The organism is Kingella sp. (in: b-proteobacteria), from assembly GCF_030527935.1.
GTDB lineage: Bacteria > Pseudomonadota > Gammaproteobacteria > Burkholderiales > Neisseriaceae > Kingella_B.
Map to the genome: position 1 here is coordinate 1 of NZ_JAUMZV010000004.1, position 55,276 is coordinate 55,276.

The window sequence follows — 55,276 nt, forward strand, 5'->3', positions numbered from 1 at the left end:
AGGGGAAATTCTAACTTAATGTGAATTTCCTGAGTTATCTAGGACAGCCCCTTATTATTTGCCAGAGCAGGCGTTTCGTCGCCTACCACGAGCAGGGGCAATCCCCTGCACCCCACCGTAGCCCAACCATCCGCTGTCCCATTCAGCCATCATAAAAGGCAGCCTGAAAAGCAAAACCGCATAGTGTCGAGTTGTCATGCGGTTTTTGTTGAACAAATTGAATTTCAGGCTGCCTATCAACACCCCAAGCCCATAGTTCAGGCAGCCTGAAAACTATGGCATAATTGTGTTTAATTATGTAATCAAAGGTAAACAAAATGACAACCGCCAAAGGCAATGTATTCATTATTTCCGCCGCATCGGGCACAGGCAAAACCACGCTGGTTTCGCGTTTAACCGCGCACAATCCGCAAATCCGCGTGTCCATTTCGCACACCACGCGTCCGCCGCGCGACAACGAGCAACACGGCAAGCATTATTATTTCACCACGCGCGAGCATTTTACCGAATTGGTGGGGCAGGGCGCGTTTTTGGAACACGCCGAAGTGTTTGGCAATTTGTATGGCACCAGCGCGGCGGCGGTGCAAGAAATGTGCGCGCAAGGCTTTGATGTGATTTTGGAAATTGATGTGCAAGGCGCGGAGCAAGTGCGCAAGGCGTTGCCCGAAGCGGTGAGCATTTTTATTTTGCCGCCATCGCTTGCCGTGCTGGAACAGCGTTTGCGCAACCGCCAAACCGATAGCGAAGAAACCATCGCGCGGCGGTTGAACGAAGCGGAGCAGGAAATCCGCTATGCGTTTGCGTTTGACTATATTGTGGTGAACAACGATTTGCTGCTGGCGGAAAGCGATTTGCTGCATATTTTTAAAGCGCAACGCTTGCGGCTGCGTAATCAAACGTTAACCGTTGAAAAGATATTGCAAAATCTTTAAAATTTAAACCCTTTTCTTTAATCCCTTTTCAGGCTGCCTAATGCCGTAAATGCGTTTTCAGGCTGCCTTAAACCCACTCACAAGGAAACCCTAAATGGCTCGCATCACCGTTGAAGAATGTATTGAAAAAATCCCCAATCATTTTGATTTAACCCTTGCCGCCGCGCGCCGCGCCCGCCAGCTGGAAAACGGCACATCGCCTTTGGTGGAAGACATCCGCCACGATAAGCCCACCGTAACCGCGTTGCGCGAAATCGCCGCAGGGCAGGTTACCGCCGAAGAAATCTTGTCGCGCGTTAAATAATGGTTTTCAGGCTGCCCATTGCGCTCGGTTGCGTGGTGGGCAGCCTGAAATTTTATTCACAGAAGCAAAGGAATCATCATGCTAAAAAAACTCGCCCTGCTCGCCATCATCGCCCCCACCTTGGCAAACGCTTCTTGGCTGGAAGAACGCCGTTGCAGCAACATCTACGAAGCAGGCTTTGCCACAGGCTTGTATTTAGGACAATGCGGTGTGCCAACTGACGTGGTGGAGCAAAAATACCAACCGCGCTTGGCACAAGCGGTGAACAAGCACCATTGCGAGCAATACAACGAAAAAAACATCGCCAAGCTGCAACAAAACACCGAAACGCTCAAAGCCAAATACCTGAAAAAAGCCAGCGCACCCAATTTCTGCGCCAGCTATGAAGCCGAAATTGATAAGCTGTTGCGCAAATATGAATAATTGAAGCCACGTTAAGGCAGCCTGAAACGTTTATCCTGATTGAGCTTTTCAGGCTGCCTTATCCCATAATCCATAAGATTTAACGCCCATCCCGTTTTCAGGCTGCCCAAACTCAAACTCAGGCTCTAAGGCAGCCTGAAACCCAGTCCAGCGGAGCCACAAGCCAAAGCCCATGCCCATGCCCATCCCATCGCCCCAAGCCCCTTACGACCCGCTCACCGCCGATTACCGCAGCAAGCTATTGCGCGAAGCCAGCTATCTTTCCGATGTCGAACAGCAGCAGCTAGAAACCGCCTGCGCCTACGCTTTTCGCGCCCACGATGGGCAAACGCGCAAAAGCGGCGAGCCTTACATCACCCACCCCATCGCCGTTGCCACCGAGCTTGCCCGTTGGCACATGGACATTCAAACCCTAAGCGCAGGCTTGATGCACGATGTGTTGGAAGACACAAGCGTAACCAAAGCGCAAATGGCAAGCGATTTTGGCGACACCATTGCCGAAATGGTGGACGGTTTGTCCAAATTGGAAAACCTAAAATTTGACAGCCAAGCCGAGCAGCAAGCCGAGAGCTTTCGCAAGCTGATTTTGGCGATGACCAAAGACGTGCGCGTGATTATCGTCAAACTGTCCGACCGCCTGCACAATATGCGCACACTCGGCGCAAAAAGCCCCGCCAGCCGCCGCCGCATCGCCACCGAAACGCTAGAAGTCTATGCCCCCATCGCCAACCGCTTGGGGCTCAACCACGTTTACCGCGAGCTGCAAGACTTGTCGTTTCACGCCATGCACCCCCATCGCTACGAAATTCTCAAACGCGCCATGACCGCGTTCAAAAAAAATCGCCACGACGTGATAGAGCGCGTGTTGCGCGAAATCAGCCTGCGCCTTGTTGCCTGCAATATTGAAGCGCAAATCCGCGGGCGCGAGAAAAATCTCTACAACCTACATCAAAAAATGCTGTCCAAAAAACTCAAATTTGAAGAAGTGTTGGACATCTACGGCTTTCGCGTGATTGTGAACAACATCCCCGCTTGCTACGCCGCTTTGGGCGCGCTGCACAGCCTGTATCAACCGCGCCCCGGTAAAATCAAAGACTACATCGCCATCCCCAAATCCAACGGCTACAAATCGCTGCACACCACGCTCAACGGGCCATACGGCTTGCCGATTGAAGTGCAAATCCGCACGCGCGAAATGCACGCCATCGCCGAAGTGGGCGTGGCAAGCCATTGGGCATACAAAGGCAGCAAGGAAGACGAAACCACGCTGCGCACCAATCAATGGCTGCAAAACATTTTGGATTTGCAAGCGCGCAGTGCTAACGCGATGGAATTTTTGGAACACGTTAAGGTGGATTTGTTCCCCAACGAAGTCTATATCGTTACGCCCAAAGGCAAAATCATCACGCTGCCGCGCGGCGCAACGCCGATTGATTTTGCCTACACCATCCACACCGACATCGGGCATCGCTGCGTGGGCGCGCGCGTGAACCGCGTGGCGGTGCCGCTCAACACCCAGCTTAAAACGGGCGACACGGTGGAAATCATCACGTCCACGCACGGCAAGCCCAACCCCGCTTGGCTCAATTTTGCCAAGTCCAGCCGCGCCCGCAGTGCCATCCGCAGCTACATCAAAAACACCAGCCATGCCGATGCGATTGCCTTGGGCGAACGCCTGCTTGCCCGCGCATTAAACAGCCTGCTGCCGAAAAAAGTGGCGCAGTCCGAAACGCTGAAAGACAAATATTTGCAATCGCTGGAAGAGAAAAAACAAACGTTTGAAGACGTGTTGTATCAAGTGGGCATGGGGCGGCTGCTGCCCGTATCGGTGGCGATGGAAATTGCCGAATTGGCGGGCGAACATTGGGGCGGCGAAGTGAAACTCAGCCCGATCCAAGTGAACGGCAATGAAATCCCGCACGTTCACTTGGGAAAATGCTGCCTGCCCTTGCCGGGAGACGGCGTACGCGCCGTGATTGTTGCCGACCAAGGCGTGATTATCCACCGCGACACCTGCGCCACGCTGCTGAAAACCGACAGGGAACACCAGCTGGATGCCGATTGGGCGATGCTGCCCGACAACGCCAACAAAACGTATGACACAGCGGTGGTGGTTTCATCGCTGGATGCCCACGCGCTCTTGGCAGCGATTACTTCCGCCATTTCCGATAACGGCGCGGACATCGCTTCGGTGGATACTTTGGCTAAATCGCAAGGCGGCACAGCAGGCTTTGTGGAGTTCCGCTTTAATTTGAGCGTGCGCGATTTGGCGCATTTGAACACGGTGATGGCGGCGTTGCATCAGATTCCGCAGGTACGCAAGGTTACGCGGGTGTGATTTTAGGCAGCCTGAAAATGGAAAATGGCGGGTGGGCAATCATCCGCCGTTGATGGGATGGATGGAGAAGTGTTTTCAGGCTGCCTTTGCGGATATTCCAAGGCAGCCTGAAATTTATTGTGGAATAGATTCAATTAAATCGGCGTGTAGGACGTGATGATAATCAATATTTTAGTGGCTTTTCCGCCCCAAGGCGGCATCTGCCGTGTCAAAAATACTCGCCTATGGATCGACAGGAACTTGCATTTTGCCTTGCATCTGCCATTTTAGCTTCGCAAGTTCGCCGCGCCACTCTGACGCAAAATCTGATTTTTAAACCAATTGTAAATAGCCCCTAGATAAGTTTAGGCGTTTTGTAAAGATTTCAGGCTGCCCCACTCTTCTCCATCTCGCCAGCAGGAAACCACCATGCCCCCAACCTTCCCACCCTGATACACCCAATTCCTACAAACCCTTGGCGATGCCGACAGCCACCCCATCGCCGCCGAGTTCGGCGTGTACCTATACGGCAGCGCCCACCTTGCCGAGCACAACGAAACCTACGCCATCGCCCAAAATGCGCCCGACTATTGGATGATTGGTCAAGACGGCGACATCGCTTTCTTTATCCGCCGCAGCGGCGATGACGAAACCCTATATGCGTGCGATTTGGGCGCGCTGGGAACAATGCCGATGACCATTGTCGCAACCGATATAGATGCCTTTATCCGCCAGATTGAGCAAGGCGACTACGTATACTAAAAGGCAGCCTGAAACCCCAAAAAACCATTTTCAGGCTGCCGCAAACGCATAAACCACCGCCCCAAGCCGTTCCACCTGCTGTGGTTGCAAGCGAATTTGCACCAATCCACCCCCGCTTTCGCGCTGCGCATCAGGCGTAAGCCACAGCGTCAGCAAACCGTTGTGCGTATCTAAAAACGTTGCCAAACCATCGGACAGATGCACGATGCGGCTGCCGTCATCAGGCGCAAGCGTAAGCCGCCCCAGCGTAAGTTCTACAAAACAGCAATTCTGTTCCAACGGCAGTGGGTCTTCGCTCAACAGCACGCGCAACGGCTGCCGATTGATTTGCACACCACGGCAAGTAAATTCAAAAACATCCATAGGCTCAATCCAAAGGCAGCCTGAAAACGAGTAAAGCCAAAACAGCAAACGAAAATCTTTTCAGGCTGCCTTTATCGCATACTTCAAAGGCAGCCTGAAACCTTTACAAAATCCCAGTAGCAGCTTGAAAAGTTGGTGGTATCCTAAAAAGTATGCTGTACTGCTGCCCACCATAGCGGATAGCTTTAACGTTTGATAAACGTCATCCTATTTCATCCATCATTGGGTAACAAACCATCGCCACTTCATCGGCTGCTTGGTTTTGCAAAGGTTTCAGCCTGCGTAGCATAGCGAAGTTGCCAAGTAAAAACCAAAAAACCGTGCCGCAACCAAGCAACACGGTTTTTCTTTATGCTCATCTACTGATTCTTGTTTTCCAAGCGAAAGCTCACCTTAACAATCCCCGCGTCTTTCGCCACTTCCAACACCTTGGCAACATTTTCATACGGCGTGTCTTTATCCGCATCAATCGCCAAAACGGCATCAGGGTCGTTTTTCGCCAGCTCTTCCAGCTTCGCTTTTACCGCAGGCAAATCCATTTCATTGGTAGATTCCTCGCCTAATGTATATTTGCCCGCTGCGGTTACCGCCAAGTTAATCGGCTTCACATCCTGCTTTGGCTGCTCTTTCGTGCTGCTCGTGGTTGGCAAATTGATTTGAATCGAGTGCGTCAAAACAGGCATCGTAATCATAAACACAATCAGCAATACCAACATCACGTCCACCAAGGGCGTAACGTTAATATCATTCATCGGCGCATCATCGCCGCCCTCGTTCACATTAAAAGCCATCCTCAATCCTTCCCGTTAAGCAATTGAACATGAAAATCGTGGGCAAAGCTGTGCAACTCGCGGCTCAAATTTTTGTTGCCGCGCATAAACACGTTATACGCCAACACCGCAGGAATCGCCGCAAACAAGCCTACTGCCGTTGCCACCAACGCTTCGCCAATGGGCCCCGCCACCGCAGCAATGCTCATTTGCCCGCTGTTGCTGATGTTAATCAGCGCATGGTAAATCCCCCATACCGTGCCCAGCAGCCCCACAAACGGTGCGGTTGAGCCTACTGTTGCCAATGCCGTCATGCCGCCTTCAAAACGGCTCAAAATCTTGCCGATGCTGTGGCGCATTTCGCGTTCCAAATAAGCATTGCGTGGCAAACTTGCCGACAGCATGGAGCTTTGCGTTGCCTGAAATTGCTGATTGGCGCGAATCGCATCCAAAGCCAATTCGCTAATCGGCGCGTCAATTTGCTTCGCTTGTTGCTCGGCTTGCACCAAGTCTTTGGCTTCCCAAATTGCTTTCGTAGCCGCGCGATTCGCCCGCCGTGCCGCGCGATAACGCACGCCACGCAGCAAAATCAGCACCCACGTTGTGATACTCATTGCAATCAAGCACAAAAACACACCAATCAAAACAGCATCGCCGCTTTTAAAAACTAGTCCTAAATTCATTCGTTTACTTCCATAAGTGATTAAAAAAACATTTGCTTTCAGGCAGCCTGAAAACTATTTATTCAGCTCAAACTCAAAAGTGAACTGCGTATTAAATCGGGTTGAAACAAATTCGCCATCCACTTTTTTGGGGCGATAACTTGCCGATTGCGCCGCGCGTTTCGCCGCATTATCCAATGCCGCCGAGCCGCTAGACTTGGTTACTTTCACTTCCATAACCTTGCCCGCCGCATTTACCACCACCGAAAGTTTGACCACGCCCGTATCTCCGTTTTCCGCTGCTGCGCGTGGATAAGGCGGATTGGGCAAGTTGATATAGCCGCCATCGGCCACCATGACGTTGTTTCCGCTATTGTTGGACGGCTTCGCTCCTCCTCCTTTCTTGCCGTGTCCATCGCCGTTCTTATCGCCCGCCCCATTTTGCGGCACTTCGCTGTTCACAGACGAACCGCCGCCGCCCGTGCCATCAGGCGCACGGTTTGCCGCGTCCTTATTCGCCATTGCGCTGCTGTTGCTAGATGATGAAGACGGATTGGCAGACGGCGCAACAGACGGCTTGGGCGGCTCAACTGCTTTTTCAGGCTGCGGTTTAACCACAGGTTTTTCAGGCTGTTTAATAGGCTCGGGCTTAATCTCGCGCTTGGGCGGTTCAACCTCCTTTTCAGGCTGCTTAAAGTCCGCAGGTTTATCATTGCGCACCACCGCCGCCACTTTGGGCTTTTCCACCACCTTAGGCTTGGGTTCAGGCTTAGGCTCGGGCTTGGGTTTAACTTTCGGCTCAGGTTTGGGCGGCTCAGCAGGCGGCTGCGGTTTGGGCGGCTCTGGCTGCTCCATAGGCGCAGGCGCACCATCGCCCAATGGCTTATCATCGCCCTCAACCGAACCCAAATCCACAAATGCCATCGCATCCGCTTCCACAGGCTCGGGCGGCTTAAAACCATTCCACGACAAAGCAATTACACCTGCATGTAATAAAGTAACCAAACCAATTACAGCAGGCTTCAAAAAACGATTATTTTTCATCATCCAGAGATTATAATTCAAATAATTAGCATTTTGCTAGCCAAAAATAACAACATAAAATTACACAACACCCATAGGCAGCCTGAAAAAATAACGCAGCTTAACCATTCTTTGCACAGCCCCATGCCATCGTTTATAATTTGCCCCATTTCAACCCACCCCGATAGGAAACAAAATGACAGATTTCAACAAAGTTCTAGACGCAGGCGACGTGGACAACGGTATCATCAACGTGGTCGTTGAAATCCCCGAAGGCAGCGCACACAAAATTGAATGGGACAGAAAAAACGCCCTGATGAAACTAGACCGAGTAGAACCCCAAATCTTCGCCAAACCCACCAACTACGGCTTCATCCCGCAAACCCTAGACGAAGACGGCGACGAACTGGACGCGCTCATCATCACACGCACGCCCTTGCCCACAGGCATCTATATGGAAGCGCGTGTTATCGGCGTGATGAAATTTGTGGACGATGGCGAAGTGGACGACAAAATTGTCGTTGTGCCCGCTGATGACCGCGACACCGGCAACGCCATCCAAAGCCTAGCCGACCTGCCCGCCCAGCTCATCAAACAAATTGAGTTTCACTTCAACCACTACAAAGACCTGAAAAAAGCAGGCACAACCAAAGTGGAACACTGGGGCGACATTGAAGAAGCCAAACAAGTTATCCGCGAATCGCAACAACGTTGGAAACAACAATAAAATCCTTTTCAGGCTGCCTAACACATATTATTGGTATAGGCAGCCTGAAAACTAAGAACCTGTATTCATATTTGTATGGGCAGATTTGATGACATAAAAACGTGGATACAAGGCGAACGGTAGCTGTATTTTTAGGGCATATTAAAGATACCTATAAAAATAGTGAATACAGGTTCTAACATCCCAAAATCCAAATTTCTACTCTCGCTACACACAACATCAAAAAACACATTTAACAAAGTGCCAAAAAACGTTAGTTTTATTTAACCATGCCAGAAATCCCCATCCAAGATAACGACAGCGAAGTACGCAATCTCGCCCTACCGCCCCATTCCATAGAAGCCGAGCAATCCCTGCTAGGCGGCTTGATGCTTGAAAACAACGCCTACGACCGCATCGCCGACATCCTAGCCGAAGACGATTTCTATCGCCATGAACACAAACTCATCTATCGCGCCATCTCCGCACTCATCAACGAAAATCGTCCCGCCGACATCATCACCGTGCAAGAAGCATTGGAACGCAACGACCAGCTTGACCACGCAGGCGGGTTTGACTACCTGCTTACCCTTGCACAAAGCACCCCATCCGCTGCCAACATCCGCCGCTACGCCGAAATCGTCCGCGAACGTTCCATCATTCGTCAGCTTGCCGAGATTGGAACAGAAATTGCTAGAAATGCCTATAATCCGCAAGGAAAAAGTGCGGAACAATTATTAGACGAAGCCGAAAATCAAGTCTTCCAAATCGCAGAAAGCACAGCAAAATCCAAACAAGGCTTCCTAGAAATGCCTGATTTGCTGCAACAAAATATTGAACGCATTGATATGCTGTATCAACGCGACAACCCCGATGAAGTAACAGGCATCGCCACAGGCTTTACCGATTTAGACAGAATGACATCAGGCTTGCAGGCAGGCGATTTGGTTATCGTGGCGGGGCGACCATCAATGGGCAAAACCGCATTTGCCATCAACATCGCCGAACACGTTGCCATTAGCGGTAAACGCCCCGTTGCCGTATTCTCAATGGAAATGGGCGGCACACAACTGGTTATGCGGATGTTAAGCTCCGTTGGGCGGCTTGACCAAAGCGTCCTAAAAAACGGCAGCCTGAAAGACGAACATTGGGAGCGACTCAACGAAGCCGTTGCCAAGTTAACCGATGCACCCATCTTTATTGATGAAACCGCAGGTTTAAGCGCATTAGAATTACGCGCTCGCGCAAGACGGCTTGCCCGCAGATTCAACAACCAATTGGGCTTAATTGTTATTGACTATCTGCAACTGATGTCAGGCTCGGGTCGCAACGATAATCGCGCATCAGAATTAGGCGAAATTTCCCGCTCGCTCAAAGCACTCGCCAAAGAATTGCAAGTCCCTGTTATCGCGCTATCACAATTATCGCGAACCGTAGAACAGCGCACAGACAAACGCCCCATGATGTCCGACCTACGCGAATCTGGCGCAATTGAGCAAGATGCTGATTTAATTATGTTTATGTTCCGCGATGAGTATTACACCAAAGAACAAAGCCAATTCAAAGGGCTCGCAGAATGCATTATCGGCAAACATCGGAATGGTCCAACAGGACGCGTATTTCTAACCTTTATGGGGCAATTTACCCGCTTTGAAAATGCTGCATACATCCCAGAAGCAGCCAGTAACACAGAATAATTGATTAACCTATTCTTAAATTTGAGTTAAAACTATGCCACACGATAAAAGAGTACAAGGGTTTACCCTATTAGAACTAATGGTTACCGTTGCCATCATGGCAATTATGGCAGCTATTGCTTTCCCCAGTATGCGCAATTTTGTTTCCAACTCACGATTGGTTAATCGCTCAGAGCAAATCGCTAATGCGTTCCGCTTTGCACGAACCGAAGCTGTGCGCATGAATACTCCTGTTTTATTGTGTGGCGTTCTTATTAGAAAAGATGGACGTCCTACTGGTGTTTGTGATGAAACAAAAATCAGTGATGGTATTTTGATTTTTGCCGATAAAGATAGAAATGGCATTTATGATGCTAAAATAGATTCTGCATTAAGAACTATTACACTAAATGGCCCTAATATTTCAGCAAACAGCAAAGTGAGCGTGAAAACAGAAACTTGTGATCTTGCTGGCACGGTTTGTAGCGCGTCGCCATCTAATACATTTGTTTTCCTACCTAATGGTTTCTTTGGCTACAAAAAAACAGCAGCAGCTTCTACTGCAAATGACTACACAAATTTTGTTGCACAAAACGAATTTGGCTCAAAATATATTCGTTTAGGAATTAGAGACGCGGGCAGAGAAAATTCTCCTGTAAGATATGCTTTGATTACGCCAACAGGTAATGCGGCGACATGTAGCTCTTCTGCTTCTGCAAAGGATGCGCTATCAGGTGATTTAGTTAAATTCTGTACTAAATAAATTTTAATTTTCTTTTTGGATTTAGACCATGATTTCAAAAAACATACGCACTCCTTCTTTTGCGAAAAAGCAAAATATTCAGGGTTCAACGCTTATTGAAGTGATTGTTTCTGTTATCTTGCTAACCTTAGGTCTGCTGGCACTAATGGCAACTCAGCTACGTTCTGTTTCTGGTCTAACCGAAGCTGAAAACAAAAGCCTTGTCTCACAAAGCACAGAAGCATTAGCCGAATCCATGCTGATGAATGCAACTTTGGCTAAAACAACAGGCAGAGATTATTCACATAACTATGCATCTTATATTACTAGCCCAACACAAATCACAGGTCGTGTTGACCAATTCTCGCCATCAATAGGTGCTGAATATACAAAAGTCTCAATAGCAAATGAATATAAACAACAGTTTGAACACGAGTTGTACAATAATCTCATTGCCCCAGAATCATCTACTGTTTCTTCAGTCAGCTACACTATTTGTTTAGATAAAGAAGAACCTGCACAACCTACTTTGGATAGTACAGGCAGAATGAATGCTAACTGTCAATCTAGCGGTGCTTATACAGCTATTAAAGTGGCGTGGCGTTCAGAAAGTTCAAAAAACCGCTTTAATGATTATAGCTATGTATTACGAGTAGCAAATTAAGTGATGAGTAAAAAGGTTTTAACATGAAAACAATGCAAAATAATTCATTTCCGTCTTCTCGTAAAAATTCAGGCTTCACTTTAATGGAATTCTTGATTGCTAGTGCACTAGCAATGATTGTCATTAGTGCTGCTGGTAGCACCTATTTCATCACGCGCAAACTGAATAACAATGCACAAAAACGCTTAGATACACAACAAAATTTGCGTAATGCAGCTTCAAGCATTACGCGAGATGCCCGTAATACGGGTTCATTTGGTTGTTATAGTTCTGCAAATATCAGTAACTCTAACAAATTTGAATTTAATGATTTTGCAGATGCAGAGAAAAAACTTATTGCCATCACAGATAATGCCGATGGCAGTAGTCAATATAGTGGCTTTGGTATAAAGGTTTTAAATGCGAGCACAGATTTCGCTGGGGCTGGCATTACTACAACAGGCTTGTCCGATATCAGAGGCGGTATACTCTTTATTTATGGCAAGGATTCTGCAGGAGTTGCTATTGATGATGCAACTGGCAATGCAGAGATTTCTGGTAAACAACAGCTGCCTGACTTAAATCAATCTATTGCTGCAAATTCAACAAGAGCGAAAAATACGCTTGTCATGACTAGCTGTTCTTACGCATTTGCAACGCATGCAACAGATCAAAATCCTAGAAGTTTTAAACTAGATAATATAAATACTAAGATTAGCAATTTGGGTTCAAACAAAGGGGAGTTTACATTAAACAAACTCTATGCCGCAGCATATATTGTGGCAACTATTAACAATGTCCCCAGTTTATTACGTTATGATTTAGACCCAGAAGGCAAATGGCAAGGGCCTCAATTATTAGCTCAAAATGTAACGGATATTAAATCGCAATTTATCTATACAAAAGATTGCAAAAATGACTCTACCAATACCAATGACCATAATAAAGAGAAATTCATTTTTACGGATAATGAGCTAACTACTGATGGAAATCTAAAAGGGTTACCTGTTGGTTTAAGACTCACACTAAATTATAGATATTCTGGTACAACAACTGATACCCCATACATTATTAATGCAACTATTCGTGCAGGTAACGTATGTTCTACAACTTCCCCTGCGTAAAATACTAGTTAGGAGTAATCATGAAGAATAAATATAAATATAATCAAGGCGGTTTTTCCTTGTTCATTGTCATGGTGATTATGTTGGTTATCGCATTGTTGGTTATTGCAACGAGCCAATCAACAAATACTGAAATGCGCATGAGTACAAATGAAGCGGATAGAAAATATGCTCTTTCTCTTGCCGAACAAGGTCTGCGGGATGCTGAGTCCGTCATTAAAGACTGGGTAAATACATCTAGCAAAACAGCAATTACCTTTAAAGCAGATTGTGATAAAGGTTTATGCGCTCCTGCAAAAGATACTTATAAAGCAGATAGCCGAGATTTGCTCTTTAAATATGTTCCTAGTGAAACCCCATCTACAATTCCTGCTTGGGAACGATGCCAGTCAAATGTATATAACCGATGTGAAATCAATAAAGCATCAGTGTTGGATAAAGGCTGTGAGGGTAAAACCTGTAAAGCAGTATCAGGGGCAGAAACACGCTATATCATTGAATATTTAGGTAGTAAAACTGACGCTAAATTAGGTTATGTGGACTATTTTCGTGTAACATCGCGCGCACATGGTAATAATAAAGATACAGTTGTTACACTGCAAACTTATCTTGAATTATTAAATAAACAATAAAAGGCAGCCTGAAATGAATAAAAATAGAGTTTATGGCTATACGCTTCTTGAACTAATGATTGCGGTTGCTATTATTGCAGTAATTGCTGCTTTTGCCCTTCCTACATACCAAAATTATTTAGAAAGAGCAAACTTAGCAGAAGCTAAACAGCAGATGATTTCATTCCGTCAATCTGTAGAAGCGCAAAAGCTGGTTAATCCTCGTGCGAGTTTGGCTGATATTCTGAGAGATACAACAAATGTTCCAGCATTAAACAGCACTAGCAAATATACTTTTTCTCGCGCAATTGAACAGAAAAAATTATATTTGCAAGCAGTTCCCAAAACCAGCGGGCATAAATATGGCATTTGGATGGATAGTGATGGCTCTACTTATCGTTGCAAAGGTTTAACAACAGGCAGTGCTACTTCAACCAAACCCAGCAACTGCGAGTCATTTTAATCATTCGCTTAAACAAGCTGATAGACAAACTATCAGCTTGTTTTATTTTGTATTCTCCGCCGATGGCCGTATTTTCTGCTAAAATTGCGCAATTATTTGATACGAAAGTTATTTATGTCTATTGCTAACAATCGCAAAGCATTTCACGATTATTTTATTGAAGAGCAAATTGAAGCGGGCTTGGTGTTAGAAGGCTGGGAAGTGAAAGCCATTCGTGCGGGGCGTGTGCAGCTAAAAGAAAGCTATATCTACTGGAAACGGGATGCGTTTTATTTGGTTGGTTGCCATATTACCCCGCTGCCAACTGCTTCCACGCACGTTAAGCCCGACCCTGTTCGTCCGCGCAAGTTATTGTTAAACCAGCGGGAAATTAATAAGCTCATCGGCAAAACCGAACGCGCTGGCTACACCATTGTGCCGCTTAATTTGCATTATTTACGCGGACGCATTAAAGCGGAAATTGGCTTGGCGAAAGGTAAAAAATTGCATGACAAACGCGAATCATCCAAAGAAGCGGATTGGAAACGCGAAAAACAACGTTTGATGAAGCACGCACGATGATGAATACAGCCGTTATCGCCTTTGGCAGCAATTTGGAAAACCCCATCGCGCAGGTGCAAAACGCGCTTGCTGCGGTGGCTGCTTTGCCGCAAATAGGCAGCCTGAAAACGTCTTCGCTGTATCGCACCGCGCCTGTTGGCTATGCCGAGCAGCCTGATTTTATTAACGCGGTGGCGGTGGTGGAAACAAGCTATGCTGCGCTGGAACTTTTGCAGCAGCTGCAACAGATTGAGCAGCGGTTCGGGCGGCAGCGCAGTTTTCGCAATGCGCCGCGCACATTGGATTTGGACATTATTGATTACGCGCAAACCGCCAGCAATGCGCCCGATTTGCAGCTTCCGCATCACCGCGCGCACGAGCGCAGTTTTGTGATGCTGCCATTGGCGGAAATTGCGCCTGATTATCCAATCGCCCATTTTGGCACGGCGCAACAGCTCGCTGCAAAATTGGGCAATGCAGGCATCGAAAAGCTGCCCAACCCGTTTTCAGGCTGCCTGAAAGCTCAATAAGCGCGTATAATTCGCGCTTTTTTCTACCCGCATACAACATGAATCATCCCTTTGCCCAAGCCCTTTCCAACGCATTAAGCTATGCCATCGTGAGCAAGCAAGTGAGCCAACAGCATGAAGCGATTGGTTTTTTATACCGCGAAGAACCCGCGTTTGAACACGACAGCGGCTGGCGTTTTTTCAGCGGCGCGGAAGACGATGCTTATGCCAACGATTCGGCGAACTACGAAACCTTGCCATTGAGCCAAATCATCGCCGCGCATCCTGAAATTGCGCCGCTGATGCAGCAAAGCGCGGGCGCGTGGGAATGGAATGATGATAGCGAAAGCTATACCCCTGTTACCGATTGGCAGCCGCAAGCATGATTTCAGGCTGCCTACTTATTTAATCCAAAGGAAAACACATGAAAACAATCGCTCCTAATCTGAATGGGCAAGGTCTCAAAATTGGCATCGTGCAAGCGCGTTTTACCAACGAAGTGGGCAGCGCGATGGTGGAAGTGGCACGCAGCAAATTGCTGGAACTGGGCGTGGCGGATGAAGACATCACGCTGGCAACGGTGCCTGGTGCGCTGGAAGTGCCGCTGGTTTTGCAAAACATGGTGGCGAGTGAGTCGTATGACGCGTTGATTGCCATCGGCGCGATTATCCGTGGCGAAACGTATCATTTTGAATTGGTTGCCAACGAATCGGGCGCGGGCGTGTCGCGCGTGGGCTTGGATTTTAATGTGCCGATTGCCAACGCAATTTTGACCACCGAAAACGATGCGCAAGCGCACGCGCGGATTCAGGAAAAAGCCCGCGATGCGGCGATTGTGGCGGTGGAATTGGCGAATTTGTTAAACGGTTTGGATGAAGAATAATTTTCAGGCTTCCTGAAAACGGAAAGGACGATTATGCGAGTTTCTCCCCGCCGCCGTGCGCGCGAATTTGCCGTGCAAGCCTTGTATCAAGTGGCGTTGAACAAAGTGCCCGCGCCCGAAGTGGCGCAACACATCCGCGAAAGCAACGATTATCGTCATGCCGATGGCGAATTGTTTACCGCCATTTTTTTCGGCGCGCACAACCATCAGCGCGAATATATGCAAATCATCCGCCCCTTGCTTGACCGCGATGAAAACCTGATTAACCCGATTGAGCGCAGCGTGCTGCTGGTGGCGGTGCACGAGCTCAAAGAGATGCCCGAAACGCCTTACCCTGTGATTATCAACGAGGCGATTGAAGTAACCAAAACCTTTGGCGGCACAGATAGCCACAAGTTTATTAACGGCATTTTGGATAAACTGGTGACGCAGCTTCGCCCCAATGACCCGAAGCGTCGTGAGGCAGCCTGAAAACTGTAAAACCGCCGTTTCAGGCTGCCCCATCCAATAGAAAGGAATGAATATGAAACAATCATCTCTTGCATTGCCGCTGTTTTTGATTATCGCGGGCGTGTTGTGGCTGCTCAAAAGCATGGATTTATTCCCCAGCACGGCGAACATCATCGCCTTTGCGCTGTTTGCATCGGGTGTGTTGGTGTTTGTGTTGGATGGATTTAACAAGCAAACGGTCGTATCCGCACCACTGCTGATGTATATCGGCGGCGTGTTGTATTTGGTGAACGAATATGAATACGCGACTGCGCCGTTTATTGCGCTGGGGATGGTGATTTCAGGCTGCCTGATGTTGCTGGCGCGTAGCGATGCAATTCCGCATAAACGCTCGGCAAACTCGGGGCAGAATAATCAGCCGTAGTTTGATGTGATTCGTTGTAGCCAAATACCCATTTCAGGCTGCCTGAAATGGGTTTTGTTTGGGCTAGGCGTATTGAAACAGCATATAGCCGCCCTACTCTGGCCACCCATAAAAAGGCAGTCTGAAACCTTTACAAGGTAAGTGTCCTAAAAAATATGCTGCACTGCTGTCCCTTCCCCCGCCAGCGGGAGAGGGGACAGCAGTACAGCATACTTTTTAGGACACCACCCAATGTTTAATAAGCGTTGACGGCGAGCCGCCGCAGCACCATTTTAGTTTTCAGGCTGCCTTTGCATCCCGCCAAGGCAGCCTGAAAACTATCCGCGTGCAATATCGGGTGTGTCCACACGCACATCAGCGTTTTGAGCGCGGTGTCGCAGGGCGTGGTCGATGAGCACCAGCGCGAGCATGGCTTCGGCGATGGGGGCGGCGCGTAGCCCCACGCAGGGGTCGTGTCGCCCGTGGGTGGCGATGGTTACGGGGTTGCCGTGGATGTCTATGGATTGGCGTGGGGTAGCGATGGAGCTGGTGGGTTTGATGGCGAAGTTGGCGGTGATGGTTTGCCCTGTGGCGATGCCGCCAACGATGCCGCCTGCGTGGTTGCTGGCGAAGCCTTGCGGCGTGAGTTCGTCGCCGTGGTAGCTGCCGCGTTGGGCGACCACGCCGAAGCCGTCGCCAATTTCTACACCTTTGACGGCGTTGATGGACATCAGCGCGTGGGCGATGTCGGCATCTAGGCGGTCAAACACGGGTTCGCCCAAGCCAAATGGCACGTTGCGGGCTTCTATGTGCAGCTTCGCGCCCACGCTGTCCAGCGATTTGCGCACGCTGTCCATATAGGCTTCCAGCGTGGCGATTTGTGATTGGTTGGCGGCAAAAAAGGGGTTTTGCGCGATGTAGGCTTCGTTTTCAAAGGCGATTTCGTGTTCGCCCACTTGCGTTACCCAGCAGATGATGTGGGTGCCGAATTGTTGGTGCAGCCATTTTTTGGCGATTGCACCTGCGGCAACGCGGGCGGCGGTTTCGCGTGCGGAGCTTCTGCCGCCGCCGCGATAGTCGCGCATGCCGTATTTGTGCCAATAGGCGTAGTCGGCGTGGCCGGGGCGGAATTGCTGGGCGATTGAGCCATAGTCTTTGCTGCGCTGGTCGGTGTTGCGAATCAGCAGGGCGATGGGTGTGCCTGTGGTCTTGCCGTCAAACACGCCTGATAGGATTTCTACTTGGTCGTCTTCGCGGCGTTGGGTAACGTGGCGGCTGGTGCCCGGTTTGCGGCGGTCTAGGTCGGGCTGGATGTCGGCTTCGCTGAGCGGGAGATGGGGCGGGCAGCCGTCGATGATGCAGCCGATGCCTGCGCCGTGGCTTTCGCCAAAGGTGGTTACGGTGAAGAGTTGTCCGAAGGTGTTGCCTGCCATGATGTGCTTTCTGGTGGATGGTTTTTAGGATGGCAAATTTTAACATAAAGGCAGCCTGAAAGCGGGGTTGGGGCTTTCAGGCTGCCTTTTGTGGTGGGGTTAATATTTTTCGTATTCTTCGGCTGTTATGGGGTCTTTACCGAAGCGATTGTTGCCTTTTGTGCCTTCTAAGCTAAGCAAAATCAGTAGGATAAATGTGCCTACATAAGGAATTAAACAAGTAAAAAACCACCAGCCTGAGCGGTCGGTGTCGTGCAAACGGCGCACGGTAACGGCAAGTGTGGGCAGGATGGTGGCAAGCAGATAGATTGCCAGCAATGCTATGCTAACCAAAACGCCAACCGTAAATATATCCGAATGACCGTCTTTGCCTATGCTGTTGGGTGTGGTATTGGAAATAAAGGCAAAAAAGATGCCGATAAGAAGAATAAGCTGTATCAGTCTATCTATTAGCGTGTATATCCAGAACTCTTTTCTACGCGCACGCCCCCTGAATGTGATGTATTTTTTTAAGAACCTGTATTCACTATTTCCATAGGCAGATTTTATGAAATAAAAGCGCGGATACAAGGCAAAAAGCGCAATAAGGTTGGACACCTTGCGAGCATTTTTAACGCAGTAGCTACGTTTTTAGGGCATAAAAGATGTCTATGGAAATAGTGAATACAGGTTCTAAAGCTGCTAAATACCAGCTCATGTTCAAACTCCTTGTTGGATTTTTGTTAAGAAATGAAAAATCGCAGGATTGTAATTGTCGGGGGTGGGGGGAATGTCAAGCGCAATGGCGGGAAATTAGCGTAATCGCTTAATGGGCGGGCAAAAGTAATCTCTCGCCGATGAAAATAGTGAGAGTTTTTAAATTTTAGCTCTGCTGAGCTGCGTTTCAGGCTGCCTTGGTGATGAATAGGGCAGCCTGAAAACGTTGAATGCTTGGGTGGGCTATTTTGTTGCTTGCCAGAATGTGATTAACCACGGTGGGTAACGCGTTGCTCGCCATACGGTTGGGCGCGGGCGATGATGGTTGGGCAGCCTGAAAAGAGGTGGAGCGTGGGGTGCAGGGGCTTGCCCCTGCTCGTGGTAGGCGGCGAAACGCCTGCGCTGGGAAAGAGAAAAAACATTAAAAGGCAGCCTGAAACAGTAAAACAAGTTTTCAGGCTGCCTTTTGTTGCGCTGCTGTGCAGCTTCAATCGCAATTCATCGGGGCGGTAATTTCTATGCTCTGGCTGTGGAAAGCATCCAGCGTGCCGCGGTGTCCGATGCTGATGATGATGCTTTGGGGCAGGCGTTGGCGGATTAGGGTGTAGAGGTGGGCTTCGGTGGGTTCGTCGAGCGCGGAGGTGGCTTCGTCCAGTAGGATAAGCTGGGGTTGCGACAGCAGCACGCGGGCAAAGCCGATGCGTTGTAGCTCGCCAGGGGAAAGGATGTGTTGCCAGTCTTGCTCTTCGTCTAGCCGCTCGGCAAGCTGGGGCAGCAGGCAGTCGGTGAGTGTGGCGATAAGGGTTTCGTTGCTGGCTTGGATGTTGGGGTAGCACAAGACGTGTTTCAGGCTGCCTTGGGGGACGTAGGGGCGTTGCGGGATAAAGAGCGTGTGGCGTTTTTCAGGCTGCCATACGTTGCCGCTGCTGCCAAACGCCCATAGCCCTGCCAGCATGCGCAGGGTGGTGGTTTTGCCGCAGCCTGATGGGCCTTTAATCAGCAGGCTTTGCCCTGCGGCAGCCTGAAAATTGAGGTTATCCAGCAGGATGTCGCCGTTGGCGCGGTGCACGGTTACGTTTTGGATTTTCAGGCTGCCTTGGCTGATTTGGCGTTGCGGCTGCTGGCTGTGGTGTGGCTCTTCCATGCTGGTCATAAAGCCGTATAGCCGTTCTAGGCGGGCGCGATAGACGGTGAAGCGTCCGTAGAACAGGCGGAAAAATGACAGCGCTTGTTGCAAGCGGGCAAAGGCTTGCACGGTTTGTTGGATGTCGCCGAGTTTGATTTGCCCTGCAAACAGGCGCGGGGCTTGCAACAGGATGGGAAAGAGTTTGATGCCGCTGGAAAACATGTCGTTGAAGCCGCTTAAAAACACGCTTTGGCGGGCGATGCGCCATTTGTTGCGGATGATGGCGGCAAAGCGTTGATTGAGCGATTGTTTTTCTTGCGCTTCGCCGCCGTAAAAGGCAACGGATTCGGCGTGGTCGCGGATGCGGATGAGCGAATAGCGGTAATCGCCGTTGAGCTTTTCGTTTTCATAATTGTGATGAATCAACGGTTTGCCTATCCACATGGCAACGAAGGTGGCAAGGATAACGAAAATAAACACAAAATAAACAATGCCATGCGGAATATTGATGCCAAACACGGTCAGCACGCCCGCCAAGCCCCACAGCACAATGGCAAATTCTAGCGAGGTAAGCACGGAATTGAGCATGCCGCGCACAAATTCAATGGTGGAAACGATGAAATCTTGCGCGTCTTGCTGGATACGTTGGTCTATGTTGTCGGGGGTGTGGCGTTTGCTTTGCAGGCGGTAGTAGTTTTTGTCGCTGAGCCAGCGTTCAATCAGCACCGCGTTGAGCCGCTCGCTCCATTTAATCGCAATGGCTTGGTCAAAAAAATCGTTTACCGCGCCGTTAAACGTGCGCAGCAGTACCACGGCGGCATTCATGGCGGCAAACAGCCAAAACACGCTGGCATTCATGTCTTGCATGGATGTGTATAGCCCGCTGGACATAAAGGTGCTGAACACGTTGAGCCGCACTTCGGTGAGCAGCAACACAATCATGACGGAAATCATCAGCAGGGCGCGGCTGGCGGCTTTTTTATCCAAACACGGGCGCAGGACGTGCCAAAATTCGCGCCCGAAGCGCGTGTATTTGAGCAGCCAAACCACGATAGTCAAAATAAGCACAACGCTGACAAAGGTTTGCAGCAGCCAGATGGGGGTGGCGAACAGTTCTTGCTGCCATTTGGGGAGTTTGGTGGGCATGATGGGATGGGGGAATGGTTTTTCAGGCTGCCTAAACAAGGCAAGATGGCAGCCTGAAACACTAAAAAACACAAGGCGATGTCCTAAATATGCTGCATTGCTGTTCTCTCTCCCGCTGGCGGGGGAAAGTTAGGGTGGCGGTTTAATCGCTTGCCACCCCCATCCTAGCCTTCCTCCGCTAGCGGGAGAAGGAACAGATGGCAGGGTTTTTAACCCATACTGCTTGCTATCAACCATCATCAAGCCAGCATACTTTTTAAGACATCGCCAAACACAAAAAAGGCAGCCTGAAAACGCTTTATTCCTGTTTTCAGGCTGCCTTGCTCATTCAATTAAAACGAATAATCCGCTTTCAACCAGAACGTGCGCGGCATGCCGACTACGGCGAAGCTGCGGTCATATTGCCCGCGTTGCACTTGCCAATAGTGTTTGTTGAACACGTTTTCCACCGCGCCGCTTACGGTCAGCGCGTTGCGCTCGCCAAATTTTTTGGTGTAGCGCGCGCCGATGTCCACCAGCGTGTAGCTGGGGAACGCGTATTTTTTCTGGCTGTCTTGATACGATTTGCCGTAATACTGCACGTTGGCATTCAGCGTCAGCCCTTGCGCAAACGGCGTATCCCATTCAATGCCCGCTTTGGCAATCACACGCGGGCTGGCGACTTGCACGCCGTTAATCAGCATATCGCGCGAGCTGGGGTATTTGCGCAAATCCGAACGCATATACATCAATCCAAAGCTCGGATGCAGCGTTTTATTCATCAAATTGCCGTACACGTTAAATTCCACGCCGCGATTGCGCTCAAAGCCTTGCTCATCGCCCGCCGCGCCGCCCTGGGCTTTGTATTTGGCAAAATCGGAATTATTGCCATAGGTTAAGCGACCGTTGGCGTTGGTTTGCCCGCGCCAATAACCAGGGCGTTTGATTTGGAACGCGCTCAATGTGGTTACCACGTCGCCCCAGTTTTTGCGTACGCCAAATTCAAATTGGCGGCTCACGCGTGGTTTTGCCATGGTGGTGTTGCCATCGTCATCGGTTTTGATGTCGGCAGGTTCAAGGTCTTGCATATAGTTGCCGTAGAACACCAAATCGGGCGATGGCAGCCATGCCGCCATCAGCATGGGGCTGATGCGGTGCGATTTGCCTGTTTCGTTGGCTTTTTTGTCTGTGTATTCAACGTGTTGGAAACGCCCGCCCACGGTTAGGCGCAGCGTGTTGTCCAAAAAGCCCAGCGTGTCAGACAACGCCAAGCTGTTCACTTTAATCCGCGCATCTAGGTTGGCATTGCTTTCCATGCGGTTGGGGTAATCGGGTTTAAACGCTGCCAGTTGCCCTGCAAGATTGCCGCGCTCGGGGTAGATGGTGGCGGTGCTTCTGCCTGCTGCCGTGCCGCGATAGGTGGCGCGTTGGCGGATAATGCGGTCAAACGCGGTGCTCCAATTATGCGAAACAGGCCCGGTGTAGAACTCGCCGCGTGCCGATAAATTCATGCTCAATGTGCGGAAATATTGGTCGGTTAGGCGGGCGGTGCCTGTGGTGTATTGGTTGGCGGTGGTGCAGGCGGTGGTGGCGTTGCGGCAGATGGTGGGCGAAATCAGCGTGCCGTAGTAACGCGCTTTGTTGTAGCCGATGCCGCCTGTGATTTGGAAGCTGTGGTCGGTGTCGTATTCAAACGTGAGCATATTGGTTTGACCCACGGTGTTTTGCCAGTTCCACGCGGGCAGCAGGTTGGTTTTGCCATCGGGCGCGGCAAATAGCTTGCCTGCGGCGTTTTGAATATCTTGCATGCGGGCGCGACCGCCGTGGGTTTTGCGTTTGGCGTACACGCTGTCAAACGCAACGCGCAATTTTTCGCCGCGATAATCGGCGTTAAAGGCAAATTCTTTGTCGTCTTCTTTATAGCCATCGCGCGGGGTGTCGCCGTGGCGCAATTTGGCGTTGGCACGGATACCGAATTGTTTGCTCTCGCCAAAGCGTTGCCCAATATCGGCGGTGGTTTGCACGCGGCTGTCGCTAAACCATGCCAAGCCAACTTTGCGGTTGCCGTCATCGCTGGCTTTTTTGGTTTCAATATTCAATGCGCCTGAAACCGCGCCTTCGGGGTCCATGCCTGTTACGGCGGTGGACGCGCCTTTAATCAACTGCGCGGAGCCAACGTGCACATCGGCGGTGCCTTGCGTGCCATACATACCCGCCAAGCCGTTTACGCTGAATTGGCGTGCGTCTAGCTGGAAGCCGCGAAAATACAAGCCTGTGAGCGTATTGCTTTCGCCACCAAACGCCATCACAGACGCATCGGTGCTGGCAACGGCATCAACCAGCGTGCGGGCTTGTTTGTTGTTGATGCGGTTTTCATCGTAATTGACTACGGTAATCGGCGCGGTGAATGCGTTGGCGCGCCCAAGCAGGCTTAAATTAACGCGGTCGAGCATATCGCCATCGCTGGCGATGGAGAAGGATTTGGCGGCGCGAACAACGGAACGGTCGGATTGAACGGTTACGTTTTGCAAGGTTTGCGCGGGCGTTGCGCTGCTGTCTTGCGCGCTGGCTTCGGCTTGCGCGGGACTTTGCGCGCTGGTTTCAGGCTGCGTTGCGCTGTTGTCGGCATTGTCTGCCACGGCAAATTGGGCAAAGCTCAAACCGAGCAGGGCGAGTGTGATTTTGTTTAATCTCATGATGTTAGCGGGTGTTAAGGTTGGTTAAAAAAGTGCGCGATTGTAACAAGGATGGACAGTAATGGTAATTGGTTTTGTTTGTGTGGAATGTAAATTTTCAGGCTGCCTTGGGCTGCTGCACGGCGCGTTGCCACGCGGTTATCTGCACCACCACGCTGTGCCGTTCGTTATCATCGGCAAAAATGCTGCGCGGCAATACGATGAACTGGCTGCCAAACGCCAGCACCACATTGCCTTGCTGTTCGCCAACGTGGGTGAGCGTTGCCCAGCTATACCAAACTTCGTTTTCCTGCGGATAGACTTGGCGGCAGCCTGCGGCATCGGCGGTGAATTGGCTTTCGTGCAGCAAATGGCTTTGGCGCATGGCGCGGCGGAGTGTGAAGTGTTGTGAGCAGACTATCAGCAGCAAGATGCTGCACCACAATGCGCCCAAGGTAAGCATCACGGCGTTGATGTGGTGAGCAATCTGCGCGTGGAGTTCGCTGTCGGCGGCGATGTCCCAATCTTGCAGGACGCTGTTGAGCTGCTGGGTTGCGCTGCGGATAAACAGGGCGGCGGCGGTGAGCAGCAGCACAAACAGCGCGAGCAGGATTTTGCTTTGATGGCGATGCTGGCTTTGGCCGGCAACAAGGTAGGCGGCTTGGGTGTAGGCTTAGGGGTTGGGCGGGAGTGTGTAGTGCATGGGCTCGGGTTGGTTTGACTACATTTGACTACATTTCGGGCTGCTGATGGGGCGGGACGAAGTGCGGCGGGTGGGGTTACGGCAATGGCAAGCGTGGGTATGGCGGCGCAACGCCATGAAAAAGGGGATGGGCTGCTACGGTTGCGTTTTCAGACTGCCTTACATTCGCGCATCAAGGCAGCCTGAAACTTTGAGCGCGGGGGCGAAGGCTGGGCAGCCTGAAATGTTTGCCCCGCGTTCCCTACGGCTTGCGTGCAAGCCGTGCGCTGGTAAGGGTTGGGTTGGATGGTGGGGGGGATTGGGCGATTGCTATTTTGTTATCCGATTTTCAGGCTGCAACCTTTGCAAAATCTGTAACTGATGGAGCGTCGGCGGCTTGCTGGCATCTTGGCAAATCAGCCATGCGCTGTTTAATAAACGTTGGCGACGAGCCGCCGCCGCTCCATTTTAAGAACCTGTATTCACTATTTCCATAGGCAGATTTTATGACATAAAAGCGTGGATACAAGGCAAAAAGCGCAGTAAGGTCGGACACCTTGCGAGTATTTTTAACGCAGTAGCCACGTTTTTAGGGCATAAAAGATGCCTATGGAAATAGTGAATACAGGTTCTAAGGTTTCAGGCTGCCTAAAACCGCCATACGCCGCGTTCGCTGGCAAAGTAGCGCACGCGGATATCGTGGCTTTGCGTAGGCAGTTGGGGCAGGCTTTGGCAGGCGAAGCCTGCGGCGATGGTTTGCGGTTTCAGGCTGCGTGGGGTGGCGGCTAGTGTGCAGTCGTAGTAGCCGCCGCCTTGCCCTAGGCGGTAGCCGCGCTGGTCTATGCCGACAATGGGCAACACCATGATGTGCAGCGATTGGGCGCGGATTTTGTTGCCATGAAATTGCGGCACTTGGATTTGGCTGCGGCGGCGCGGGCGTTCGGGCTGGGCTGTTTTAACTCTGTTGAAGCCTGCGGCTTTCAGGCTGCCTTGGCGCATGATGGGGTGGGGCGTGAACCAGAGTTTCAGGCTGCGTGGGGCAATGTAGGGCAGATAGACTTGTGCGCCGCGTTGTTGGGCTGTGCGGGCGAAGCTGTCCAGCCGCAGTTCGCTGCCGATTGCCCAATATACGGCGATGCGTTTGCCGCGTTTGATGAAGCGGTTGAGTTCGCTGTTGATGCGGCGTTCGGCAGCGCGGCGGGCGTTTTCAGGCTGCCTTTTGCGGGCAAGGCGCAGCGTGCGGCGGATTTCACGTTTATCGGCTTGCGGCGATAGGTTTTCAGGCTGCCGAAATAGCGTATTCATCAGCCGCGCCCTGTGCTGCCAAAGCCGCCTGCACCGCGCTCGCTGCTGGCGAAATCGTCCACAATGGCAAACTGCGCTTGCACCACGGGCATGATGACCATCTGCGCGATGCGGTCTAGCGGGGCAATGGTGAAATCGGCTTGGCTTCTGTTCCACAGCGACACCATCAGCTCGCCTTGGTAGTCGGAATCAATCAAGCCGACCAAATTGCCCAGCACGATGCCGTGTTTATGCCCCAGCCCTGAGCGCGGCAAGATGGTGGCGGCAAGATTGGGGTTGGCGATGTGGATGGCGATGCCTGTGGGGATGAGTGCGGTTTCGCCTGCGCGGATGGTTTGCGGCGCGTCTATGCAGGCGCGCAAGTCTAGCCCGGCGCTGCCTTGCGTGGCGTATTGCGGCAGGTGTTCGGCGATTTTGGGGTTGAGAATTTTGAGTTGGATGGTGGGGTGCATGGTGTTTCCTTTTATTTGGATTGCGCTAAGGCAGCCTGAAAACAAAAAACTACATCCAGTTTCAGGATGACTAAAAAACTGTTATGATACCGTAAATTTTCCCCCACGTTCTGTTAGGCTGTGTAAGAACCTGTATTTATTTATTTGCCTAGGCAAATAGTGAACACAGGTTCTAAACCCAACAGATTTTTCTAACCTTCTCAAAAAGGCACACATCATGAAAATAGATGAACAGTTGAAGCAAGCAGCGTTAGATTTCCACCAATTCCCCGTTCCCGGCAAAGTGAGCGTAACGCCGACCAAATCGTTGGCAACACAGCAAGATTTGGCGTTGGCGTATTCCCCCGGTGTTGCCGCGCCGTGCATGGAAATCCACGCCAACCCCGCCGATGCCTATAAATACACCGCCAAAGGCAACTTGGTGGCGGTGATTTCCAACGGCACAGCGGTGCTGGGTTTGGGCGACATCGGCGCGCAAGCGAGCAAGCCCGTGATGGAAGGCAAGGGCGTGTTGTTCAAAAAATTTGCAGGCATTGATGTGTTTGACATTGAAATCAACGAACACGACCCCGACAAGCTGGTGGACATCATCGCCGCGCTAGAACCCACATTTGGCGGCGTTAATTTGGAAGACATCAAAGCCCCAGAGTGCTTCTACATTGAGAAAAAATTAAAAGAACGCTGCCATATCCCCATTTTCCACGACGACCAACACGGCACCGCCATCATCACCGCCGCCGCCACCATCAACGGCTTGCGCGTAGTGGGCAAAAAAATTGAAGACGTAACCCTTGTGGTTTCAGGCGCGGGCGCGGCAGCGATTGCCTGCACCAACTTGCTGGTGGCGTTGGGCTTAAAACGCGAAAACGTTACCCTGTGCGACCGTAAAGGTGTGATTTACCAAACGCGCGAAGACCGCAACAGCATGGATGCCACCAAAGCGCACTACGCCATTGCCGACAACGGACAGCGCACGCTGGCAGACGCGGTAGTTGGCAAAGACATTTTCTTGGGGCTATCGGGCGCAGATTTGCTCTCGCCTGAAATGCTGAAAACCATGGCGGATAAGCCCTTGGTGTTTGCGATGGCGAACCCCAATCCCGAAATCAAACCACCCGTTGCCAAAGAAGCGCGCGCGGACGTGATTATCGGCACAGGTCGTTCCGATTACCCCAACCAAATCAACAATGTATTGTGCTTCCCATTCTTGTTCCGTGGCGCATTAGACTGCGGTGCAAGCGAAATCAACGAAGCGATGAAAAAAGCCGCGGTGTATGCCATTGCCGATTTGGCGCACGAGCCCGTGCCCGAAGCGGTGCGCTCGGCATACCAAAACCGCGATTTCACTTTCGGCGCGGAATACCTGATTCCCACGCCGTTTGACCCGCGCCTGATTTCGCGCATCGCGCCCGCCGTTGCCAAAGCCGCCGCCGAAAGCGGCGTGGCAGCACGCCCGATTGCTGATTTGGCGGCTTATGCAGCGAGCTTGGAGAAAAAATAATCGCTGATTGATTTGTGAACCATAAGGCAGCCTGAAAACGAGAAATGGTGGTGTCCTAAAAAGTATGCTGACATAAAACGTCAAGCCAATAACGATATTTCTATCGTACAAAATTTCCTGTTAAAACAGCGGAATTTGGCTAATTTAAATTACTAAAAAAACAAGCAGCATACTTTTTAGGACACCACCCGAGAAATAAGCGTTTCAGGCTGCTTTTTTATGGGTGGCAGAGTAGGGCGGGCGACTGCGTTGTTGTTGTGTCGCATCCACCACGCATGAACATTAGAGAGCGGTTGCGACAAATTGAAACCTTTGCAAAACCCCTAACAGCAGCTTGAAACACAAGAAATGCCGTCATTCCTGCGTAGGCGGGAACCTTGTTTGATATTCAAAAATTTCCGTAAAAACAATTCATTGCATGAATTCAACCAAGATTCCCGCTTACGCGGGAATGACGATTGATTGACCATTTTTTATTTTATTTTAGGTTTGGCAAAGGTTTCAGGCTGCCTAATGTTAATCGTGTGAAAAAAACCAATAGGCAGCCTGAAAACGTGTGTAAATCATTTTCAGGCTGCCTATTGTCCCCCGCTCACTGCGCCCATTGGTTCTGCCGCAGTTTTTCATCGGCGGTTTGGATGCGCCATTGTTCGTATTGCAGGTCTTGCTGCCATGCGCTGCTGTTTGGGGTTTGGGCTGCGCTGGAACGGGCTGCGTTGTTGAAGCCTGCGGTTTTCAGGCTGCCTTGGGTGAGCGGGGCGATGCCGTTGCTGCTGAGAATATAGGCATCGTCGCCGTGGTTGAGTATTAGGGGCAGTTCGTTGTTTTGCGGCGGGTTGTGGTCTTGGGCAAGGCTGCGCCCGAAGGTGTACACGGGTTGCTGGATGCCGAGCCAGTCGGCTAGGGTGGGCAGGATGTCGTATTGGCTGGCGAGCTGGGGGTGTTTTTCAGGCTGCCATTGGGGGTGGTAAACGATGAGCGGGATGTGGTATTGCTCGCGTGCGCTGTCGCTGCGGATGGGTTCGTTGCGGGTGTGGTCTGCCATGAAGATGTAGATGGTGTTGTTGTGCCACGGTTGCTGGGCGGCGTATTGCATGAATTGGGCGATGGCCCAGTCGCTGTATTGCAGGGTGTTGAGAAAGCCGTTTTCGCCTGTTTCGGCGTGGGGTCGGGTGTCAAATTCTTTGCCTGTGCGGGCGTAGGGTTCGTGGGTGGTGCCGCTGAAAAAGAAGGCGAAAAAGGGCTGCTGGGGCTGGCGGCTGATTTGTTTGCCGAAATACATCAGGCTGTCGTAGTCCCAGCCGAACGGGGGCGGGTCTTGCGGGTAGGCGCGGATGATGGGTACGTCTTCTTTGCCGTAGTATTCTTGAAAGCCGATGGCTTTGGCTACGCCGTCGATGTGGAACGAGCGGCGGTTGGATGTTTGCAGCATCAGGGTGCGGTAGCCTTGTTGCTGCGCGAGTTCGGCGATGCGGCTCATGTTGTTGAGTTCTAGCCCGAAGCCGATGGGCTGGCGGTTGGGCAGGGCGGGCACGGAAGTTAGGCTGGCTTGGATGCCGATGATGCTGCGTTGCCCTGCGGCGTAGAAGTTGGTCCACACTTGGCTTTGGGCGATGAGCGCGTCCATGTGGGGCGTGGCGCGGTAGCCATTGCCTGCGAGCGCGTCGATGTATTTGTAGCTCCAACTTTCCAGCAGCAGGATGATGACGTTTTTGCGGCTGGGCGGGTTGCTGCTTTGGTAGCGGAAGGGGTGGGGGTGTTCGGCGGCGATGCGTTGGGCAGTGGCATCGTCCAGATAATGCAGCGGGGCGGCTTGGCGGCGGTCGTTTAGGGCTTGCAGCGTTACCAGCGTGCCATTTAGGGTAAGGTTGGCTTGGCTTTGCCCGTTACCGTTAAAGGCATCTATGCTGTTTAGCGGTTTGCCTGTGAACACCATGCCGCGCGCAAGAAAAACGTAGCCCACGAGTAACACGATGATGGTGGGGATTTGGCTTTTCAGGCTGCCTTGGATGGGGGCGCGGGCGATGCGTATCACGCTGCGTTGCCATAAATAGGCGAGCGCGGCAAAGGCGGCGAATGCGGCTAGGGTGTAAACAAGGCGCGAGCCGAGTGCGATGCCGATGATGCTGCCGATGTCGCCGCCGATGTTGAGCAAATCGCTGCCGATGTGGCGGCTGACTTCGCCGAAATAGGCTAAATCGGCGATGCCCAGCCCGAGCTGGGCGACCAGCAGCGCAAAGGCGAGCCATGCGGTGGCCACGCGGGCGCGGCGGGTGGGCACAAGCCACCACAGCAGGCAGGGGGCAAGGGCGATAATGGCGAGTTTTAAGTCAAAGCGCGCGCCTGTGAGCAAGGCGGGCAGCAGGTGGGTGTCGGCGAAATAGTGCGGATAGGCGGCGCGTAGGGCGATGCGCAGGGCGGCGAAGATGAGCGCGGCGAGTGTGAGCACGATGATGGGGAGTGTCCAGATGGGGCGGGGGGGGTGGGAGGGCATGGTGAGTTTTTTGTGGGGAGAGTTGGGGGATGGGGTGGATGGTGTGGATTGGGTTTCAGGCTGCCTTGGGTGTTGGGGCAGCCTGAAAATCGTTTGGCGATGTTCTGTTCTGCGGACTGGGGGCGGCTGTTTAACCTGCCACCCCCATCCTAACCTTCCCCCGCTAGCGGGGGAAGGAACAGGTTGCGGAATGTTCAATCTATACTGCTTGTCGCCAACGGTAATCCAGCCAGCATATTTTTTAGGGCAGCCTGAAAATCATCTTTCAGGCTGCCTTTGCTATTCACGAGCCTTGCGCTTGCCCTTTGCGTGCGGCTTGGCGTGCTTCGCGTTGGGCTTTGAGTCCGGCTTCTTTTTTGCGGGCGGCTTTGAGCCATGTTTCCCATTGGCTTGGCGTTTCCAGCGTGATGCGTCCGATTTTGCCTTCGCGAAAGTCGGTTAGGATGAGTTCGGCGGCTTTTTGGTAGTTGATGCGGTTGCCGCTTAATACTGCGCCGCGTTTTTGCGCTATCCATTCTAGCCATTGGGTGTCTTGCCAATGGCTGCTGGGGTCTTTGTCGGCGGCGTATCGCGCTTGCAGCAGGGGCAGGTAGTGGCGGCGCAGGTAGTCCAAGAGTTCCAGCGCGACTTCTTCTTCATCCAGCGCGTTGCGCCCGATTGCGCCGCTGGCGGCTAGATTGTAGCCCGATTGTTCTACGATGATTTTGGGCCACAGCATCCCCGGCGTGTCGTAGAGCCAAAAGTCGTCCGCCAAAAATAGGCGTTGTTCGGCTTTGGTGATGCCCGGTTCGTTGCCTGTTTTGGCGGATTTTTTGCCTATCATGCCGTTGATAAGCGTGGATTTGCCCACGTTGGGGATGCCGCAAATGAGCACACGCAGGGGTTTGTCTATGCCTGTGCGGTTGGGCATTAGGCTGCGGCAGGCGGTGGTGATTTTGGGGGCGGTGGCTTTTTCGGAACTGTCTAGCGCGATGGCTTGGGTTTGCGCTTGGCTGACGTAGTAGTCTAGCCAGCTTTGGGTGCGCTCGGGGTCAGCTAAGTCTTGTTTGTTGAGTATTTTGAGCTTGGGCTTGCCTTTGGATAGCTGGGCGAGCAGGGGGTTTTCGCTGGATGCGGGCAGGCGTGCGTCTAGCATTTCTATCACCATGTCCACGCTTTTGATGCGCTCGGCGATGGCTTTTTTTGCTTTGTTCATGTGGCCGGGAAACCATTGGATTGCCATGTGGGGTGCTTTCGTGTTGGGGTTGGATGTTGGTTGGGATGGGGCAGCCTGAAACCTTTGCAAAACCCCTAAATAGCAGCCTGAAACCTAAAATGGAGCGGTGGCGGCTCGTCGCCAAATGGCTGATTAAACATCGCATGACTGATTTGCCAAGATGTCGGCGAGCCGCCGACGCTCCATCGGTTGCAGGTTTTGCAAAGATTTCAGCCTGAAAATGGATGGAATGGGCTTAGGCTTGTAAACGGGTTTTCAGGCTGTCTGTGTTTACATAATAGGCAGCCTGAAACGCAGTTGAATTATATCATTTTACTTGCCCCCACCAGTCGCTCGTTGGCGTATCCAGCGTAAACACTTGCCCGAGCGTGGGGGTAAGCGTGGCGATGTTTTGCGCGCGAACAAGGGGGATGCTGCGGCGCACGGGTTCATCCCACGGGTGCATGGCAAGGCTAAACATCCCCCAATGTATCGGCATAAAGCGGTGGGCGCGTAAGTCGGCGATGGCTTGGGCGGTTTCTTCGGGGTGCATATGGTTGTCGCGCCAGCTGGCGTTGTATTGTCCGTTTTCCACAAGGGCAAGGTCTATTTTGGGGAAGCGTTGTTGGATTTGGGCGTAGTGGCTGCCGTAGCTGCTGTCGCCCGAAAAATAAAGCGTGTGCTGCGGGGTTTGGATGATGTAGCCCGCCCATAGGGTTTTGTTGAAGTCGCCCCAGCCGCGGCTGCTGTTGTGCCGTGCGGGCACGGCGTGGATTTTCAGGCTGCCGATGGCGGTGTGTTGCCACCAGTCTAGCTCAATGATGCGCTGCGCGGGGATGCCCCATTTTTGCAGCAGCGTGCCAAGGTTGAGCGGTACGATAAACTGGGTTGCGCTGTGGATGTGGTGCTTAACGGTGGTTTGGTCTAGGTGGTCGTAGTGGTTGTGGCTGTATAGGATGTAGTCCACAGGCGGCAGCTGGGCAAGGCTGGCGGGTGGGGCTTGATAACGGCGCGAGATAAGCGGGATGGGCGATGCGTATTGGCTGAACACGGGGTCTAGCAGCAGGGTTTTGCCTGCGATGCGGATGAACACGCTGCTGTGCCCAAACCACACCAAGCGCGGTTGGTCGTCTTGCAAAAAGGTTGCCCAATCGGGGCTTTGGCTGGGCAGGGGCGCGGGCGGGGCGTAGCGTTTGGCATCCAGCGTCATGGCTTTGAGCCAGCGCAGCATGGTTTGGATGCCGCCTTGCACGGGCTGCTGCGGCGGGGTTACATAGAATTTTTGCTGGATGGGATGGTAGTGGTCGCTGGCGGGGCGGATGGGGTAGCGCATGGTGTGTTGGGGCGGGGTAAAAAGAGAGTGGATGATACGGGGTTTGGGGCAGCCTGAAAATGAGTTTAAATGCTGTTTTAGCTTCGCTGAAACTTGCTTCGCTCGTTTCAGGCTGCCTATATGGCTAATAATTGGATGGCATGAGCAACGGCTTGCTCGGTGTAGTGTTCAATCATCGGCACGCTGGATTGGCGCGGTCCGCCAAAATTGAGTACGCGGATATGATGCTGCTGCACAAAGCGGGCAATGTTTTGCCCTGCGATGGCGGGGGCAACGGTTTGCAGGTCTATCAACAAAAAGGGCCTGTGTTTTTCCAAGCAAGTTTTGAGCGTGAGCGCGGTGCCGCTGTTAAGCTGGATTTGGGCATAATAAATGATAACGGTGGCATCGCTGTCTTGCACATTTTGGCGCGTGCGCTTGCGATAACCCGCGTTGGGCAGCGGGATAACGGGGTAGTGCGGGGCGATGATGCCGTCTTCTGCGCGGCGGTCTTCGGGACACCAACCGCCGCAGGGGATGGAATGAGCCAGCGCGGCATTGAGCGCGCCCCTATCCACGCCTGTTTGCGCGCCCGAGATGATTTTGAGCATGGGTTTGTCCTTTCAGCGATGCAGTTGAAATAAACGATGATAGCAGCCTGAAAATGGGCTAGGGTGGTTTCAGGCTGCCTGATGGCGCGTAAACACGCTATAATCTGCTGCCGCTTGATTAACCTCGCTTTTAAGGAAAAACCATGGGCGAAAACACCATTCAAGTAAACGATGTAAACGAACAAAACAACGAAGCACAAGAGATAGAACTGCCTGTTTTGAACAACGCAAACGATGAGAAAAAGGAACACGGCGAAAGCGGTTGCTGCGGCGTGTGCGGCGGCTAGGGCAGCCTGAAATGGAAGAACCTGTATTCGCGGCTATATTGCTGGAATGCAGGTTTTTTTGTGTTGACGGTGGGGCTTTATTTTGGTTTCGCTGAATTTTGTTTCAGGGTTTTCAGGCTGAAACCTTTGCAAAACCCCCAACAACAGCCTGAAACCTAAAATGGAGCGGCGACGGCTCGTTGCCAACACTTATTAAAACATAGCATTACTGATTTTTCAAAATGTCGGCGAGCCGCCGACGCTCCATCGGTTACAGGTTTTACAATGTTTTCAGGCTGCCTTACATCACACAAAGGCAGCCTGAAAACCTATCTACACCGCAAACACTACGCCGTTAGCGTCCCTTTGGTAGAGGGCATTTTGCCCGCCATGCGCTCATCGTATTCCACCGCCATGCGCAGCGCGCGCCCGAATGCTTTGAACACGGTTTCGGCTTGGTGGTGGGCATTTTTGCCGCGCAGGTTGTCAATATGCAGCGTTATCATGGCGTGGTTCACCAGCCCGTGGAAAAACTCGCTGAACAAGTCCACGTCAAACTTGCCGATGGTGGCGCGGGTAAAGTCAATGTGGTATTCCAGCCCTGCGCGTCCTGATAAATCCAGCACCACGCGGCTTAATGCTTCATCCAGCGGCACATAGCTGTGCCCGTAGCGGCGGATGCCGATTTTGTCGCCCAGCGCGGCTTTGAGTGCTTGCCCAAGCGTGATGCCGATGTCTTCTACGCTGTGGTGGTCGTCTATGTGCAAATCGCCCTTGCATACGATGTCTAGGTCTATCAAGCCGTGGCGGGCGATTTGGTCTAGCATGTGTTCCAAAAAGGGGATGCCTGTGTCAAAGCGGGCTTTGCCTGTGCCGTCTAGGTTGAGCGATACGGTGATTTGGGTTTCGCTGGTGTTGCGGGTGATGGTGGCGGTTCGCATGGTTGTGTCCTTGTGGTGGTGTGTGAAATGGGATTTTGAATAGGCAGCCTGAAAATCTCCGTTCAGGCTGCCTGAAAACCGCTATTCCACCGCATAGCGCAATATCGTTTTGAGTTTTTCGGGTGCGGTGCGGTTGGCGTTGCTCAGATAGATTTCGCGGTGGATATCGCTGCTGCGCCGCAAACCGTGTTCCCGGCAGAAGCGGTCCATTTCGGCAAACGAGCGCGGTTCGTCGTCAAACGTGCCGACGTGCAGAATGTTGACGCATTTGCCGTCCGACATACTCGCAAAGCGCACTTCTTCATAAAGCGGATTGGGCTTTTTGATGCGGGTTTTTTCCAGCGCGTCCTGCCACATTTCGGGGGTGACGAAATCGGGCTGGGCAATCATGACGGTGTATGCCAGACTGTCTTTGTCCAATGCGCCCTTCCCTGCCTGCGTTTTCTGCCGCCACACGCCTTCCAGCGGATAAACGGCAAAATCATCAATTTCCCGCCCTGCGGCGGTTTTTTTGTATCCCATCTTTATGGCATACGCGAGACTGTACAGCGCACCCACGCGTTCGGAAAAATCGGCGGCATTGGGGTTGCCCTTGCCGTCTATCATGATGAACCGCTGGGTGGGAACGTTGAGTAATACAGGTTGGGTTTTGATGCCGTATAGGTCTTTATGGGATTTTTTCCAGTCTTGTTTCATCGGGGTTTCCTTTCCTGTTTTCATTTTCGGGTTTCAGGCTGCCTTACGGGCAGCCGTGGATATTGTTCCCGTTTCCGGGTTTTTTTCCAGCCCAATCCGAATAGGTTTGATTTAAGGCACAAAAGGCAGCCTGAAATCTCGCGGTGATTTGGGTTTCGCTGGTGTTGCGGGTGACGGTGGCGGTTCGCATGGTTGTGTCCTTGTGGTGGTGTGTGAAATGGGATTTTGAATAGGCAGCCTGAAAACGAGCGAAGCGTGTTTCAGCGAAGCTAAAACGTATTTGAGTGCGTTTCAGGCTGCCTTTGCGTTGTTAACACAAAGAGCGCATGGTTGCTATACAGCGCATGGTAAGCGTGGTATGCGGCGCAACGCATGAAATGGCAACGCCGTATCATTGAAATGTTAATCAACTATATTTTCAGGCAGCCTAAAAAGTAGCTTAAACCGCCACCACCAAATCGCCAAAATAATGGCTGCACAAATAAATACTCATCAGCGAGAACAGCACCACCGCCAGCAGCACGCCTTTAATCATGCCTGCGTTGAGCTTGGTGATGGCTTCGGCGTTGGCGTAGAAGCCGCTTTGTTTGGCGCGAACGTGGTCGGCAATCACGTTGCCCAGCACGCGCAGCACTTGGTCGTTTTCTTCGGGCGTGCCGATGGTTAGGCGCAGGCAGTTTTGCAGCGAAGGATGCGTGCCGTGCAGGTTTTTCACCAAAATTTTGTTGTCTTTCAGCGTGTTAAACGCCAGCGTGGCATCGGGCAGGCGGGCGGTTACAAAATTGGCTTCGCTGGGGAACACGGTTACATCTTCCAACTCTGCCAGCGCGTTGCCCACGCGGGCGCGTTCGTTTTTTAGCGTTTCTATGTGCTGCGTGAACACATCGGCATGGCGCAGGGCGAAAGCGGCGGCGGCAAGGCTAAGCTGGTTCATGTTGTAAGGCGGCATGATTTTTGCCAACTCGCCCATCACGGCGGGGCTGCCCGCGGCGTAGCCCACGCGCAAGCCTGCGAAGCCGATTTTGCTTAATGTGCGCATCACGACTAGGTTTTCAGGCTGCCCTGCTTGGTCAAGCAAGCTGTCGTGGCTAAACGCGCCGTAGGCTTCGTCTATCACGATGATGCCTGTGGCGGCTTGGATGATGGCTTCCACCGCTTCGCGGCTAAACGGCACGCCCGTGGGGTTGTTGGGGTAGGCGAGAAAAATCAGCGCGGGCTTGTGTTGCTGGATGGCTTTGAGTGTGGCTTCCAAGTTGAGCGTGAAATCGGGGTTGAGCGGTACGCCGATGTAGTTCATGCCAAAGAGTTCCGCATTGCGGCGATACATCACAAAACTGGGTTCAACCGCCAGCACGGTGGCGTTGGCTTGGGCAACCAGCAGCGTAATGAACTGGATGATTTCGTCCGAGCCGTTGCCCAGCACGATTTGCGCGGCTTCGGGGATGGCAAACGTGCTGCGCAGCAAGGCGGGCAAAGGGCTGGTGGTGATGTTGGGATAGCGGTTAATTGGCGCGGCGGCAAGCTCGTGGGCAAGCTCGGCGCGCAGTTCTGCCGAAAATTGATACGGCACTTCCATTGCGTCCAGTTTGATAAAGCCATCGGGCGCATCGGCAACGTGGTAAGCGGTTTGGGCGAGAATATCGGGGCGGATAACGGATGTGGACATGGTTTGGGCTTTCGTTAGAGATGGTTAAATGGTTGAGTGGCTTGGTTAAAGCGCGTTAAATGTATCACAAAACACCAACCACGCCCAAACAGAGTTTGCAGCAGCCTGAAACCACCCCGCGCACCCCTTTTCAGGCTGCCGAAGCCGCCTAAATTTGCTATCATGGTCCCCTTTCAACCTCGTTCATTTTCAGGCTGCCTTATGTCCGTTTACACCAGCGTATCCAACGACGAAATGCGCCAACTGCTCACCCAATACCATCTCGGCGAATTTCAATCCCTGCAAGGCATCGCCCAAGGCGTAACCAACAGCAATTATTTTCTGCATACCACGAGCGGCAGCTATGTGCTCACCGTGTTTGAAACCCTAAAAGCGCACGAAGTGCCCTTTTTTATGGCGCTCACCCAACACCTAAGCGCAAACGCCGTAGCCTGCCCCGCCCCCATCGCCCAACGCAATGGCGCACTCACCGCCACATTAGCAGGCAAACCCGCCTGCATCGTAGAAAAACTCAACGGCAGCGATGTCGCCTATCCCACTGCCGCCCAATGCCGCAGCACAGGCGCAATGCTCGCCCAAATGCACCTTGCAGGCGCAACCTTTCCCCAAACCATGCCCAATCCCCGCCACGCAACATGGTGGCGCAACAGCGAAGCCCAACTCGCCCCCCACCTAGAACCCCAAGACGCGCAGCTGCTGCAAGACGAAATCGCCCACCTAGCCCAACACCCCGACACCCACCTGCCCAGCGGCATCATCCACGCCGATTTATTCAAAGACAACGTATTGCTCCACGGCGACCAAGTCGCAGGTTTCATCGATTTTTACTACGCCTGCCACGGCAGCTTTGTTTACGACATCGCCATCGCCATCAACGACTGGGCGCGCACTGCCGACAACCACATAGACCCCACCCTGCAACAAGCCTTCCTAAACGGCTACCAGAGCATCCGCCGCCTAACCCCCGCCGAACAAGACTACCTGCCCACCGCCTACCGCGCAGGCTGCATCCGCTTCTGGGTTTCCCGCCTGCTGGATTACCACTTCCCCGCCGAAGGCGAAATGACCTTTATCAAAGACCCCAACGTATTCCGCAATTTATTACTCGCCTACCGCAGCGCATAAATCGCAAAGGCAGCCTGAAAACGCATCCCCAAGCGTTTCAGGCTGCCTTTAATGTTTACTACCCACAAGGACACCCCCCATGTTCACCCCACCCCTATCCCAAATCACCACCATCGAAGACCTGCGCCAAGTTGCCTGCCGCAAGCTGCCTAAAATGTTCTACGAATACGCCGACACAGGCTCGTGGACACAATCCACCTACCACGCCAACGCCGCCGATTTCGCCCCCATCCAATTTCGCCAGCGCGTGCTGGTGGATATGGAAAACCGCAGCTTGCAAACCCAAATGCTCGGGCAAACCGTCAAAATGCCGCTCGCCATCGCCCCCACAGGGCTAACAGGTATGTTCCACGCCGATGGCGAAATCCTTGCCGCCCGCGCCTGCGAAAAATTTGGCATCCCCTACACCCTATCCACCATGTCCATCTGCTCCATAGAAGACGTTGCCGAAAACACCACCGCCCCATTCTGGTTTCAGCTTTATGTGATGCGCGACCGCGAATTTATGGCCGATTTAATCCGCCGCGCCCAAGATGCCCAATGCAGCACGCTGGTGCTCACCGCCGATTTGCAAATCGTCGGGCAACGCCACCGCGACATCAAAAACGGGCTCACCGTCCCCCCGCGCCCCACGCTCTCCAACCTGCTCAACCTGGCCAGCAAAATAGAATGGGGGCTAAAAATGCTCAACACCCAACGGCGCACCTTCCGCAACATCGCGGGACACGCCAAAGACGTAACCAACCTAGCCGAGCTGATGCCGTGGGTCGCCAAACAATTTGACCCCAAATTAAGCTGGGACGACATCGCCCACATCAAAGACCTATGGGGCGGCAAGCTCATCATCAAAGGCATCATAGACCCCGAAGACGCAGAAAAAGCCGTGCAACACGGTGCAGATGCCATCATCGTCTCCAACCACGGCGGCAGGCAGCTAGATGGCGCGCCATCCACCATCCGCGCCCTGCCCGCCATCGTGCAAGCCGTGGGCAGCCAAACCGAAGTCTGGCTAGACGGCGGCATCCGCACAGGGCAAGACATCCTAAAAGCATGGGCACTGGGCGCACGCGGCACATTCATCGGGCGACCCCATCTCTACGCGCTCGCCGCCTACGGCGAAGCAGGCGTAACCCGCGCTCTAGAAATCCTGTACAACGAAATGGATTTAAGCATGGCATTCACAGGACACCGCGACATCCAAAATGTAACCCGCGATATTTTGGTAGCAGGCAGCTACCCCAAGGCAGCCTGAAACCCAATACAATCTTTTCAGGCTGCCCCAAGAATCAATGCAGCCTGAAACAGAACATGGCGTATCGCCGCCATACCCACGCTTACCATCGCCGCAGCCCACCCCTTTCAGGCTGCCCCAACCACCGCAATCCCCTTCCCCCCAACCACCCCAGAAAGCCCCAACCATGAATCTCCCACTCAAAAAACTCTATTCAGGCAAAGTCCGCGACCTATACGAAATAGACAGCCAAACCATGCTCATCGTCGCCAGCGACCGCCTATCCGCTTTTGATGTCATACTCAACGAACCCATCCCCCGCAAAGGCGAAATCCTGACCCAAATCTCCAACTTCTGGTTCAACAAACTCGCCCACATCATGCCCAACCACTTCACAGGGCAAACCGTGTACGACATCCTGCCCCAAGCCGAAGCCCAAGCCATCGCAGCACGCGCCGTCGTCGCCAAACGGCTCACCCCCGTCAAAATAGAAGCCGTGGTGCGCGGCTACATCAGCGGCAGCGGCTGGAAAGCCTACCAAGCCACAGGCGCAATCTGCGGCATCCCACTCCCTGCCAACCTGCGCGAAGCCGAAAAACTGCCCGAAGTCATCTTCACCCCATCCACCAAAGCCGCAGTCGGCGAGCATGACGAAAACATCAGCTTCGCCCAATGCAGCGACATCATCGGCAGCGAACTTGCCCACCAAGTGCGCGCCAAAGCCATCCAACTCTACACCGAAGCCGCCGAATACGCCGCCACACGCGGCATCATCATTGCCGACACCAAATTTGAATTTGGGCTAGACGAAAACGGCACGCTCACCCTAATGGACGAAGTGCTCACCCCCGATTCCAGCCGCTTCTGGGCAGCGCAAAGCTACCAAATCGGCAGCAATCCTCCATCGTTTGACAAACAATTCATCCGCGACTGGCTAGAACACAGCGGCTGGAACAAACAGCCCCCCGTCCCCGCCATCCCCGCCGACGTACTCGCCAAAACCGTCGCCAAATACCAAGAAGCCCTGCGCCTATTGACCGCATAAACACACAAAGGCAGCCTGAAAGCTAATTTTCAGGCTGCCTAAACAAATTTGCCAGCGCACGGCTTGCAAGCAAGCCGTAGAGACGCGGGGACGCTTTTCAGACTGCCCACCGCTGTCCCCGCGTCCATCCCGCAGCCCGTAACGCCCAACCCCAACCACTCATATCCACCATCCACCGCCGACACCATTACGGCGCAACCAACAAAACCACTTTCAGGCAGCCTGAAACCATGAAAAAACGACTTTCCCAACTGCTAGCACTCATCGCCACGCTCTACGCCGCCACATCCTGCACCCTGTACACCCAGCAAGAAAACCTGTTATTCCATCCCACCCAACTGCCCGCCCACTACGCCTACGCTTTCAGGCTGCCGCACGAAGAAATCGCCCTGCCCGTAAACGGAGCAGTGCTCAACGGCTTGCATTTCCGCCAACCCCACGGCAAAGGCGCGATTTTGTTTTTCCACGGCAACGCAGGCGCATTGGACAGCTGGGGCGAAGTCGCGCAACGCTTCGCCGAGCTGGGCTACGACAGCTATGTGTTTGACTATCGCGGCTACGGCAAAAGCAGCGGGCAAATCCGCAGCCAAGCCGAGCTGCTCGCCGATGCCGAGCGCATGGCGCAGTATGTGCGCCAAAGTTTCCCCGCCGACCAAATCATCATAATCGGCTACTCCATCGGCAGCGGCATGGCGGCGCACGTTGCCGCGCAGTTGCACACGCCCAAGCTGGTGCTGATTTCGCCCTATCTGCGCCTGTGCGATTTAATCCGCGAAAAAATGCCGCTTGTGCCGCCGTTGCTTATCAAATACCCGCTGCCCACCGCCGATTATCTCGCAGCCACGCCCAACACGCAGGTGCTGATTTTCCACGGCACACACGACACGCTCATCCCCGCCACGCACGGGCAACGGCTGGCGCAAACCCTAGGCGCGCGGGCGCAGTATCACGAACTCCCCACTGGGCATAACGATATATTCAGCCAAGCAGGCTTGTGGCAAACGCTGAAACACGCCTTGCGGTAAAACGGTTAGGCAGCCTGAAACTTTTGCCACCCAACAGCAGCCTGAAAACAAGAAATGCCGTCATTCCCGCCTACGCGCACTACTGTCCGGAATAAAAATCCCCCATGCCCCACCGCCCAAAGCATTACCGAAGCCAGCGTCAACGACATCGGCCAACGCCACATCGTGCAGCCTGAAAAAGGCGCAACCTATGTTTTTGACAAAGGCTACTGCGACTACAACGGGTGGGCAGAACTAGACCAAGCAGGTGCGTATTTCGTAACCCGTCTCAAAGCCAATGCCGCTGTTGAAGTGATAGAACAACAAAGGCGGGAGTGGATAGATCGGGTACAGGGACGGTTGATTTGATGTTGAGTGGATAGGTGGTTAGGTAGTTGATGTTTAATGGGGATTTATTCCGGACAGTAGTGCGCGTAGGCGGGAATGACGGCATTTCTTATTTTTCAGGCTGCCGCTGGGGGTTTTGCAAAGATTTCAGGCTGCCTTTATCTATGCCCAATACAACAACGCCGTAGGTCAGGATTTTGACCTACGGCGTTTTGCGTGTAACAGGATGGTGTTCAATGTTTATCTGCTGGCGACAATGCGCTTGGTTGCTTGCATAAGGCAGCCTGAAATGGGCTTACACATAATCTTTCAGGCTGCCTAATGCGACTTGCCAGTCGCTGGGGGCGATGCCAAAGGCGGCTTGGATTTTGCTGCAATCTAGGCGTGAGTTGGCGGGGCGTTGGGCGGGGGTGGGGTAGTCGGTGGTGGCGATGGCGTTGAGCGTGGGGATGCGCGGCAGTAGGTTTTGCTCGGCGGCGCGGCGGAAGATTTCGCTGGCGAAGCCGTGCCAGCTGGTGTAGGGGCTGCCTGAATAGTGGTACACGCCGTATTCGGTGGATTGCGCGGCGTTGATGTGTTGGGCGATTTTTATCAGTGCGGCGGCGATGTCGCCTGCGTAGGTGGGTGCGCCGAATTGGTCGGTGACGATGCCGAGTGTGTCGCGCTCGCGCCCGAGCCGTAGCATGGTTTTGACGAAGTTGTTGCCGTGTTCGCCGAATACCCATGCGGTGCGTAGGATGATGGTGCGCGGGCAGGCGGCGAGTGCGGCGGTTTCGCCGTCTAGTTTGGTTTGCCCGTATACGCTTTGGGGGGCGGTGGGGTCGGTTTCGCGGTAGGGGTTTTCGCCTTTGCCATCAAATACATAGTCGGTGGAGATGTGTAGGAACGCTGCGCCGATGGCTTGGGCGGCTTCGGCTAGGTGGCGTGTGCCGTTTACGTTGATGGCGCGGGCGAGTTCGGCTTCGCTTTCGGCTTTATCAACGGCGGTGTGGGCGGCGGCGTTGATGATGATGCTGGGGCGGTGGGTTTGGGCAGCCTGAAATACGGCGGCGCGGTCGGTGATGTCTAGTGTGTCGCGGTCGGCGGCGATGATGGTGGTGTTGGGCTGGGCTTGCAGTTGGCGCACGAGTTGGCTGCCGACTTGTCCGTTTGCGCCTGTGATAAGGTAGGTGGTCATGGGGGCTCCTTGGGGTGGGGTTATAAAAAGGGGTTTTCAGGCTGCCTATTATAAGGGGATGGGGCGGCCTGAAATTTAGAACCTGTATTCACTATTCTCATGGGCATCTTTTATGTCCTAAAAACGCGGCTACTGCGTTAAAAATGCGCGCAAGGTATCCAACCTTGCTGTGCTTTTTGCCTTGTATCCGCGCTTTTATGTCATAAAATCTGCCTATGGAAATAGTGAATACAGGTTCTTTAAAAAATGGAGCGGCGATGGCTCGTTGGCAAATGGTTAATTGAATGGGCTGCTGTGTGGGGATTGCCATTGTGTTGGCGAGCCGCCGACGCTCCATTGCTGTTTCAGGCTGCCTATGATAGCGGCGATTAAGGCAGCCTGAAAATTGGTTCACAAGCAGTAAACAAAGTTCACAGCGTTACAACAGCCGTTCAATCGGCAGCCATGATAAAAATTTGCTTAGGGCGCGTTTGAATAGGCTGGCTTGGGGTTCGCGGGTGGCGGGCGGTTGCTCGGGGTGGTCGGGGTCGTGCCATTGGGTTTTGCCGTGGCGGTTTAGGGTTACGCGGTAGGCATCGTGTTGCGCTTGTTGGTGGAATTGGCTTTGCAGGGTTTGGGCGAGTTCGGGGCTTTGGATGACAACGCCCATTTCGGTGTTGAGCCGTGCGCTGCGGGGGTCTAGGTTAAACGAGCCAACGAATACGCGCTGTTTATCGACGATAAAGGTTTTGGCGTGCAGGCTGGTGCTGGAATTGCCTGTTAGCCCGCGGTCTTTGAGCTTGCGTTTTTTGTGGCTGCTTTCGGGTTTGAGTTCGTAGAGTTCTACGCCTGCGCGCAGCAGGGGTTTGCGGTAGCGCATATAGCCTGAATGCACGGGGGCGACATCGGTGGCGGCAAGGGAGTTGGTGAGTATGGTGGTGTGGATGCCCGATTGGGTGATGGTTTGCATGATGTCTGCGCCTGTTTTGGTGGGCACAAAATAGGGGCTGACGAGATAAAGCTCGCGCTGGGGCGTGCCTAGGGCTTTTTGGATTTCGTTCCACACGTTTACGCGCACTTTGCGGTCTAGGGCTTTGGCGGGGTCGTCGCTCACAAGCTGGATTCGGCTGGGGTAGTATTTCAGGCTGCCTTGGAGGGCGGCTTCGGGGGCGGGGTCGCTGCTGGGGGTGTTGAGTTGGGCGTTGCCGTGGGCGATGCGTTTGGTGGTGGGCTTGATGATGCTTTCCAGCGGATAGGCGGAGTCGCTGCGCCAGTAGCGGTCAAATTCTTGCGAGATGCGGGTTACGATGCTGCCGCTTACCAGCACGTCCATGTCGTTAAACGTGGTTTTTTGCGTGGTGTCGGTTAGGTATTCGTCGCCGATATTGCGCCCGCCGATGATGCTGGCGCGGTTGTCGGCGGTTAGGGTTTTGTTGTGCATACGGCGGTTTACGCGGGGGAAGTCGGCAAGATAGCCCAGCGCGCGCCATTTGCGAATCAGAAAGGGGTTGAACAGGCGGATTTGGATGTTGGGATGACGGTTGAGCGCGGTGAGAATGTCGTCCATGCCGTTGGTGTTGTTGTCGTCCAGCAGCAGGCGCACGCGCACGCCGCGCTCGGCGGCTTGGTGCAGCTTTTGCAGCAGTTGCTTGCCTGTGGTGTCGTTGTGCCAGATGTAGTATTGCGCGTCGATGGACACACTGGCGTTGTCAATTAGGCTGGCGCGTAGGGCGTAGGCTTGGTTGGCTTGGTCGATGATGTGGGTGTGGGCATTGAAAATCGGCTCGTCAAGCTGCTGGGGCTTGGGGTCGGGCGGCGGGTTGGCGGGCGCGGGGTCGCTGTTGGACGGGAGATTTAGCGCGCGTTCTAGCTGGGGGCTGTGAACGGTGGGGATGTAGATGGATGGCTCGCGCTGGTTTAGGTCGGGGAGCGTTTGGCAGGCGGTAATCAGCGGGGCGAGTAGGAGTAGGGTGGGGCGCATGGTGTGGTTTTAAGGGCGGGCGGGATTAAGGCAGCCTGAAAATTGTTAATTGTTAAAAGTGGCGCGTATTGTAGCAAAAAGCAGCCTGAAAACGCGGTTCAGTCTGCTTGTATTGTTGTATCAAAAAAGAAGAAAGGGCATTTTTATCAATCGTCTATTTCAATCAATTTGCATAAAGATTATTTTGAATATGGTTCTGTGTATACAAAATAGTAAACATAACTGGAATCTTCATTTAAGAAATGAACGTCCACATATTTCACTTTTGTAACAATAATTCTTCTCTCATTTTTTACTATTACCATATAGACCAACACGCCTATTTTTATATTTTATAGATGGGGGAGAATTGGTAATTAATAAATCATACAAATTTCCATGGTATCCATTTATCTGTGTATGGACCCACTTTTGTAATTTACTCCCACAAAATATAAACAACCTTCTTTTATGTTGCCAATATCTTTGCTTTTAAAGTAAGCGATTTGAGAAGGGATGAAAAATTATGCTGAAAGATAGAATTCGTATATAAGCAATCCAATGCCAATTACGATAAGTATGGAAGCGCGTATGTTGTCAATTATATCGGGCTTGTTTGTCTTCATAATTAGTAAAATTCACAACGGTTAAAGTGTCATCATTTTTCAGGCTGCCTCTTATCGCCTACTGCTTGCGTGGCAAAAACTGCACCAAATGCGTATTTTCGGGCAGCAGGGTTTTGCGCAGGGCGTGCCCTTGGATGATTTCCAGCGTGAGCGTTTTCAGGCTGCCTTGTTGCCATGCTTGTTGCACGAGCTGTTGCACGGTGGCTTCATCGCTGGGGCGCAGGGCTTGCCAGATGCCTAGCTCGGCGATGTCTTGCAGCAGGGCGGTGGGGCTTTGGTAGCTGAGTGTTAGGCTGATGCTGTCCACAATAGGGTCGTAGAAGTGGTGTTCCAGCAAGGCATCGCCTAGGTCGTGCATATCGATGAGCGTGGGGGCGGAGTAGGGCAGGGCGTGCTGTTGCAGGATGTGGCGGATTTCGGGCAGGCTTTGGTCGCCCAGATGGCTGAAAAACAGCAAGCCGTTGTCGTGCAGGGCTTGCGACCAGTTGGCTAGGGTGTCGCTGATGCTGTCGGCGTGGTGCAGCAGCAGGTTGCTCCACAGCATTTCGGTGCTGTTTTCAGGCAGCCTGAAAGCGATGGGCTGATGCGTTTGCGGGATTTGCCCTTTGCCCAGCCGTTTGCTAAGCCAGCTATTTTGGGCACGGCGGTTTTGCGCGGCTTGGGCGAGCCACGGGGCGCGGTGGTCGTATTCGCTGAATGTGGCTTGCGGGTAGCGTTGGGCGAGCAGGCGGCGGCTGGTGTCGTGGTCTGCGCCGTGGAGCAGGATGGTTTGGGGTTGGCGGCGCAGCAGTAGCAGGCGGCTGTCCATTTGTTCGGCGATGTGGGCGTGGATGGGGAGCATTTTTGTGGTTCTGGTAAAAAAATCGTGATTTTAGGCAGCCTGAAACGGGGCAGCAAGCAATCGTGCGTTTCAGGCTGCCTGAATGCGGGGTTTGGGCTACAATGCGCTTTTTTATCTTGAAAGGCAAACCATGTCGCAATCCATCATCAGCGTTATCGGCAAAGACCGCGTGGGTATCGTGTACAACGTATCCAAGCTGTTGGCTGAAAATCAAATCAACATCGTAAACATCAGCCAGCAGCTGATGGGCGAATTTTTTACCATGATTATTTTGGTGGACACCGCCCAATGCAGCAAAACACCGCCCGAGCTTGCCGAGCTGTTTGCCGCCGAGAGCCAAAAATTATCGCTGGAAATCCGCATTCAACACGAAGCGATTTTTAACGCCATGCACCGCATTTGAGCAAATTTCAGAACCTGCATTCACTATTTTCATAGGTAGATTTGATGACATAAAAGCGTGGATACAAGGCAAAAAGCACAGCAAGGTGTTGTGAACACCTTGCGAGCATTTTTAACGCGGTAGCCACGTTTTTAGGGCATTAAAGATGCCTATGAAAATAGTGAATACAGGTTCTAAACGATTAGGCAGCCTGAAACGGCGAAATCCATTTTCAGGCTGCCTATTGCCCCATCTCAACCCCAAAGGCAGCCTGAAAATGAAAAAAGCCCTGTTTACCGCGCTACTTGCCGCATTAAGCGCCATCGCGCAAGCCAAACCCTATCCGCAGCACGACATGAACCAACTGGTGCAGCCCAAAAGCATCAACATGGCATTGGCGAACCAAGTGTTTAACGATTTGAGAGAACACGCCATCGCCTATCCCACCCGCTTTGACAACGCCGCCGACCAGCAACGCGCCGCCGCCGAAGCCGCGCAGCTGGCCAAGCTCTTTCGGCTGATGGTTGAAACCCAAGTGGTTACGCCCAAAGACGCGCAATACACAGGCTTCTTGCGCCAAGTCGCGCAAACCAACGCCATGGCGCACAATTTAGACGTGCCCAATGCCGCCGCCGCAGCCGATAAATATTACCAAGCATGGATTGCGCGATTGAACGGCAAAGAAAAAGCCCAAGCGCAAGGCGAATTTGGCTTGTTTTTGGTGTACAGCAACCGCATAGACCGCGGCATCGCAACGTTGCAACAAGCCTTGAAAAACGGCGACCCGCTTGCCAACCGCGCGCTCGGCATCGCCTATTTAATGAAAGGCAACACCGCCAAAGCCAAGCAATATCTGCAAGCGCATCTGAAAAACAATCCGCAAGACAAGCAAGCGGCAACGCTGTTGGATGCGGTTAAAAATGGCAAAGTGGAAGTGAAGCAGCAATAAATTGATGATTAAGGCAGCCTGAAACGGCAAAACCTACTTTCAGCCTAAAAAATGCCCCAACCCCGCTTGTCCTGAAAATATATTGCAAACCCTTGCCGATTATTTTGCCAACCAACCAGCATAAATAACGGCATCAACCCAAGAAAGCCCAACCATGTCCCATATCCAATCCACCGAAATCCTAGAAACCATCCGCATGGTGTCCGACCAAAATTTTGACGTGCGCACCATCACCATCGGCATAGACCTGCACGACTGCATCTCGCCCGACATCCACACGCTCAACCAAAACATCTACAACAAAATCACCCGCATCGGCAAAGACCTAGTTGCCACCGCGCAGCATCTTTCCGCCAAATACGGCGTGCCGATTGTGAACCAGCGCATCTCGGTAACGCCCATCGCACAAATCGCCGCCGCCACAGGCGCGGATAGCTATGTGAGCATCGCGCAAACGCTTGACCGCACCGCCAAAGCCATCGGTGTATCGTTTATCGGCGGTTTTTCCGCGCTGGTGCAAAAAGGCATTTCGCCCGCCGATGAAGTGCTGATTCGCTCCATTCCCCAAGCCATGCGCACCACCGACATCGTGTGCAGCTCCATCAACATTGGCTCCACCCGCGCAGGCATCAATATGGACGCGGTGAAATTGGCGGGCGACATCATCAAGCAAACCGCCGACATCACGACAGAAGGCTTCGGCTGCGCCAAAATCGTCGTGTTCTGCAACGCGGTGGAAGACAACCCTTTCATGGCGGGCGCGTTCCACGGCGCGGGCGAAGCAGACGCGGTGATTAACGTGGGCGTGTCCGGCCCCGGCGTGGTGCAGGCTGCCTTAAAAGATTGCGCCAGCCAAAATCTCACCGAAATCGCCGAAATCGTGAAAAAAACCGCGTTCAAAATCACCCGCGTGGGCGAACTCATCGGGCAGGAAGCGGCGAAAATGCTCGGCATTCCGTTCGGCATTTTGGATTTGTCGCTCGCGCCCACACCCGCCGTCGGCGATTCCGTCGCCCGCATTTTGGAAGCGATGGGCCTGACCGTATGCGGCACGCACGGCACCACCGCCGCGCTGGCGTTGCTCAACGACGCGGTAAAAAAAGGCGGCATGATGGCTTCGTCTGCTGTGGGCGGGCTGAGCGGCGCGTTTATCCCCGTGTCGGAAGACGAAGGCATGATTGCCGCCGCCGAAACAGGCATTTTGACGCTGGACAAGCTGGAAGCCATGACCGCCGTGTGTTCCGTGGGCTTGGACATGGTGGCGGTGGCCGGCGACACCCCAGCCAGCACCATCGCGGGCATCATCGCCGATGAAGCCGCCATCGGCATGATTAACAGCAAAACCACCGCCGTGCGGATTATTCCCGTTACAGGCAAAGGCGTGGGCGAGAGCGTGGAATTTGGCGGGCTGCTGGGCTACGCGCCGATTATGCCGACCAAAGCGGGGAGCTGCGAAGCGTTTGTGAACCGCGGCGGGCGGATTCCCGCGCCTGTGCAGAGTATGAAGAATTAGCGTGGTTAGGCAGCCTGAAAGTGGGTTTTACCGTTTTAGCTTCGCTGAAACTCGCTACGCTCGTTTTCAGGCTGCCTTTATATAGATTGAATGCTGCTCATAATGCAGCCTGAAAATAGGCAACGGGCAACACGATAAGGCAGCCTGAAACCCACTACACTCGGTTTCAGGCTGCCTTTCATGCTTTGGGCTTGGGCAAAGGTTTCAGGCTGCCTATCCCCCATCATCAACATAGCGTGACGCGCGATGCTAAGAACCTGTATTCACTATTTCCATAGGCATCTTTTATGCCCTAAAAACGCGGCTACCGCGTTAAAAATGCTCGCAAGGTGTCCAACCTTGCTGCGCTTTTTGCCTTGTATCCACGCTTTTATGCCATAAAATCTACCTATGAAAATAGTGAATACAGGTTCTAATTCATTGGTGTGGCTAACCACCCCCTAAATCCTAATCCATTTCATCACAAAGGGTTATTTACAAAAACTAACGGAATGTTGGACAATGTCGCGCTTTACTCATGCTGTGTCGCTGTAATCCATTTATCGCGCCCACATCGTTGCCACCCTAAACCACGCCATTTTGCTGGCACAAAATTCCCTTAACAATAAAGAAAGTAACCCATAAACATGAAAGCCCAAACCCAGCTTAAAATTCGCACGCTCGCGCTGTGCATTGCCACGCTGCCTGCCGCCGCCTTTGCCGAAAACGCGTCCACCGAGCTGCAAAACGTGAATGTGTATGGCAAGCGCAAAATCCAAGACAGCTACACCGAATCCGAAATGTCGTCGGCAACGGGGCTCAAACTCGCACCCAAAGACACGCCGCAGTCGGTGAGCGTGATTACCCGCAAGCAGCTTGACGACTTGGGCGCAACCACGCTGGAAGACGCGCTGAAAATGACCACGGGCATCAACGTGGTGCGGCGCGGCAACTACACGCAATACCAGTCGCGCGGCTTCAACATCAATTCCATCACCACCAACGGCATCAACTCCACCATTGCCAGCGTGTCGGGCAACAACCTGCACAACGGCAAACAGCTTTCCGACACCGCCCTTTACGAGCGCATTGAAGTGTTGCGCGGCGGCAGCGGCATGAAGCAGACCAACAGCGAACCGGGCGGCTCTATCAATATGGTGTTGAAACGTCCGACTTCGCAGCCTTTGGCAGAATTTGAAGCGTCTGCCGACCGCTGGGGCACGGTGCGCGGCGTGGCGGATGTGTCGGGCGTGTTGAGCGAAGCCGCGCAAATCCGCGGCCGTGCCGTTGCCGTATTGGAGCGCGACAACACCTTCCGCGACCATGTTGACGGCAATAACGCGCTGATTTTCGCCACCGCCGACAAATTCTTCGGCGAAAAAGACAAACTCACCGTCGGCGCGCTGTACCACCGCCAAACCGAAACCCCGCTCGGCTTCGGTTTGCCGTCCGACAAACAAGGCAACCCCCTGCGCCTGAAACGCGATATTTTTTGGGGTTCGGATTGGGACAAAGCCACCCACCGCAAGCTGCACACCTTTGCCGAGTGGGAACACTACTTCAACGACGATTGGAAACTCACCGCCAAAGCCGACTACAAACGCAACACATCCGTCAGCGAGCAAGCCCAGCTTTCAGGCTCGTGCGCGTCTTGCGGCACAGACGACGGCACGCTGCCGCTGGATTCGTTTGCCCGCCACAACCGCCGCAACAGCCAATGGGCGGGCATGATGGAGCTGGACGGCAAATACGGCGCATTCGGCAATAAACACGATTTTTACGCCGCATACAGCGCAACCCGCGAAAAATTTGACATCGAACAGCGCGAACAGCCCACCGCCAACCGCGCGTTTAATCTGCACACATGGACAGGCCACGAAATCCCGCGCCCCGATTGGAGCGTGTTTGACTACCGAGACTATCGCAACAGCCGCTACACCACCCACACGCTCACGCTTGCCAACCGCTTTAATTTCGGGCGTTTCCACCTGTTGCTCGGCACAGGATACAGCCATTGGAAAAACGACTTTATCTGGTATCGCGACACCCGCAACGGCGCACCTGATTTTGCCGTGCGCAACCAAAGCCACTACCGCAAAGGCCGCTTTATCCCCTATGCCGCCGTTTCTTTTGATGTGAACGAACACAACACGCTTTACGCCAGCTACACCAGCATCTTCAAGCACACCAGCGCATTGGATGCCGACAACAAAGAACTGCCCGCCGTGTTGGGCAACAGCTACGAACTCGGCTGGAAAAGCGCGTGGCGCGAAGGTCGTTTGAACACCACGCTCGCGCTGTTCCAAACCGAAAAACACAACGAACCCATCAGCACCCGCCTGCGCCACCCCGTTACCCGCAACTGGATTTACGAACCCGTGCGCGTACAAAGTCGCGGCATTGATGCCGAAATCGCAGGCAATATCAGCGACAACTGGCAGATTTTCGCGGGCTACACCTACAACACGCGCAAATACACCAAAACCGCAGGGCGGCAGACGCTGTTTGTGGCAGGTGCGGATTTCAGCCAGCACACCCCGCGCCATATGCTGCGCGTCCACACCGCCTACCGCCTGCCGGGTGCGGCTTCGCGTTGGACGCTCACGGGCGGATTCAGCACCCAGAGCAAACACAAAAGCTGGGACGTAGCGCAGCCCTTGGGCGGCTACACCGTGTGGAACGCAGGCGTGCAATACGAGCCGAACAAACACATGAAACTCACGCTTAACGTGAACAACCTGACCGACAAGCGTTATTACGAAAACTACGAAGCCCGCACCAAAGGCTGGGGCTGGTTCTACGGCGAACCGCGTAATGTAGTGCTGAATTTCAAGTGGAAGCTATAAACAGCTTAATTGGAATGCAATAGGCAGCCTGAAAATGTGTTGAGCGTTTTAGCTTCGCTGAAATTCGCTTCGCTCGTTTTCAGGCTGCCTTTGCGGTTTTATATAAAGCATCAGAAATATGGCATTACTCAAACAATTCTTCCATCTCGCCCGCCCGTTTTGGGGCGGTAAAAACCAATGGCGCGAGTGGCTGCTGCTCGCTTCCGTTATCGGCTTCACCCTGTTTTCCATTTTGATAAGCGTGAAAATCGCCGCGTGGGACAAGCATTTTTACGACGCGCTCGCCGCGTTCAACGGCAAGGCCATGCCAGCCTTAATCGTAGAATACTGCGGCTATATGGGGCTGATTATCGCCTGTATCGTCTGCGGCGACTGGCTGCAAAAGCGGCTGATTTTCCGCTGGCGCACGCACCTGACCGAGCGTTTTCAGTCCGATTGGCTCGGCGGGCATAAACACTACCGCCTGCAACTGGCGGGCGAACCGGACAACCCCGACCAGCGCATTTCAGACGACATCTACCAGCTTGCCGACAAAAGCATCGTGCTGTTCCGTTCGTTTATCAACAACATCGCCAAATTCAGCGCGTTTGTCGCCGTGCTGTGGGGCTTGTCGGGCGTGCAGCATTTCACGCTGTTCGGACACTCGTTTACCGTGAAAGGCTATCTGGTTTGGGTTGCGCTGGCGTATTCCGCCGTCAGCACGCTGATTGCCCACTTGGTCGGGCGCAAACTGAAAGATTTGAACATCGACCGCCAGCACCGCGAAGCGGATTTTCGCGCCGCATTGTTGCGGGTGCGCGACCACGCCGAGCAGGTGGCGTTTTATCAGGGCGCGGATGCCGAGCAAGGCCGTCTGAAACAGCGTTACCGCCAAATCCGCGACAACTGGCGCAGGCTCACCAACTGCGAATTCCGCCAAGAAACCTTTTGGGCGACGTATGTGCGTATCAGCATTTTCATCCCCATTCTCGCTACGCTGCCGATGTATCTCGCCAAAACGCTCACTTTCGGCGACATGATGCAGACGCGCACATCGTTTGCCCGCGTACAGGACAGTTTCGGCTGGTTCACCGATTCCTACCGCCGGCTGGTTGAATGGGCGGCGGTGGTGGAACGTTTGGGCGGGTTTCAGGCTGCTTTGGATAGGGTGCAAAGGCAGCCTGAAAACGCTTGTTCCCACAGCCAAGCCGTTCCCTCTCCCGCTTGCGGGGGAGGGCTAGGGTGGGGGCAAACGCCTGATACCCCAGCCGATTCGGTTTCTGCCGAAACCGCACCCCCACCCCAACCCTCCCCCGCGCCAGCGCAGGAGAGAGAGCAGCGTGCAGACGGCATTAAAGGCAGCCTGAAAAGCCCAATGCAGCCTGAAAACCGCCCCGTGCTTATGCTCAACCAAACCACCGTCCACACCCCCGCAGGCAGCATGATGCTCCAAGCCGTTAGCCTTGAAGCCACCGCGCCCGAATGGCTGCTGCTGGAAGGGCGCAGCGGCATCGGCAAATCCACCCTGTTGCGCGGACTCGCAGGTTTATGGCCTTACCACGGCGGGTATTTTCACATCAACGGCAGCTTCCTGTTTATCCCGCAACGCCCCTATCTGCCGCACGGCAGCCTGCGCGACACCATCAGCTATCCGCACCCGTGCCGCCTTGCAGACGACACCCTGCACGACATTCTGCAACACGTCGGCTTAGGCAGCCTGAAAAACCGTTTGGACGAAGCCGCCGAATGGCACAGCCGCTTATCAGGCGGCGAACAGCAGCGTTTAAGCCTTGCCCGCGCCCTAGCCGCCCGCCCGCAAATCCTGTTTCTTGACGAAGCCACCAACCAGCTTGATGACGAATCCGCGCTCGCGCTGATGCGGATGCTCAAAACCGAACTGCCCGACACGCTGGTGGTCGGCATCAGCCACCAAAGCGGCGTGAAAGTGCTGTTTGACCGCCGCATCACGCTGCAACGGGCAAAGGCAGCCTGAAACGCTGTTCAGCATTGCTAAAACTGTTTTCATTCTGTAAAAGCCTGTAAACTCGTTTTGGCTTCGCCGAAACGCACTTCGTTCGTTTTCAGGCTGCCTGAAACGTTTATTCAAACTATAATCCACCCATCTCGTGCATCCGTTTATCACCCAAAAAGGAAATCCCATGTCCACCGCCCCCCGCTCCGTATTCTTCGTTTCCGACCGCACAGGTCTCACTTCCGAAAACATGGGCAACGCCCTGCTGGAACAATTTAGCGAACTCGCGTTCAAGCGCAGCACCCATCCCTTTATTGACAGCCCCGAAAAAGCCCACGCCCTTGTTGCGCAAATCAACGCCACCGCCGAGCGCGAGAACATTCATCCGCTGGTGTTTTCCAGCGTGGTCAACAACGAAATCCGCGCCATCGTCAAAACCGCCACCGCCGCCCATTTCAGCTTTTTTGATGCCTTTTTGGGGCAGCTAGAACAAGAGCTAGACAAACCCGCCCGCCACACCGTGCGCAGCCGCGTGCACGATGTCGCACGCTACGATGCCCGCATGGAAGCCGTCAATTTCGCCCTAAACCACGACGATGGCGTATCCGACCGCGAGCTGCAAGAAGCCGATGTTATCCTACTGGGCGTATCGCGCAGCGGCAAAACCCCCACCTGCCTGTATCTCGCCCTGCAATACGGCATCCGCGCCGCCAACTACCCGCTCACGCCAGACGACCTAGACAGCGACGACCTACCACGCATGGTCAAACCCTATCGCAGCAAACTGTTCGGACTCACCATAGAACCCAGCCGCCTGCACCACATCCGCCAAGAACGCCGCCCCAATTCCACCTATTCCCACCCCAACACCTGCAAACAAGAAATCGCCGACGCGCAAGCCATCTACCGCCGCCACGCCATCCCGTTTGCCAACACCACGCACAAATCGGTGGAAGAGCTTGCCGTAGAAATCCTAGAAGCCTGCCAACTGAAACGGCGGTTTTGAGTAACCCATAGGCAGCCTGAAAACGCTTTGGTAAACCATTTAGTCGCACTGCAACCGCTGCAACGCGCCGCATTCGTTTTGGTTTCGCCAAACTCGTTTTCGGGCTGCCCACCCATCCCACTATGCCCAAAAAAATCCCCATCTCCGTCCTTATCCTGCTGCACGACAACGCAGGCAACATACTCCTACTCAACCGCCTAAAACCCGACGGCTTTTGGCAATCGGTAACAGGCAGCCTAGATGCCCCCAGCGAACCCCCGTTTCAGGCAGCCCTGCGCGAAGTCGCCGAAGAAACAGGTTTCAGGCTGCATCCCAACCAACTGCGCGACTGGCATCGCAGCGTGGAATACGAAATCTACCCCCATTGGCGATACCGCTACCCCGCAGGCATCACGCGCAACACCGAGCATTGGTTCTCCGCGCAAATCCCCGCAGACAGCGTGCCAACATTAAGCGAACACTCCGCCTCCCAATGGCTGCCCGCGTTGCAAGCCGCCGAAAAAGTATTCTCGCCGTCTAACCGCGAGATTATCTTGCAATGGTTTGCCGACTTTCAGGCAGCCTGAAAATGCAAAATCGTTTGCTGCCGTGCTCATCGTTTATTGTCGTATAGATAGGCTTTCAGGCTGCCTTATCGTGTGAACCAAAGCAGCCTGAAAAACAAAACTGCCTAGTGTTAAACCAAACGATGTTTTTACTGGATAGATTGGATTTCAGGCTGCCTAATCATGCAAACAAAGGCAGCCTGAAAAACAAAACCGCTTGGGTTAAGCCAAACGATGTTTTACTGGATAGATTGGATTTCAGGCTGCCTAACGCTTCACAAATGTTT

Annotated in this window: 63 protein-coding genes (1 of these 63 cut by a window edge); 34 read left to right on the forward strand and 29 right to left on the reverse strand. The window is 53.1% G+C overall.

Annotation, left to right across the window (positions count from 1 at the left end; translation table 11 throughout):
* Positions 1-317: 317 nt before the first annotated feature.
* The 3 genes from gmk (at position 318) to Q4A85_RS01875 (ending at position 1,659) form a co-directional block, all read left to right on the forward strand.
* The gene (gene gmk / locus Q4A85_RS01865; RefSeq protein WP_303107402.1) at positions 318-932 is read left to right on the forward strand and encodes a guanylate kinase; all 615 of its coding nucleotides are present in this window, start codon (positions 318-320) and stop codon (positions 930-932) included.
* 94 nt (positions 933-1,026) lie between these two features.
* Positions 1,027-1,236: a DNA-directed RNA polymerase subunit omega gene (gene rpoZ / locus Q4A85_RS01870; RefSeq protein WP_303107404.1), complete on the forward strand. Its 210-nt coding sequence runs from the start codon at positions 1,027-1,029 to the stop codon at positions 1,234-1,236.
* A 78-nt stretch (positions 1,237-1,314) separates the two neighbouring features.
* The gene (locus Q4A85_RS01875) at positions 1,315-1,659 is read left to right on the forward strand and encodes a hypothetical protein (protein ID WP_303107406.1); all 345 of its coding nucleotides are present in this window, start codon (positions 1,315-1,317) and stop codon (positions 1,657-1,659) included.
* A 48-nt stretch (positions 1,660-1,707) separates the two neighbouring features.
* On the opposite strand, the gene Q4A85_RS01880 is transcribed toward Q4A85_RS01875, so the two are convergent.
* Positions 1,708-1,839, reverse strand: a complete 132-nt coding sequence (locus tag Q4A85_RS01880; RefSeq protein WP_303107408.1) for a hypothetical protein — start codon at positions 1,837-1,839, stop codon at positions 1,708-1,710.
* Between Q4A85_RS01880 and Q4A85_RS01885 the strand changes: the two genes are divergently transcribed.
* The gene (locus Q4A85_RS01885; RefSeq protein WP_303107522.1) at positions 1,838-3,997 is read left to right on the forward strand and encodes a bifunctional (p)ppGpp synthetase/guanosine-3',5'-bis(diphosphate) 3'-pyrophosphohydrolase; all 2,160 of its coding nucleotides are present in this window, start codon (positions 1,838-1,840) and stop codon (positions 3,995-3,997) included. The genes Q4A85_RS01880 and Q4A85_RS01885 overlap by 2 nt on opposite strands.
* Before the next feature lie 2 nt (positions 3,998-3,999).
* Here the strand turns inward: Q4A85_RS01885 and Q4A85_RS01890 are convergent, their stop codons facing one another.
* Entirely contained in the window at positions 4,000-4,131 is a 132-nt protein-coding gene (locus Q4A85_RS01890) for a hypothetical protein (protein WP_303107410.1), read from the reverse strand.
* A gap of 361 nt (positions 4,132-4,492) precedes the next feature.
* Between Q4A85_RS01890 and Q4A85_RS01895 the strand changes: the two genes are divergently transcribed.
* The gene (locus tag Q4A85_RS01895; protein WP_303107412.1) at positions 4,493-4,738 is read left to right on the forward strand and encodes a hypothetical protein; all 246 of its coding nucleotides are present in this window, start codon (positions 4,493-4,495) and stop codon (positions 4,736-4,738) included.
* 30 nt (positions 4,739-4,768) lie between these two features.
* Here the strand turns inward: Q4A85_RS01895 and Q4A85_RS01900 are convergent, their stop codons facing one another.
* The 4 genes from Q4A85_RS01900 to Q4A85_RS01915 all read right to left on the reverse strand — a co-directional run bounded on the left by Q4A85_RS01900 (position 4,769) and on the right by Q4A85_RS01915 (position 7,505).
* Positions 4,769-5,149 (reverse strand): hypothetical protein, encoded by a 381-nt coding sequence (locus Q4A85_RS01900; RefSeq protein ID WP_303107414.1) that lies wholly within the window; start codon positions 5,147-5,149, stop codon positions 4,769-4,771.
* Between the two features lie 311 nt (positions 5,150-5,460).
* Entirely contained in the window at positions 5,461-5,892 is a 432-nt protein-coding gene (locus Q4A85_RS01905; protein ID WP_303107415.1) for a biopolymer transporter ExbD, read from the reverse strand.
* Positions 5,893-5,894: 2 nt separating this feature from the next.
* On the reverse strand, positions 5,895-6,554 hold the full coding sequence (locus tag Q4A85_RS01910; RefSeq protein WP_303107417.1) for a MotA/TolQ/ExbB proton channel family protein: 660 nt from the start codon (positions 6,552-6,554) through the stop codon (positions 5,895-5,897).
* Positions 6,555-6,608: 54 nt separating this feature from the next.
* Positions 6,609-7,505, reverse strand: coding sequence for an energy transducer TonB (locus tag Q4A85_RS01915; protein ID WP_303107419.1), 897 nt, complete (start codon positions 7,503-7,505; stop codon positions 6,609-6,611).
* A 247-nt stretch (positions 7,506-7,752) separates the two neighbouring features.
* Between Q4A85_RS01915 and Q4A85_RS01920 the strand changes: the two genes are divergently transcribed.
* From Q4A85_RS01920 to Q4A85_RS01980, 13 genes are all read left to right on the forward strand, one after another.
* Positions 7,753-8,283 carry an inorganic diphosphatase gene (locus Q4A85_RS01920; RefSeq protein WP_303107420.1) on the forward strand — a complete coding sequence of 177 codons (531 nt, stop codon included), beginning with the start codon at positions 7,753-7,755 and terminating at the stop codon, positions 8,281-8,283.
* A gap of 269 nt (positions 8,284-8,552) precedes the next feature.
* Positions 8,553-9,959: a replicative DNA helicase gene (gene dnaB / locus Q4A85_RS01925; RefSeq protein WP_303107421.1), complete on the forward strand. Its 1,407-nt coding sequence runs from the start codon at positions 8,553-8,555 to the stop codon at positions 9,957-9,959.
* Positions 9,960-9,993: 34 nt separating this feature from the next.
* On the forward strand, positions 9,994-10,701 hold the full coding sequence (locus tag Q4A85_RS01930; protein WP_303107422.1) for a GspH/FimT family pseudopilin: 708 nt from the start codon (positions 9,994-9,996) through the stop codon (positions 10,699-10,701).
* A 28-nt stretch (positions 10,702-10,729) separates the two neighbouring features.
* On the forward strand, positions 10,730-11,344 hold the full coding sequence (pilV, locus tag Q4A85_RS01935; protein WP_303107424.1) for a type IV pilus modification protein PilV: 615 nt from the start codon (positions 10,730-10,732) through the stop codon (positions 11,342-11,344).
* A gap of 23 nt (positions 11,345-11,367) precedes the next feature.
* Positions 11,368-12,447 carry a PilW family protein gene (locus tag Q4A85_RS01940; RefSeq protein ID WP_303107425.1) on the forward strand — a complete coding sequence of 360 codons (1,080 nt, stop codon included), beginning with the start codon at positions 11,368-11,370 and terminating at the stop codon, positions 12,445-12,447.
* A gap of 20 nt (positions 12,448-12,467) precedes the next feature.
* Positions 12,468-13,079: a PilX N-terminal domain-containing pilus assembly protein gene (locus tag Q4A85_RS01945; RefSeq protein WP_303107427.1), complete on the forward strand. Its 612-nt coding sequence runs from the start codon at positions 12,468-12,470 to the stop codon at positions 13,077-13,079.
* 13 nt (positions 13,080-13,092) lie between these two features.
* A complete protein-coding gene (locus tag Q4A85_RS01950; protein WP_303107429.1) occupies positions 13,093-13,521 on the forward strand; it encodes a prepilin-type N-terminal cleavage/methylation domain-containing protein in 429 nt (142 codons plus the stop codon).
* 114 nt (positions 13,522-13,635) lie between these two features.
* Complete coding sequence (gene smpB, locus Q4A85_RS01955; RefSeq protein ID WP_303107430.1) at positions 13,636-14,082, forward strand: SsrA-binding protein SmpB; 447 nt, start codon at positions 13,636-13,638, stop codon at positions 14,080-14,082.
* Complete coding sequence (folK, locus tag Q4A85_RS01960) at positions 14,079-14,591, forward strand: 2-amino-4-hydroxy-6-hydroxymethyldihydropteridine diphosphokinase (protein ID WP_303107523.1); 513 nt, start codon at positions 14,079-14,081, stop codon at positions 14,589-14,591. The genes smpB and folK overlap by 4 nt, the downstream gene beginning before the upstream one ends.
* A 38-nt stretch (positions 14,592-14,629) precedes the next feature.
* The gene (locus Q4A85_RS01965; protein ID WP_303107431.1) at positions 14,630-14,956 is read left to right on the forward strand and encodes a DUF2185 domain-containing protein; all 327 of its coding nucleotides are present in this window, start codon (positions 14,630-14,632) and stop codon (positions 14,954-14,956) included.
* Between the two features lie 38 nt (positions 14,957-14,994).
* Positions 14,995-15,453: a 6,7-dimethyl-8-ribityllumazine synthase gene (ribH, locus tag Q4A85_RS01970; protein WP_303107432.1), complete on the forward strand. Its 459-nt coding sequence runs from the start codon at positions 14,995-14,997 to the stop codon at positions 15,451-15,453.
* Between the two features lie 33 nt (positions 15,454-15,486).
* Entirely contained in the window at positions 15,487-15,924 is a 438-nt protein-coding gene (nusB, locus tag Q4A85_RS01975) for a transcription antitermination factor NusB (protein ID WP_303107434.1), read from the forward strand.
* 52 nt (positions 15,925-15,976) lie between these two features.
* Positions 15,977-16,327: a hypothetical protein gene (locus Q4A85_RS01980; RefSeq protein WP_303107435.1), complete on the forward strand. Its 351-nt coding sequence runs from the start codon at positions 15,977-15,979 to the stop codon at positions 16,325-16,327.
* Between the two features lie 317 nt (positions 16,328-16,644).
* Here the strand turns inward: Q4A85_RS01980 and aroC are convergent, their stop codons facing one another.
* From aroC to dut, 9 genes are all read right to left on the reverse strand, one after another.
* Positions 16,645-17,739 (reverse strand): chorismate synthase, encoded by a 1,095-nt coding sequence (gene aroC, locus Q4A85_RS01985; RefSeq protein ID WP_303107437.1) that lies wholly within the window; start codon positions 17,737-17,739, stop codon positions 16,645-16,647.
* A gap of 99 nt (positions 17,740-17,838) precedes the next feature.
* Entirely contained in the window at positions 17,839-18,336 is a 498-nt protein-coding gene (locus tag Q4A85_RS01990) for a DUF805 domain-containing protein (RefSeq protein ID WP_303107438.1), read from the reverse strand.
* Between the two features lie 368 nt (positions 18,337-18,704).
* On the reverse strand, positions 18,705-18,857 hold the full coding sequence (locus Q4A85_RS01995) for a hypothetical protein (RefSeq protein WP_303107439.1): 153 nt from the start codon (positions 18,855-18,857) through the stop codon (positions 18,705-18,707).
* A gap of 65 nt (positions 18,858-18,922) precedes the next feature.
* Positions 18,923-20,707, reverse strand: a complete 1,785-nt coding sequence (locus Q4A85_RS02000) for an ABC transporter ATP-binding protein/permease (protein WP_303107525.1) — start codon at positions 20,705-20,707, stop codon at positions 18,923-18,925.
* Between the two features lie 332 nt (positions 20,708-21,039).
* A complete protein-coding gene (locus Q4A85_RS02005; RefSeq protein WP_303107526.1) occupies positions 21,040-23,139 on the reverse strand; it encodes a TonB-dependent siderophore receptor in 2,100 nt (699 codons plus the stop codon).
* Between the two features lie 340 nt (positions 23,140-23,479).
* A complete protein-coding gene (locus Q4A85_RS02010; RefSeq protein ID WP_303107440.1) occupies positions 23,480-23,956 on the reverse strand; it encodes a hypothetical protein in 477 nt (158 codons plus the stop codon).
* 436 nt (positions 23,957-24,392) lie between these two features.
* Complete coding sequence (locus Q4A85_RS02015) at positions 24,393-24,599, reverse strand: hypothetical protein (RefSeq protein ID WP_303107442.1); 207 nt, start codon at positions 24,597-24,599, stop codon at positions 24,393-24,395.
* Positions 24,600-24,691: 92 nt separating this feature from the next.
* Positions 24,692-25,348, reverse strand: coding sequence for a 5-formyltetrahydrofolate cyclo-ligase (locus Q4A85_RS02020; RefSeq protein ID WP_303107443.1), 657 nt, complete (start codon positions 25,346-25,348; stop codon positions 24,692-24,694).
* Positions 25,348-25,800, reverse strand: coding sequence for a dUTP diphosphatase (dut, locus tag Q4A85_RS02025; protein WP_303107445.1), 453 nt, complete (start codon positions 25,798-25,800; stop codon positions 25,348-25,350). Before dut ends, Q4A85_RS02020 begins: the two co-directional genes overlap by 1 nt.
* Before the next feature lie 223 nt (positions 25,801-26,023).
* On the opposite strand from dut, the gene Q4A85_RS02030 reads away from it, so the two are divergent.
* On the forward strand, positions 26,024-27,301 hold the full coding sequence (locus Q4A85_RS02030; protein ID WP_303107527.1) for a malic enzyme-like NAD(P)-binding protein: 1,278 nt from the start codon (positions 26,024-26,026) through the stop codon (positions 27,299-27,301).
* A 176-nt stretch (positions 27,302-27,477) separates the two neighbouring features.
* On the opposite strand, the gene Q4A85_RS02035 is transcribed toward Q4A85_RS02030, so the two are convergent.
* From Q4A85_RS02035 to Q4A85_RS02055, 5 genes are all read right to left on the reverse strand, one after another.
* The gene (locus Q4A85_RS02035; RefSeq protein WP_303107447.1) at positions 27,478-27,603 is read right to left on the reverse strand and encodes a hypothetical protein; all 126 of its coding nucleotides are present in this window, start codon (positions 27,601-27,603) and stop codon (positions 27,478-27,480) included.
* A 290-nt stretch (positions 27,604-27,893) separates the two neighbouring features.
* Entirely contained in the window at positions 27,894-29,993 is a 2,100-nt protein-coding gene (locus Q4A85_RS02040; RefSeq protein WP_368500164.1) for an LTA synthase family protein, read from the reverse strand.
* Positions 29,994-30,078: 85 nt separating this feature from the next.
* On the reverse strand, positions 30,079-31,017 hold the full coding sequence (ylqF, locus tag Q4A85_RS02045; protein ID WP_303107448.1) for a ribosome biogenesis GTPase YlqF: 939 nt from the start codon (positions 31,015-31,017) through the stop codon (positions 30,079-30,081).
* Between the two features lie 301 nt (positions 31,018-31,318).
* Entirely contained in the window at positions 31,319-32,323 is a 1,005-nt protein-coding gene (locus tag Q4A85_RS02050; RefSeq protein WP_303107450.1) for an MBL fold metallo-hydrolase, read from the reverse strand.
* A gap of 116 nt (positions 32,324-32,439) precedes the next feature.
* Complete coding sequence (locus Q4A85_RS02055) at positions 32,440-32,913, reverse strand: putative molybdenum carrier protein (protein ID WP_303107452.1); 474 nt, start codon at positions 32,911-32,913, stop codon at positions 32,440-32,442.
* A gap of 143 nt (positions 32,914-33,056) precedes the next feature.
* Between Q4A85_RS02055 and Q4A85_RS02060 the strand changes: the two genes are divergently transcribed.
* Positions 33,057-33,200, forward strand: a complete 144-nt coding sequence (locus Q4A85_RS02060) for a hypothetical protein (RefSeq protein ID WP_303107453.1) — start codon at positions 33,057-33,059, stop codon at positions 33,198-33,200.
* Between the two features lie 326 nt (positions 33,201-33,526).
* Here the strand turns inward: Q4A85_RS02060 and hisB are convergent, their stop codons facing one another.
* The 4 genes from hisB to hisC form a co-directional block, all read right to left on the reverse strand.
* On the reverse strand, positions 33,527-34,120 hold the full coding sequence (gene hisB / locus Q4A85_RS02065; RefSeq protein WP_303107454.1) for an imidazoleglycerol-phosphate dehydratase HisB: 594 nt from the start codon (positions 34,118-34,120) through the stop codon (positions 33,527-33,529).
* An 81-nt stretch (positions 34,121-34,201) separates the two neighbouring features.
* A complete protein-coding gene (locus Q4A85_RS02070) occupies positions 34,202-34,816 on the reverse strand; it encodes a GyrI-like domain-containing protein (protein ID WP_303107456.1) in 615 nt (204 codons plus the stop codon).
* A gap of 43 nt (positions 34,817-34,859) precedes the next feature.
* Positions 34,860-35,006, reverse strand: a complete 147-nt coding sequence (locus tag Q4A85_RS02075; RefSeq protein WP_303107457.1) for a hypothetical protein — start codon at positions 35,004-35,006, stop codon at positions 34,860-34,862.
* Between the two features lie 249 nt (positions 35,007-35,255).
* Positions 35,256-36,482 (reverse strand): histidinol-phosphate transaminase, encoded by a 1,227-nt coding sequence (gene hisC / locus Q4A85_RS02080; RefSeq protein WP_303107458.1) that lies wholly within the window; start codon positions 36,480-36,482, stop codon positions 35,256-35,258.
* A 201-nt stretch (positions 36,483-36,683) separates the two neighbouring features.
* Between hisC and thrB the strand changes: the two genes are divergently transcribed.
* The 6 genes from thrB (at position 36,684) to Q4A85_RS02110 (ending at position 41,256) form a co-directional block, all read left to right on the forward strand.
* Positions 36,684-37,607 (forward strand): homoserine kinase, encoded by a 924-nt coding sequence (gene thrB, locus Q4A85_RS02085; RefSeq protein WP_303107460.1) that lies wholly within the window; start codon positions 36,684-36,686, stop codon positions 37,605-37,607.
* Between the two features lie 79 nt (positions 37,608-37,686).
* On the forward strand, positions 37,687-38,859 hold the full coding sequence (locus tag Q4A85_RS02090; protein ID WP_303107461.1) for an alpha-hydroxy acid oxidase: 1,173 nt from the start codon (positions 37,687-37,689) through the stop codon (positions 38,857-38,859).
* Positions 38,860-39,025: 166 nt separating this feature from the next.
* Positions 39,026-39,883 (forward strand): phosphoribosylaminoimidazolesuccinocarboxamide synthase, encoded by an 858-nt coding sequence (locus tag Q4A85_RS02095; protein ID WP_303107463.1) that lies wholly within the window; start codon positions 39,026-39,028, stop codon positions 39,881-39,883.
* Between the two features lie 48 nt (positions 39,884-39,931).
* Positions 39,932-40,117 carry a hypothetical protein gene (locus Q4A85_RS02100; protein WP_303107464.1) on the forward strand — a complete coding sequence of 62 codons (186 nt, stop codon included), beginning with the start codon at positions 39,932-39,934 and terminating at the stop codon, positions 40,115-40,117.
* The gene (locus Q4A85_RS02105) at positions 40,114-40,908 is read left to right on the forward strand and encodes an alpha/beta hydrolase (protein WP_303107466.1); all 795 of its coding nucleotides are present in this window, start codon (positions 40,114-40,116) and stop codon (positions 40,906-40,908) included. The genes Q4A85_RS02100 and Q4A85_RS02105 overlap by 4 nt, the downstream gene beginning before the upstream one ends.
* A 54-nt stretch (positions 40,909-40,962) precedes the next feature.
* On the forward strand, positions 40,963-41,256 hold the full coding sequence (locus Q4A85_RS02110; RefSeq protein ID WP_303107467.1) for a transposase: 294 nt from the start codon (positions 40,963-40,965) through the stop codon (positions 41,254-41,256).
* Between the two features lie 274 nt (positions 41,257-41,530).
* On the opposite strand, the gene rfbD is transcribed toward Q4A85_RS02110, so the two are convergent.
* Complete coding sequence (gene rfbD, locus Q4A85_RS02115; protein ID WP_303107468.1) at positions 41,531-42,412, reverse strand: dTDP-4-dehydrorhamnose reductase; 882 nt, start codon at positions 42,410-42,412, stop codon at positions 41,531-41,533.
* Positions 42,413-42,658: 246 nt separating this feature from the next.
* On the opposite strand from rfbD, the gene Q4A85_RS02120 reads away from it, so the two are divergent.
* Entirely contained in the window at positions 42,659-42,784 is a 126-nt protein-coding gene (locus tag Q4A85_RS02120) for a hypothetical protein (protein ID WP_303107470.1), read from the forward strand.
* Between the two features lie 46 nt (positions 42,785-42,830).
* Here Q4A85_RS02120 and Q4A85_RS02125 read toward each other — a convergent pair whose 3' ends face one another.
* Together Q4A85_RS02125 and Q4A85_RS02130 are read right to left on the reverse strand one after the other, a co-directional pair.
* Positions 42,831-44,372, reverse strand: a complete 1,542-nt coding sequence (locus Q4A85_RS02125; protein WP_303107471.1) for a phospholipase D family protein — start codon at positions 44,370-44,372, stop codon at positions 42,831-42,833.
* A gap of 663 nt (positions 44,373-45,035) precedes the next feature.
* On the reverse strand, positions 45,036-45,818 hold the full coding sequence (locus tag Q4A85_RS02130; protein WP_303107472.1) for a methyltransferase: 783 nt from the start codon (positions 45,816-45,818) through the stop codon (positions 45,036-45,038).
* Positions 45,819-45,948: 130 nt separating this feature from the next.
* On the opposite strand from Q4A85_RS02130, the gene Q4A85_RS02135 reads away from it, so the two are divergent.
* From Q4A85_RS02135 to Q4A85_RS02145, 3 genes are all read left to right on the forward strand, one after another.
* On the forward strand, positions 45,949-46,221 hold the full coding sequence (locus Q4A85_RS02135; RefSeq protein ID WP_303107473.1) for an ACT domain-containing protein: 273 nt from the start codon (positions 45,949-45,951) through the stop codon (positions 46,219-46,221).
* A gap of 151 nt (positions 46,222-46,372) precedes the next feature.
* A complete protein-coding gene (locus tag Q4A85_RS02140; protein WP_303107474.1) occupies positions 46,373-47,149 on the forward strand; it encodes a tetratricopeptide repeat protein in 777 nt (258 codons plus the stop codon).
* A 154-nt stretch (positions 47,150-47,303) separates the two neighbouring features.
* Positions 47,304-48,662 carry a PFL family protein gene (locus Q4A85_RS02145; RefSeq protein WP_303107476.1) on the forward strand — a complete coding sequence of 453 codons (1,359 nt, stop codon included), beginning with the start codon at positions 47,304-47,306 and terminating at the stop codon, positions 48,660-48,662.
* 77 nt (positions 48,663-48,739) lie between these two features.
* Here Q4A85_RS02145 and Q4A85_RS02150 read toward each other — a convergent pair whose 3' ends face one another.
* Positions 48,740-48,895: a hypothetical protein gene (locus Q4A85_RS02150; protein WP_303107478.1), complete on the reverse strand. Its 156-nt coding sequence runs from the start codon at positions 48,893-48,895 to the stop codon at positions 48,740-48,742.
* A 393-nt stretch (positions 48,896-49,288) separates the two neighbouring features.
* On the opposite strand from Q4A85_RS02150, the gene Q4A85_RS02155 reads away from it, so the two are divergent.
* From Q4A85_RS02155 to nudB, 4 genes are all read left to right on the forward strand, one after another.
* Complete coding sequence (locus Q4A85_RS02155) at positions 49,289-51,487, forward strand: TonB-dependent siderophore receptor (protein WP_303107480.1); 2,199 nt, start codon at positions 49,289-49,291, stop codon at positions 51,485-51,487.
* A gap of 118 nt (positions 51,488-51,605) precedes the next feature.
* Positions 51,606-53,459, forward strand: coding sequence for an ABC transporter ATP-binding protein/permease (locus tag Q4A85_RS02160; RefSeq protein ID WP_303107482.1), 1,854 nt, complete (start codon positions 51,606-51,608; stop codon positions 53,457-53,459).
* A 166-nt stretch (positions 53,460-53,625) separates the two neighbouring features.
* The gene (locus Q4A85_RS02165; RefSeq protein WP_303107484.1) at positions 53,626-54,444 is read left to right on the forward strand and encodes a pyruvate, water dikinase regulatory protein; all 819 of its coding nucleotides are present in this window, start codon (positions 53,626-53,628) and stop codon (positions 54,442-54,444) included.
* A gap of 122 nt (positions 54,445-54,566) precedes the next feature.
* Entirely contained in the window at positions 54,567-55,010 is a 444-nt protein-coding gene (gene nudB, locus Q4A85_RS02170) for a dihydroneopterin triphosphate diphosphatase (protein WP_303107485.1), read from the forward strand.
* 160 nt (positions 55,011-55,170) lie between these two features.
* On the opposite strand, the gene Q4A85_RS02175 is transcribed toward nudB, so the two are convergent.
* Positions 55,171-55,276 carry the 3' portion of a hypothetical protein gene (locus tag Q4A85_RS02175; protein ID WP_303107486.1) on the reverse strand. The gene runs 83 nt beyond the window's last position, so 106 of the gene's 189 nt are visible here — the last part of the coding sequence; the start codon falls outside the window, past its right edge; its stop codon occupies positions 55,171-55,173.

Excerpts from the sequence above, each read along its gene's own strand:
- Q4A85_RS02160 (WP_303107482.1), top strand. The coding sequence starts at position 51,606 with ATGGCATTACTCAAACAATTCTTCCATCTCGCCCGCCCGTTTTGGGGC.
- smpB (WP_303107430.1), top strand. The coding sequence starts at position 13,636 with ATGTCTATTGCTAACAATCGCAAAGCATTTCACGATTATTTTATTGAA.
- aroC (WP_303107437.1), bottom strand. The coding sequence starts at position 17,739 with ATGGCAGGCAACACCTTCGGACAACTCTTCACCGTAACCACCTTTGGC.
- gmk (WP_303107402.1), top strand. The coding sequence starts at position 318 with ATGACAACCGCCAAAGGCAATGTATTCATTATTTCCGCCGCATCGGGC.
- Q4A85_RS01980 (WP_303107435.1), top strand. The coding sequence starts at position 15,977 with ATGAAACAATCATCTCTTGCATTGCCGCTGTTTTTGATTATCGCGGGC.
- Q4A85_RS01995 (WP_303107439.1), bottom strand. The coding sequence starts at position 18,857 with ATGTTTTTTCTCTTTCCCAGCGCAGGCGTTTCGCCGCCTACCACGAGC.
- Q4A85_RS02000 (WP_303107525.1), bottom strand. The coding sequence starts at position 20,707 with ATGCCCACCAAACTCCCCAAATGGCAGCAAGAACTGTTCGCCACCCCC.
- dnaB (WP_303107421.1), top strand. The coding sequence starts at position 8,553 with ATGCCAGAAATCCCCATCCAAGATAACGACAGCGAAGTACGCAATCTC.
- nudB (WP_303107485.1), top strand. The coding sequence starts at position 54,567 with ATGCCCAAAAAAATCCCCATCTCCGTCCTTATCCTGCTGCACGACAAC.
- Q4A85_RS02120 (WP_303107470.1), top strand. The coding sequence starts at position 42,659 with ATGGAGCGGCGATGGCTCGTTGGCAAATGGTTAATTGAATGGGCTGCT.
- thrB (WP_303107460.1), top strand. The coding sequence starts at position 36,684 with ATGTCCGTTTACACCAGCGTATCCAACGACGAAATGCGCCAACTGCTC.
- rfbD (WP_303107468.1), bottom strand. The coding sequence starts at position 42,412 with ATGACCACCTACCTTATCACAGGCGCAAACGGACAAGTCGGCAGCCAA.
- Q4A85_RS01920 (WP_303107420.1), top strand. The coding sequence starts at position 7,753 with ATGACAGATTTCAACAAAGTTCTAGACGCAGGCGACGTGGACAACGGT.
- Q4A85_RS02130 (WP_303107472.1), bottom strand. The coding sequence starts at position 45,818 with ATGCTCCCCATCCACGCCCACATCGCCGAACAAATGGACAGCCGCCTG.
- dut (WP_303107445.1), bottom strand. The coding sequence starts at position 25,800 with ATGCACCCCACCATCCAACTCAAAATTCTCAACCCCAAAATCGCCGAA.
- rpoZ (WP_303107404.1), top strand. The coding sequence starts at position 1,027 with ATGGCTCGCATCACCGTTGAAGAATGTATTGAAAAAATCCCCAATCAT.
- Q4A85_RS01910 (WP_303107417.1), bottom strand. The coding sequence starts at position 6,554 with ATGAATTTAGGACTAGTTTTTAAAAGCGGCGATGCTGTTTTGATTGGT.
- Q4A85_RS02090 (WP_303107461.1), top strand. The coding sequence starts at position 37,687 with ATGTTCACCCCACCCCTATCCCAAATCACCACCATCGAAGACCTGCGC.
- Q4A85_RS01940 (WP_303107425.1), top strand. The coding sequence starts at position 11,368 with ATGAAAACAATGCAAAATAATTCATTTCCGTCTTCTCGTAAAAATTCA.
- Q4A85_RS02075 (WP_303107457.1), bottom strand. The coding sequence starts at position 35,006 with ATGCGAACCGCCACCGTCACCCGCAACACCAGCGAAACCCAAATCACC.
- Q4A85_RS02020 (WP_303107443.1), bottom strand. The coding sequence starts at position 25,348 with ATGAATACGCTATTTCGGCAGCCTGAAAACCTATCGCCGCAAGCCGAT.
- folK (WP_303107523.1), top strand. The coding sequence starts at position 14,079 with ATGATGAATACAGCCGTTATCGCCTTTGGCAGCAATTTGGAAAACCCC.
- Q4A85_RS01880 (WP_303107408.1), bottom strand. The coding sequence starts at position 1,839 with ATGGGCATGGGCTTTGGCTTGTGGCTCCGCTGGACTGGGTTTCAGGCT.
- Q4A85_RS02070 (WP_303107456.1), bottom strand. The coding sequence starts at position 34,816 with ATGAAACAAGACTGGAAAAAATCCCATAAAGACCTATACGGCATCAAA.
- Q4A85_RS02155 (WP_303107480.1), top strand. The coding sequence starts at position 49,289 with ATGAAAGCCCAAACCCAGCTTAAAATTCGCACGCTCGCGCTGTGCATT.
- hisC (WP_303107458.1), bottom strand. The coding sequence starts at position 36,482 with ATGTCCACATCCGTTATCCGCCCCGATATTCTCGCCCAAACCGCTTAC.
- Q4A85_RS02055 (WP_303107452.1), bottom strand. The coding sequence starts at position 32,913 with ATGCTCAAAATCATCTCGGGCGCGCAAACAGGCGTGGATAGGGGCGCG.
- Q4A85_RS02135 (WP_303107473.1), top strand. The coding sequence starts at position 45,949 with ATGTCGCAATCCATCATCAGCGTTATCGGCAAAGACCGCGTGGGTATC.
- Q4A85_RS01905 (WP_303107415.1), bottom strand. The coding sequence starts at position 5,892 with ATGGCTTTTAATGTGAACGAGGGCGGCGATGATGCGCCGATGAATGAT.
- Q4A85_RS01885 (WP_303107522.1), top strand. The coding sequence starts at position 1,838 with ATGCCCATCCCATCGCCCCAAGCCCCTTACGACCCGCTCACCGCCGAT.
- Q4A85_RS01965 (WP_303107431.1), top strand. The coding sequence starts at position 14,630 with ATGAATCATCCCTTTGCCCAAGCCCTTTCCAACGCATTAAGCTATGCC.
- Q4A85_RS01950 (WP_303107429.1), top strand. The coding sequence starts at position 13,093 with ATGAATAAAAATAGAGTTTATGGCTATACGCTTCTTGAACTAATGATT.
- Q4A85_RS02110 (WP_303107467.1), top strand. The coding sequence starts at position 40,963 with ATGCCGTCATTCCCGCCTACGCGCACTACTGTCCGGAATAAAAATCCC.
- pilV (WP_303107424.1), top strand. The coding sequence starts at position 10,730 with ATGATTTCAAAAAACATACGCACTCCTTCTTTTGCGAAAAAGCAAAAT.
- Q4A85_RS01875 (WP_303107406.1), top strand. The coding sequence starts at position 1,315 with ATGCTAAAAAAACTCGCCCTGCTCGCCATCATCGCCCCCACCTTGGCA.
- Q4A85_RS02140 (WP_303107474.1), top strand. The coding sequence starts at position 46,373 with ATGAAAATAGTGAATACAGGTTCTAAACGATTAGGCAGCCTGAAACGG.
- ylqF (WP_303107448.1), bottom strand. The coding sequence starts at position 31,017 with ATGGCAATCCAATGGTTTCCCGGCCACATGAACAAAGCAAAAAAAGCC.
- ribH (WP_303107432.1), top strand. The coding sequence starts at position 14,995 with ATGAAAACAATCGCTCCTAATCTGAATGGGCAAGGTCTCAAAATTGGC.
- Q4A85_RS02005 (WP_303107526.1), bottom strand. The coding sequence starts at position 23,139 with ATGCTCGACCGCGTTAATTTAAGCCTGCTTGGGCGCGCCAACGCATTC.
- Q4A85_RS01930 (WP_303107422.1), top strand. The coding sequence starts at position 9,994 with ATGCCACACGATAAAAGAGTACAAGGGTTTACCCTATTAGAACTAATG.
- Q4A85_RS02125 (WP_303107471.1), bottom strand. The coding sequence starts at position 44,372 with ATGCGCCCCACCCTACTCCTACTCGCCCCGCTGATTACCGCCTGCCAA.
- hisB (WP_303107454.1), bottom strand. The coding sequence starts at position 34,120 with ATGCGAACCGCCACCATCACCCGCAACACCAGCGAAACCCAAATCACC.
- Q4A85_RS02060 (WP_303107453.1), top strand. The coding sequence starts at position 33,057 with ATGGGCGAAAACACCATTCAAGTAAACGATGTAAACGAACAAAACAAC.
- nusB (WP_303107434.1), top strand. The coding sequence starts at position 15,487 with ATGCGAGTTTCTCCCCGCCGCCGTGCGCGCGAATTTGCCGTGCAAGCC.
- Q4A85_RS02105 (WP_303107466.1), top strand. The coding sequence starts at position 40,114 with ATGAAAAAACGACTTTCCCAACTGCTAGCACTCATCGCCACGCTCTAC.
- Q4A85_RS02095 (WP_303107463.1), top strand. The coding sequence starts at position 39,026 with ATGAATCTCCCACTCAAAAAACTCTATTCAGGCAAAGTCCGCGACCTA.
- Q4A85_RS02165 (WP_303107484.1), top strand. The coding sequence starts at position 53,626 with ATGTCCACCGCCCCCCGCTCCGTATTCTTCGTTTCCGACCGCACAGGT.
- Q4A85_RS02050 (WP_303107450.1), bottom strand. The coding sequence starts at position 32,323 with ATGCGCTACCCCATCCGCCCCGCCAGCGACCACTACCATCCCATCCAG.
- Q4A85_RS02145 (WP_303107476.1), top strand. The coding sequence starts at position 47,304 with ATGTCCCATATCCAATCCACCGAAATCCTAGAAACCATCCGCATGGTG.
- Q4A85_RS02150 (WP_303107478.1), bottom strand. The coding sequence starts at position 48,895 with ATGTTGATGATGGGGGATAGGCAGCCTGAAACCTTTGCCCAAGCCCAA.
- Q4A85_RS01945 (WP_303107427.1), top strand. The coding sequence starts at position 12,468 with ATGAAGAATAAATATAAATATAATCAAGGCGGTTTTTCCTTGTTCATT.